43 protein-coding genes and 2 tRNA genes (1 of these 45 cut by a window edge) are annotated in these 57,671 nt (G+C 39.9%); 23 read left to right on the forward strand and 22 right to left on the reverse strand.

Annotated elements, in window-relative coordinates:
• The 4 genes from NMS_RS06785 to NMS_RS06800 all read left to right on the forward strand — a co-directional run.
• Window positions 1-2,795: T9SS type B sorting domain-containing protein (locus NMS_RS06785; RefSeq protein ID WP_052476794.1), on the forward strand; the 2,795-nt coding region annotated here is incomplete at its 5' end.
• A gap of 32 nt (window positions 2,796-2,827) precedes the next feature.
• Window positions 2,828-3,763 carry a PorP/SprF family type IX secretion system membrane protein gene (locus NMS_RS06790; RefSeq protein WP_084217634.1) on the forward strand — a complete coding sequence of 312 codons (936 nt, stop codon included), beginning with the start codon at window positions 2,828-2,830 and terminating at the stop codon, window positions 3,761-3,763.
• A 9-nt stretch (window positions 3,764-3,772) separates the two neighbouring features.
• Complete coding sequence (locus NMS_RS06795; RefSeq protein ID WP_041496031.1) at window positions 3,773-5,746, forward strand: OmpA family protein; 1,974 nt, start codon at window positions 3,773-3,775, stop codon at window positions 5,744-5,746.
• A gap of 130 nt (window positions 5,747-5,876) precedes the next feature.
• A complete protein-coding gene (locus NMS_RS06800) occupies window positions 5,877-8,690 on the forward strand; it encodes a M16 family metallopeptidase (RefSeq protein WP_041496032.1) in 2,814 nt (937 codons plus the stop codon).
• 73 nt (window positions 8,691-8,763) lie between these two features.
• Here the strand turns inward: NMS_RS06800 and NMS_RS06805 are convergent, their stop codons facing one another.
• The 3 genes from NMS_RS06805 to NMS_RS06815 all read right to left on the reverse strand — a co-directional run bounded on the left by NMS_RS06805 (window position 8,764) and on the right by NMS_RS06815 (window position 12,096).
• Complete coding sequence (locus NMS_RS06805; protein WP_041496033.1) at window positions 8,764-9,702, reverse strand: mevalonate kinase family protein; 939 nt, start codon at window positions 9,700-9,702, stop codon at window positions 8,764-8,766.
• Window positions 9,703-9,711: 9 nt separating this feature from the next.
• Entirely contained in the window at window positions 9,712-10,770 is a 1,059-nt protein-coding gene (locus NMS_RS06810; protein WP_052476804.1) for a diphosphomevalonate/mevalonate 3,5-bisphosphate decarboxylase family protein, read from the reverse strand.
• Between the two features lie 72 nt (window positions 10,771-10,842).
• Window positions 10,843-12,096, reverse strand: a complete 1,254-nt coding sequence (locus NMS_RS06815; protein ID WP_041496034.1) for an ABC transporter permease — start codon at window positions 12,094-12,096, stop codon at window positions 10,843-10,845.
• Between the two features lie 159 nt (window positions 12,097-12,255).
• On the opposite strand from NMS_RS06815, the gene NMS_RS06820 reads away from it, so the two are divergent.
• The 7 genes from NMS_RS06820 to rodA all read left to right on the forward strand — a co-directional run bounded on the left by NMS_RS06820 (window position 12,256) and on the right by rodA (window position 20,106).
• Window positions 12,256-12,810 (forward strand): hypothetical protein, encoded by a 555-nt coding sequence (locus NMS_RS06820; protein ID WP_041496035.1) that lies wholly within the window; start codon window positions 12,256-12,258, stop codon window positions 12,808-12,810.
• A 116-nt stretch (window positions 12,811-12,926) separates the two neighbouring features.
• Entirely contained in the window at window positions 12,927-14,474 is a 1,548-nt protein-coding gene (gene purH / locus NMS_RS06825; RefSeq protein ID WP_173405820.1) for a bifunctional phosphoribosylaminoimidazolecarboxamide formyltransferase/IMP cyclohydrolase, read from the forward strand.
• Window positions 14,475-14,528: 54 nt separating this feature from the next.
• Entirely contained in the window at window positions 14,529-15,560 is a 1,032-nt protein-coding gene (locus NMS_RS06830; RefSeq protein WP_041496037.1) for a rod shape-determining protein, read from the forward strand.
• Window positions 15,561-15,566: 6 nt separating this feature from the next.
• Entirely contained in the window at window positions 15,567-16,394 is an 828-nt protein-coding gene (mreC, locus tag NMS_RS06835; RefSeq protein ID WP_041496038.1) for a rod shape-determining protein MreC, read from the forward strand.
• A 58-nt stretch (window positions 16,395-16,452) separates the two neighbouring features.
• The gene (locus NMS_RS06840) at window positions 16,453-16,893 is read left to right on the forward strand and encodes a hypothetical protein (protein WP_231862368.1); all 441 of its coding nucleotides are present in this window, start codon (window positions 16,453-16,455) and stop codon (window positions 16,891-16,893) included.
• 1 nt (window position 16,894) lies between these two features.
• The gene (gene mrdA, locus NMS_RS06845; protein WP_052476805.1) at window positions 16,895-18,820 is read left to right on the forward strand and encodes a penicillin-binding protein 2; all 1,926 of its coding nucleotides are present in this window, start codon (window positions 16,895-16,897) and stop codon (window positions 18,818-18,820) included.
• Window positions 18,820-20,106, forward strand: coding sequence for a rod shape-determining protein RodA (gene rodA, locus NMS_RS06850; RefSeq protein WP_041496040.1), 1,287 nt, complete (start codon window positions 18,820-18,822; stop codon window positions 20,104-20,106). Before mrdA ends, rodA begins: the two co-directional genes overlap by 1 nt.
• 6 nt (window positions 20,107-20,112) lie before the next feature.
• On the opposite strand, the gene NMS_RS06855 is transcribed toward rodA, so the two are convergent.
• From NMS_RS06855 to NMS_RS06865, 3 genes are read right to left on the reverse strand one after another with little or no spacing between them, the layout of a single operon-like run.
• The gene (locus NMS_RS06855; RefSeq protein ID WP_041496041.1) at window positions 20,113-20,907 is read right to left on the reverse strand and encodes a DNA/RNA non-specific endonuclease; all 795 of its coding nucleotides are present in this window, start codon (window positions 20,905-20,907) and stop codon (window positions 20,113-20,115) included.
• Window positions 20,904-22,007: an ABC transporter permease gene (locus NMS_RS06860; RefSeq protein WP_041496042.1), complete on the reverse strand. Its 1,104-nt coding sequence runs from the start codon at window positions 22,005-22,007 to the stop codon at window positions 20,904-20,906. The genes NMS_RS06855 and NMS_RS06860 overlap by 4 nt, the downstream gene beginning before the upstream one ends.
• A gap of 2 nt (window positions 22,008-22,009) precedes the next feature.
• The gene (locus tag NMS_RS06865) at window positions 22,010-24,193 is read right to left on the reverse strand and encodes a carboxy terminal-processing peptidase (RefSeq protein WP_231862369.1); all 2,184 of its coding nucleotides are present in this window, start codon (window positions 24,191-24,193) and stop codon (window positions 22,010-22,012) included.
• Between the two features lie 112 nt (window positions 24,194-24,305).
• Here NMS_RS06865 and surE point away from each other — a divergent pair, with 112 nt between their 5' ends.
• From surE to NMS_RS06890, 5 genes are read left to right on the forward strand one after another with little or no spacing between them, the layout of a single operon-like run.
• A complete protein-coding gene (gene surE, locus NMS_RS06870; protein ID WP_041496043.1) occupies window positions 24,306-25,088 on the forward strand; it encodes a 5'/3'-nucleotidase SurE in 783 nt (260 codons plus the stop codon).
• Window positions 25,078-25,377 (forward strand): hypothetical protein, encoded by a 300-nt coding sequence (locus NMS_RS06875; protein ID WP_041496044.1) that lies wholly within the window; start codon window positions 25,078-25,080, stop codon window positions 25,375-25,377. The genes surE and NMS_RS06875 overlap by 11 nt, the downstream gene beginning before the upstream one ends.
• 3 nt (window positions 25,378-25,380) lie before the next feature.
• Window positions 25,381-26,511, forward strand: coding sequence for a lipid-A-disaccharide synthase (gene lpxB, locus NMS_RS06880; protein WP_041496045.1), 1,131 nt, complete (start codon window positions 25,381-25,383; stop codon window positions 26,509-26,511).
• Complete coding sequence (locus tag NMS_RS13460) at window positions 26,501-27,163, forward strand: C40 family peptidase (RefSeq protein WP_052476808.1); 663 nt, start codon at window positions 26,501-26,503, stop codon at window positions 27,161-27,163. Before lpxB ends, NMS_RS13460 begins: the two co-directional genes overlap by 11 nt.
• Before the next feature lie 13 nt (window positions 27,164-27,176).
• Complete coding sequence (locus NMS_RS06890) at window positions 27,177-29,255, forward strand: ComEC/Rec2 family competence protein (RefSeq protein WP_041496046.1); 2,079 nt, start codon at window positions 27,177-27,179, stop codon at window positions 29,253-29,255.
• Here NMS_RS06890 and NMS_RS06895 read toward each other — a convergent pair.
• The 3 genes from NMS_RS06895 to NMS_RS06905 form a co-directional block, all read right to left on the reverse strand.
• Window positions 29,252-29,779 carry a thioredoxin family protein gene (locus NMS_RS06895; protein WP_041496047.1) on the reverse strand — a complete coding sequence of 176 codons (528 nt, stop codon included), beginning with the start codon at window positions 29,777-29,779 and terminating at the stop codon, window positions 29,252-29,254. The genes NMS_RS06890 and NMS_RS06895 overlap by 4 nt on opposite strands.
• A gap of 76 nt (window positions 29,780-29,855) precedes the next feature.
• Window positions 29,856-31,451, reverse strand: a complete 1,596-nt coding sequence (locus NMS_RS06900; RefSeq protein ID WP_041496048.1) for a peptide MFS transporter — start codon at window positions 31,449-31,451, stop codon at window positions 29,856-29,858.
• Window positions 31,452-31,475: 24 nt separating this feature from the next.
• Complete coding sequence (locus NMS_RS06905) at window positions 31,476-33,629, reverse strand: S9 family peptidase (RefSeq protein ID WP_041496049.1); 2,154 nt, start codon at window positions 33,627-33,629, stop codon at window positions 31,476-31,478.
• A 149-nt stretch (window positions 33,630-33,778) separates the two neighbouring features.
• Here NMS_RS06905 and NMS_RS06910 point away from each other — a divergent pair, with 149 nt between their 5' ends.
• The gene (locus tag NMS_RS06910; protein ID WP_041496050.1) at window positions 33,779-35,095 is read left to right on the forward strand and encodes a hydroxymethylglutaryl-CoA reductase, degradative; all 1,317 of its coding nucleotides are present in this window, start codon (window positions 33,779-33,781) and stop codon (window positions 35,093-35,095) included.
• Window positions 35,086-36,027, forward strand: a complete 942-nt coding sequence (locus NMS_RS06915) for a GYDIA family GHMP kinase (protein WP_052476809.1) — start codon at window positions 35,086-35,088, stop codon at window positions 36,025-36,027. The genes NMS_RS06910 and NMS_RS06915 overlap by 10 nt, the downstream gene beginning before the upstream one ends.
• Before the next feature lie 127 nt (window positions 36,028-36,154).
• On the opposite strand, the gene NMS_RS06920 is transcribed toward NMS_RS06915, so the two are convergent.
• The 13 genes from NMS_RS06920 to gldJ form a co-directional block, all read right to left on the reverse strand.
• The gene (locus NMS_RS06920; protein WP_041496051.1) at window positions 36,155-38,272 is read right to left on the reverse strand and encodes a peptidylprolyl isomerase; all 2,118 of its coding nucleotides are present in this window, start codon (window positions 38,270-38,272) and stop codon (window positions 36,155-36,157) included.
• 204 nt (window positions 38,273-38,476) lie between these two features.
• On the reverse strand, window positions 38,477-39,751 hold the full coding sequence (locus NMS_RS06925) for a hemolysin family protein (RefSeq protein ID WP_041496052.1): 1,275 nt from the start codon (window positions 39,749-39,751) through the stop codon (window positions 38,477-38,479).
• The gene (locus tag NMS_RS06930; protein ID WP_041496053.1) at window positions 39,751-39,945 is read right to left on the reverse strand and encodes a hypothetical protein; all 195 of its coding nucleotides are present in this window, start codon (window positions 39,943-39,945) and stop codon (window positions 39,751-39,753) included. The genes NMS_RS06925 and NMS_RS06930 overlap by 1 nt, the downstream gene beginning before the upstream one ends.
• Window positions 39,938-40,510 carry an LPS export ABC transporter periplasmic protein LptC gene (gene lptC, locus NMS_RS06935; RefSeq protein ID WP_052476811.1) on the reverse strand — a complete coding sequence of 191 codons (573 nt, stop codon included), beginning with the start codon at window positions 40,508-40,510 and terminating at the stop codon, window positions 39,938-39,940. The genes NMS_RS06930 and lptC overlap by 8 nt, the downstream gene beginning before the upstream one ends.
• The gene (locus tag NMS_RS06940) at window positions 40,511-41,869 is read right to left on the reverse strand and encodes a hypothetical protein (protein ID WP_041497555.1); all 1,359 of its coding nucleotides are present in this window, start codon (window positions 41,867-41,869) and stop codon (window positions 40,511-40,513) included. It abuts the gene before it with no gap.
• 34 nt (window positions 41,870-41,903) lie between these two features.
• The gene (locus NMS_RS06945) at window positions 41,904-43,154 is read right to left on the reverse strand and encodes a membrane protein (protein WP_041496054.1); all 1,251 of its coding nucleotides are present in this window, start codon (window positions 43,152-43,154) and stop codon (window positions 41,904-41,906) included.
• Window positions 43,151-43,876 carry a type III pantothenate kinase gene (locus NMS_RS06950; protein ID WP_041496055.1) on the reverse strand — a complete coding sequence of 242 codons (726 nt, stop codon included), beginning with the start codon at window positions 43,874-43,876 and terminating at the stop codon, window positions 43,151-43,153. Before NMS_RS06950 ends, NMS_RS06945 begins: the two co-directional genes overlap by 4 nt.
• Window positions 43,877-43,889: 13 nt before the next feature.
• Window positions 43,890-43,964: transfer RNA gene (locus NMS_RS06955), tRNA-Val, on the reverse strand.
• Window positions 43,965-44,243: 279 nt separating this feature from the next.
• Complete coding sequence (locus tag NMS_RS06960; RefSeq protein WP_041496056.1) at window positions 44,244-44,909, reverse strand: hypothetical protein; 666 nt, start codon at window positions 44,907-44,909, stop codon at window positions 44,244-44,246.
• Between the two features lie 7 nt (window positions 44,910-44,916).
• Window positions 44,917-45,603, reverse strand: coding sequence for a DUF4145 domain-containing protein (locus tag NMS_RS06965; RefSeq protein ID WP_052476813.1), 687 nt, complete (start codon window positions 45,601-45,603; stop codon window positions 44,917-44,919).
• Between the two features lie 338 nt (window positions 45,604-45,941).
• A tRNA-Phe gene (locus NMS_RS06970) sits at window positions 45,942-46,014 on the reverse strand.
• Between the two features lie 92 nt (window positions 46,015-46,106).
• The gene (locus tag NMS_RS06975) at window positions 46,107-47,354 is read right to left on the reverse strand and encodes a UDP-N-acetylmuramoyl-tripeptide--D-alanyl-D-alanine ligase (RefSeq protein ID WP_041496057.1); all 1,248 of its coding nucleotides are present in this window, start codon (window positions 47,352-47,354) and stop codon (window positions 46,107-46,109) included.
• A 118-nt stretch (window positions 47,355-47,472) separates the two neighbouring features.
• On the reverse strand, window positions 47,473-49,152 hold the full coding sequence (gldJ, locus tag NMS_RS06980) for a gliding motility lipoprotein GldJ (protein WP_041496058.1): 1,680 nt from the start codon (window positions 49,150-49,152) through the stop codon (window positions 47,473-47,475).
• A gap of 193 nt (window positions 49,153-49,345) precedes the next feature.
• Here gldJ and porU point away from each other — a divergent pair, with 193 nt between their 5' ends.
• The 5 genes from porU to NMS_RS07005 all read left to right on the forward strand — a co-directional run.
• Window positions 49,346-53,176: a type IX secretion system sortase PorU gene (gene porU / locus NMS_RS06985; RefSeq protein WP_041496059.1), complete on the forward strand. Its 3,831-nt coding sequence runs from the start codon at window positions 49,346-49,348 to the stop codon at window positions 53,174-53,176.
• A gap of 44 nt (window positions 53,177-53,220) precedes the next feature.
• Entirely contained in the window at window positions 53,221-54,393 is a 1,173-nt protein-coding gene (porV, locus tag NMS_RS06990; protein WP_041496060.1) for a type IX secretion system outer membrane channel protein PorV, read from the forward strand.
• Window positions 54,394-54,450: 57 nt separating this feature from the next.
• Window positions 54,451-54,879, forward strand: a complete 429-nt coding sequence (locus tag NMS_RS06995) for a cytidine deaminase (RefSeq protein ID WP_316931179.1) — start codon at window positions 54,451-54,453, stop codon at window positions 54,877-54,879.
• A 150-nt stretch (window positions 54,880-55,029) separates the two neighbouring features.
• Window positions 55,030-56,028, forward strand: coding sequence for a pyruvate dehydrogenase (acetyl-transferring) E1 component subunit alpha (gene pdhA / locus NMS_RS07000; RefSeq protein WP_041496062.1), 999 nt, complete (start codon window positions 55,030-55,032; stop codon window positions 56,026-56,028).
• A gap of 3 nt (window positions 56,029-56,031) precedes the next feature.
• A protein-coding gene (locus tag NMS_RS07005) for a pyruvate dehydrogenase complex dihydrolipoamide acetyltransferase (RefSeq protein ID WP_041496063.1) crosses the window boundary here: on the forward strand, window positions 56,032-57,671 show its 5' portion. It continues 55 nt past the right edge of the window; the window shows 1,640 of its 1,695 coding nt (coding positions 1-1,640); it begins with the start codon at window positions 56,032-56,034; the stop codon falls past the right edge of the window.

Here is a 57,671-nt window from a genome sequence, read left to right on the forward strand (position 1 = left end):
TGACAGATTTGCCTCAAGACCCTGGAAGTTTCAGTATTTTGAAAATAGCAGATCAGCAATTATTCACTCAAGCTGGAGATGTACTTACGTATACCATCACTGTTACAAATACAGGAGATGTGACTTTGACTAACTTAATACTGACTGATGCAAATGCAGATGCAGGAACTTTAATTCCTTCAAGCTTTGCCTCATTAGCACCAGGTCAAACTGTATCTGCAGTAGCGAGTAGAACGATAACGGCTCAAGACGTTGCTAATACGAGAGCCTTGAACTCTATTTTAGGTACAGCAACAAATCCTCAAGGTGATGATGTTACAGATATATCTGATGATCCAAACAATCTTGATGATGTAGATCAAGATGGAAATGGTGATCCAGATGATCCAACTATTGTCTATATAGATTCTGACGACGATGGAATACCAGATCCAATTGACCTAGATGATGATAATGATGGTATCACCGATGTAGTCGAGTTAGACGGAGCAGATCCAGACCTTGACAATGATCAAGATGGAGTTCCAGCTTATCTAGATGACGATGATAATGATTTCTTCGTAGATAACGCTGACGGATTAGTAGATCCAGCTTCAGATTTAGATAGCGATGGGATACCTAATCACTTAGATCTAGATGTTGATGATGACGGAATTTATGACGTAGTAGAAACTGGAAATAATGATCTAGATGCTGATGACGATGGTATGGTAGATGGTCCAGTAGGGGCAAATGGAATTCCAGATGCAGCTGAAGATGGTGGTGTAGATGGAGCGGGTGTAAGTACACCACCATTAGAATCTGACTTGGATTCAGATACATTACCTGACTATAAAGATCTTGATTCTGATGGGGATGGGATACCAGACAATGTGGAAGCTCAATCCTCTAATGGGTACATACTTCCTTCAGGAACAGATTCTGATCAGAATGGTGTAGATGATGCTTACGATACGAATGGTTCTCCAATTAATCCAGTAAATACAGAGGTTGATTTTGGGTATGCAAATCAAGACAGTCTTCCTGACTACTTGGATTTAGATTCCGATGGTGACAATGTTCCAGACTCTATAGAGGGCAGTGATTTCAATGCTGATGGTATAGCTGACATTACCCCTACAGGAAATGATATTGACAATGATGGTCTGGACGATGCGTTTGATGGGTCAATTGGAGACTTTGAAGATCCAAATGGACAGCTTGTCGACACTACACCGTTTGAGTTACCTAATCGCGATGGATTGAATGACAATCCGGACTTTAGAGATCAAGATGACGATGAGGATGGCTTGCTTACCTTTGAGCAAGGTGGTCCTAATAATGATCCTAATCAGGGTGAAGATGTAAATAATGATGGAGATCCTACAAATGATGACACAGATGGGGACGGCACTCCTAACTATCTTGATTCTTTAGATGATACCGCATTTTTTGATGAAGATGATGATAATGATGGTATTCCAGATATTGTAGAAGTTGGTTCCAATCCAGACATCGACAACGATGGTGATGGTGTACCAGCCTACTTAGATGATGATGACAACGACCCTCTAGTTGGTAACGATGATGGTGTAGTCAATCCGGAATTTGATACTGACGGTGATGGGATTTCAAATCACTTAGATCTAGATAGTGATGATGATGGTATCTATGATGTTAATGAAACTGGAAACAGTGCCCTTGACGCAGACAATGACGGTAGAGTAGATGGACCAGAAGGTGTGAACGGTATTCCAGATGCAGCGGAAGACGGTGGTATTGATGGAGCAGGTGTTTCAAACGCGCCTAGAGCTACTGACATTGATTCTAGACCTGATTATCTAGATCAAGATTCTGATAACGATGGTATCACAGACAACGTGGAGTCTCAAGACACATTTGGTTACATTGCACCATTAGGGGTAGACTCTGATAACAATGGTGTTGATGATGCCTATGATACCAATGGAAGCCCTATTGAAGAAGTTGACTTTGATGGAGATGGCATTCAAGATTATCTTGATGACGATTCTGATAATGACAATGTTCGTGATAGATTAGAAGGTCATGACTTCAACCACGATGGTGTAGCAGATGTGACACCTAGTGGAGCAGATGTAGATATCGATGGTCTTGATGATGCATTTGATGGGGATACCAGTGGATATGGAGATCCAGATGGATTAGATCTAGACGGAGATCCATCCCAACTTCCTGACCTTGATGGTACAGAGGATGTAGATTTTCGTGATGTAGATGATGATGGTGATACGGTTGATACCATCTATGAAGATTACGATGGCGATAATGACCCAACAGATCAAGATACAGACGGTGATGGTATTCCAGATTATCTAGATACGAACGATGATGGTGATCCATTTGATACTATCGATGAAGGTCCAGATCCAGATGGAGATCAAAACCCTAATACTGGAAACACTAGAGATACAGATGGCGATGGAATATTTGATTACCTTGAATTTGATGAAGAAATAGTTCAGGAATGTGGAGAACCACTTGTATTCAACGGGATTTCTCCTGATGGCGATACGAGAAATGACTTCCTAGTGATTGATCAAATTGAATGTTACCCAGATAATACTCTAGAGATTTACAACCGTTGGGGTGTGAAGGTTTATGATACCGATAACTATGGAGCTAATGGACAAGTGTTCCGTGGTATTTCTGAAGGTAGGATCACTATTCAACAAAATGAGGAATTACCAGTAGGAACCTACTATTACATCTTCAAGTATTTAGATCTTGAGGGTAATGGAAAGTCTAAAGCAGGTTATATCTACATTCAGAGATAGGAATTATGAAAGTTAATAATCACAAACAGAGAATGATGAAATTTTTAATTAGCATATTCCTTCTTCTAGTTGGACTTAGTGGAATGGCGCAGCAAGACGCTCAATACACGCAGTATATGTACAACACCATCGCGATAAACCCAGCTTATGCTGGGAATCGCGGGATGTTGAGCGCTGTCGCCTTGCACCGCAGCCAGTGGGTAGGATTAGAGGGAGCTCCTGAGACCCAAAGCTTAAGCGTTCATAGCCCAGTCGGTCTCGGAGCCTTAGGTTTAGGACTGTCAATAGTCAACGATAAAATTGGACCATCCAGCGAGACTTATTTTAATGGAGATATTAGTTACACCATACAAACTGGAATAGAGAGCAACTTAAGTTTTGGACTTAAATTAGGTGGTCATGTTCTAGATGTAAACTTTAATGAGTTGAACATTTTTGATCCTACAGATGGTGCATTTCAAGAAAATATTGACAACCGTTTTACTCCTAATATAGGTACGGGTGTGTATTTCCATTCAGATAAGTTCTATGCAGGTTTAAGTGCTCCCAATTTATTGAGAAACGAGCATTTTGAACCTTCAAATAATGACAACAGACAGTCATTTGTTGCAGCGGAGCGAATTCATTACTACTTTACAAGTGGTTATGTTTTTGACGTCAACCCATCATTAAAATTTAAGCCTAGTACCATGATCAAAGCTGTTTCAGGTGCACCTTTACAAGTAGACGTGTCTGCTAACTTTTTGATTAGTGAGAAGCTTACTCTAGGTGCTGCATATAGATTAGACGCAGCAGTTAGTGGAATGTTAGCTTATCAAGTTAGCGATCAATTTTTAGTTGGACTGGCATACGATAGAGACACCACAGAATTAGGAAACACCCAGTACCAAGATGGTAGTTTTGAGGTCTTTCTAAGATTTGAAATGTTTAAATCTTACGATCGTATGTTGACTCCTCGATTCTTCTAAACTTTAGATATGAAAAATTACACCAAAAATATATTACTTGTAGGAATGCTAATGGTTTTAGCTTTCGCTAAAGCGCAAACAACAAAACCCATACCTAATCGAGCAGAAAAGACTTATGAGAAGTTCGCCTTTATAGATTCTAGACAAATCCTGGAGCGTATGGCAGATCGTGGTTACAAAAGCGTAGAGATATTCTCTAAACTAGGAGACACCTATTATTTCAATAACGATTATAAAAATGCGTTGAAATGGTATGAAGAGTTGTTCAAGTTAGAGAATGAGTCCATTCCTACAGAGTATTACTTTAGATATGCTCAAGCCTTAAAAAGTGATAGGCAATATGCAAAAGCAGACTTGTTGTTGAAAAACTTCAAAATGAAGAGAGGTTCACTGGATTCTAGGTTGAAAAACTTAGTGAACAACCCTGATTATTTAGATAAGATAGATTATCAAAAAGGAAGATTTGATATTGAATCAGTTTCTATAAATACAAGCTACCAAGAATTTGGTAGTGCATTTTATGGTCCTAAACAAGTCGTTTTTGCTAGTGCAAGAGATTCTGGAGTGTTCAGAAAGAGAAGACACTCATGGAATAATATGCCGTTTTTAGATTTGTATGTAGCAGATAGGGCTGAGGATGGTTCGTTAACTAATGCGAGAACATTTGATGATCGCATCAATAGCATCTTTCACGAGAGCACCCCAACTTTCAGTGCAGATCTTAACACAGTTTACTTTACCAGAAACAACTATGAGAACAAAGATTTAAGACGCGATAAAAATCGCATCAATAATCTACAAATTTTCAAGTCTGTAAAAGTTGAAGGAGAGTGGAGTGAGCCGCAAATTGTTAGTTTTTCAGAAGATAGTTACAGCACAACGCATCCTGCATTGACGCCAGATGGGAAGTACTTATATTTTGCAAGCAACATGCCTGGAACTATGGGAGATGATAAAAGATTTCAACAAACAGACATATGGAGAGTCGCTGTTTTTGAAAATGGAGAGTTTGGTGAGGCAGAGAATATGAGCGTGATTAATACAGAGGGTCGTGAAAGTTATCCCTTTGTAAGTGAAAGTGGAAATCTATATTTTGCAAGTAATGGGCTCCAGAGTTTAGGTGGTTTAGATATCTATGTGTCTAAAATTAATAAGAATGGATCTCTAGATAGGCCCGTCAATATTGGAGAGTCCATCAATAGTGTGGATGATGATTTCGCATTTATTATTGATGAAAGTTTGAAGCAAGGCTATTTCAGTAGTAATAGAAATGGTGGTACAGATGACAACATTTATAAATTTGATCAAATTGAGGATCTTAAGGAAATCTGTGAACAAGTAGTAAGTGGAGTAATCACTGATCAAATAACCAATCAAATATTAGAATCTGCTAGAATTACCCTTATTGATGATTCGAACAATATACTGGTAGTAACCAATTCAAATGCAAAAGGTAGATATGCCATTGAATTGGAATGCGACAAGACATACTTCATTCGTGCGGAAAAAATGGGTTACAATACGGCAGAAGAAATAATCAACACACCATCAGTAAAAGGAGAACTGGTTTTAGATATCGAATTAGAACCACAATCTGTTAAAGGAGGAGTTGGCGATGACCTCGCAATATTACTGAATTTGAACCCGATCTATTTTGACTTTGACAGATCATTTATACGTGAGGATGCGGAGTTGGAGTTACAAAAAGTTCTTGCCGTTCTAGAGGATAACCCAACCATGATTATCGATATCAGGTCACATACAGATAGCAGAGGAACTGAAGAATACAATGAACGCTTATCCAGTCGCCGTGCGGCTAGCACGAGAAACTACTTGATCAATAAGGGGATCGATCCTTCAAGGTTGACCTCTAAGGGTTATGGAGAAAGCGAGCTAGTCAATGAATGTTCAGACGGTGTTTCGTGTAGTGAGGAACAGCACCAGTTGAACCGTCGTTCTGAGTTTATAATTACCTCGATGTAGTGTAAAGTTCGCTTTCGCGAAAGCGAACATACCTTCACATTTAAAAAATAGAATAGCCGCTTTACAATAAGCGGCTTTTTTATAACTAAGCACCTATAGCTTATTTTTACCTGCCTTAAATAATATCGTTATGAACTTAAAATTAACCTGCAGCTTCATTCTATTTTTAGTATTCACGGGCTTGAATATAATGGCGCAGCAACCATCTAGCTCTTTTGAAATTAACTTTGAACGATATGAATTAGACAATGGCTTAACCGTTTTGCTGCATGAGGATCATTCAGACCCAGTGGTTGGAGTCGCATTGACAGCCCATGTAGGTTCAGCAAGAGAAAAGGAAGGACGTACTGGATTTGCCCATTTATTTGAGCATTTGTTATTCTTAGAATCTGAAAACCTGGGAAAAGGTGGCTTAGACGCTATGAGCGCTAGAATAGGAGGTTCTGGAGCTAATGGATCCACAAATCGAGACCGTACCAATTATTTTCAAACGGTGCCTAGTGACGCCCTTGAAAAAATGATTTGGGCAGAAGCTGATAAACTGGGCTACTTCATCAACACGGTAACTGAACCCGTACTAGCTAAAGAAAAGCAAGTCGTAAAAAACGAGAAACGACAAGCAGTCGATAATCGTCCATATGGACACGATAATTATGTGATCGGTAAAAACCTCTATCCTGTAGGACATCCTTACAATTGGCAAGTGATTGGATCACTAGAAGATCTTCAAAATGCTACCGTGGACGATGTCAAAGAGTTCTATAAAAAATGGTACACGCCTAATAATACAGTATTAACCATTGCTGGTGATTTTAACCCTAGAGAGGCAAAACAATGGATTGAAAAATACTTTGCAGAAATTCCCTCAGGTGCTCCAGTTGCTGCATTACAAAAACAACCGGTTCAAATTCCAGTCAGTAAGCGATTGTATTATGAGGACAACTTTGCAGCTTTACCGCAATTAAGTATGGTATGGCCAGGAGTTCCACTTTACGACAAGGACAGCTATGCGCTGGGTGTTCTATCAACCTATTTGAGTTCTGGGAAATCAGCACCGCTTAATAAAGTGATTGTTGACAGCTTAAAGTTGGCAAGCAGGGTTTCCATGAGTGATCAAAACGCAGAGCTTGCAGGCGAGATCAATATTGCAGTTCGTGCCTACGACGGTGTTGATTTAAACAAAGTACAGGATGCGATTTATTTAGGTCTCGCCGATTTTGAGAAAAACGGAATTTCCAAAGATGATTTAGACCGCATCAAAGCACAACAAGAAACTAGATTCTATCGTGGTCTTTCCAGCGTTTTAGGAAAAGGTTTTCAATTAGCCCAATACGAAATATTTGCTGGAGGGGCTGATTACATCAATCAAGATCTCGAACGAATTCAACAAGTGACAGCGGAAGATGTTATGGACGTTTACGAGAGGTATATCAAGAACAAAAACTATATAGCTACCAGCTTTGTTCCAAAAGGAGCTGCAGAACTCGCTTTAGAAAATTCAGATCTTGCCCAGGTGGTAGAGGAACAGATTGAAAATAACGTGGATGCAGATGTGGACCCAAATGTAATCGCTACTTATGAACGCACGCCTTCTAGTTTTGATAGATCAGTAGAGCCAGAATATGGACCTTCACTGGAGCTTAAGATTCCTGAAGTTTGGAAAACAACTCTTTCTAATGGAATTAATGTTTACGGAATCACGACTAGCGAAGTTCCATTAGTTAATATCGATTTAGAAATCAAAGGAGGTTTACTGTTGGAAAATCCAAATAAGATTGGCGTTTCAAACTTATTGTCCAGAATGTTGTTGAAAGGGACTAAGGATAGAACCACAGAAGAACTGGAGCAAGCTATTGATGATTTAGGCGCTTCTGTTTTCGTGTCTGCCAGTGATCAAGGCATCAGTCTTAATGCTACTGTATTAAAGCGCAATTATGAGGCATTAATGAATTTGATCTCTGAGATCCTATTAGAACCTAGATGGGACGATGAGGAGTTTGAGCTGCTGAAGCAAAGTGTGGCGAGCCAATTAACTCAGCAACAATCAGATCCTAATAGCATTGCGTCAAATGAGTTTTCTAAGTTGATCTATGGGAAAGATCACATTCTGGCACAAAACAATTTGGGTACTAATAGTTCCATAGAAAACATCACCATAAAGGACCTGAAAAAATATTACACTAATTATGTAGCGCCTGGTTTGAGTAGTTACAGAGTAGTAGGTGCTGTTGATGAAAAAGAAGTAACTACTGCTTTGCAACAATTAGAAAAACTGTGGAAACCAAAATCGGTAAACTTCCCTAAATTATCGGCTATACCTGTGTTGGAAGAATCAAAGATCTATTTCTATGATGTGCCAGGAGCTAAGCAGTCTGTGTTGAGATTTGGGTATCCTGCACTAGCATATACAGATACAGATTTCTACCCAGTTCAAATAATGAATTACCGATTAGGTGGTGGTGGATTTGCCTCTCAACTAACACAAGAATTGAGAGAAGGAAAAGGGTACACCTATGGAATCCGATCTGGTTTTTCTGGAAGTGAATTCACAGGTCCATTTTCAGTGTCAAGTGGTGTGCGCTCTAATGTTACCTTAGAATCATCCCAATTGATCAAAGAGATCTTGGAAAATTACGGAGATTCATTCAGTCCAGAAGACCTTGCCATTACTAAAAGCTTTTTAGTGAAATCAAAAGCACTTGCATTTGAAACAGATCAAGCTAAATTAGGCATGCTGACAGTCATCGATAAATACGACCAACCTGTTGATTTTGCTTTAGAACAACAAGAACTAGTTGAAGAAATGACAGTGGAACAAATTAAGGAACTTGCCCGCAAATACATCATTCCAGGACAAATGTATTATTTGATCGTTGGTGATGCTGCTACCCAGCTGGAGCGTATGAAAGAACTGGGATACGGTGAGCCTATTAGGTTGAACTAAGCGACGAGTATAAATAATAAAAGCTCCTAGATGCAGGCATCTAGGAGCTTTTTATATAACTTATAATCGTGTCTTAAAAGTTGTAAACCACCTCTAGTTTATAGCCTTTTAAGGCTTTTTCTGCCTTTTCAAGATCCTCCGTAAACCCTAGGATGTATCCGCCGCCACCAGATCCACAAAGTTTCAGGTAATAATCTCCAGAGTCCAACCCTTTTTTCCACAGGTCGTGAAATTGCTGCGGGATCATAGGCTTAAAATTGTCTAGTACTGTTCCAGAAAGCTTCTTCACATTTCCAAAAAGTCCCTTCACGTTTCCACTTAAGAAATCTTCAACGCAAAGATCTGTGTACTTCACAAACTGTTCTTTCAACATTTTGCGGAATCCTTCTTTTTTCATGCTTTCCATAAAAATATTGACCATAGGAGCAGTTTCTCCTACCATACCAGAATCTAAAAGGAAAACAGCACCGCTACCGGTTGCCAGTTGAGAAGGAATGCCCGCAGGTTCAATATCCTCACGGCTATTGATGAGTATAGGTAGACTTAAATAACTATTTAAAGGATCTAATCCAGAACTTTTCCCGTGAAAGAAACTCTCTATTTTTCCAAAAATATCTTTTAGGATCAATAGTTTTTCTCGCGTCAAGTTTTCTAGTACAGTGATTTTATCAGTAGCATACTTATCATAGATAGAAGCAACTAGAGCGCCACTGCTTCCAACTCCATACCCTTGGGGTATGCTAGAGTCAAAATACATGCCTGCCTCAATATCAGCTCGCATAGCGGCGATATCAAAAGGCGGGAAATCTATGTCGTGACTCGTTAACTCTTCAATGTGATTTGCAAGACGAGCAAGACTTCTATTGGAAGCCAATGCTTTTTCGTCAGGTTGATCAGCGATTTTAAGGGCGCCTTTATAAAAATTATAGGGAATAGAAAGCCCTTTGGAATCTTTAATAATCCCGTATTCTCCGAAGAGAAGAATCTTAGAATAAAATAATGGTCCTTTCATAGATAGGGTCTAGACTGCTGTGGCACCACTGCCTATAGCATCGCAAATATACTGTTCATTTTGACAATATTGGGCTAATTTACTCTTAATCAATTGCTCAACTGTATCCTTATGTGCTGCTGGATAGAGCATGTGCACGTTAGCGCCTGCATCTAGCGTAAAGCAAACAGGAACGCCAGTTTCCTTACGATAAGCCCAGATTTCCTCGATAATCGACAAGGTGTTAGGTTTCATGAGGATAAAATAGGGATGCGATGTCATCATCATGGCATGTAATGTTAGTGCCTCACTTTCCGTAATTTTTATAAAACCGTCAAGATCCCCAGTGTAAAGGCACTCTTTAATGGCTGTTAAATTGCTATGGGCTTGATGAAATCTCGCTTTCGCGAAAGCGTGCTCATTCATAAGTTCATGGCCTACGGTCGAGCTTACCGTTTTCTCTCCCTTATCCACTAGCAAGATGGTGTCTTGATAATCTTGAAAAACAGCATGTAATGACTGGCTGACATCAACGCCAAAGAGGTCTGAGCTTCCAGAAGTTTCATCATGAGAACCCCAAACCACAAGTTTCCCTTCTAAACTACGGCAAGCACTCCCAGAGCCTAACCTCGCCAGAAAACTTGCTTTTTTCAAATCTATATCAGTTCCAGTGAGCTGGGATTCTAAATCGACGATACAAGAGGATAATGCGGCCATACTACTGGCACTACTGGCAATACCGCTGCTGTGTGGAAAAGTGTTTGTAGTTTCTATTGTAAAATAATACTCCTTGATCCAAGGGGAATAGGAAATAATGCGTTTGAAATAAGACTCAATTTTAGGAGCAAATGAAGGTTTGAGCTTACCGTCCAACTTTATTTCAAAACCATGTTTTACTGCTTTAATAGCGGTCAATGTAGTTATTGTTTTACAATCGCTGAGCGTGAAACTAATAGACGGGTTTGCAGGTAATTGTACACCGTGTTTTCCCCAGTATTTGACTAGAGCAATGTTAGATGGTGCCTGCCATGAAGCTGAAAGTTGATCAACTAGTGTTACAGGTTCGTGGAGTATAAATTGATCTTCCAAAGAATTGTAAAGTTTAGAACAAATATAAAGCTTCGGGAGTTGTGTGAAAGGCCGTTTTTATATCAAGGGCTACTACATTCCTGTACGTATGGCCTCAACAGGATCCAGTCGTGCAGCAACAAAAGCTGGGATGACACCAGCTATCAGACCGATTATAGCAGAAATGCTTGTGCCTAAAATGATATTTTTAAGCGAAAGAATAAATTCAAAATCGTCAACAGCAAGGTTGGCCCCAAGGGTAGCAAGCCAGACAAAAAACAATCCAAACAAACCTCCAAAAATGGCAAGTATTACAGATTCAAATAAAAACTGAGAAAGTATAAAACGACTTTTGGCACCCAGAGATTTTTGAATCCCAATAAGGTTCGTGCGTTCTTTTACACTTACAAACATGATGTTAGCAATCCCAAAACCGCCTACCAGCATTGAAAACCCAGAGATTATCACGCCTATAAGAGTCATTACACCTGTAACTTGATCTAAAAAGTCAGCAAATCCTTTTAACGGATTGATAAAAAAGGTGCTCAAATCGTCGCCTTTTAAACCTCGAGAGTTGCGCAGTCGTTGCTCTACTGTAGCCATGAATTCATCAAGATCCACTCCTGCTTTGGGTTTCATTATAAGAGCCGTGGTGGTGTTTTTATTAGTGTCACTGTAGATACGTCTCACAAAATTCACAGGGATAAATGCAGATTCATCTTTACTAGGACCGAATGCACCAGCACCTTCTTTTTCTAAAACTCCAATCACTGTGAATTTGTTCCCATATAAACGTATTCGTTTTCCTATAGGGTTTGTGTTATCAAATAGACTCTGTGCTATTTCGTAACCTAAAACGACAACTGGAGAACCGCTTACATCTTCAGAATCATTGAAAAAACGCCCGTCGGTTAATTTTAAGTTTTCTAATTGATAGAAATCGCTAGTATGTGGTTGAATCCCGACTCCAGTAACTGTCTTGTCTTCAAACTTTATATTTTCAGGTGCGGTGAAAAAAGTGTAGGTGATAGCATCTAGGTTTGGGACACTGCGTTTGAGCATTAGGTATTCTTCATAGCTCACATTTGGGAAATTTTGATACTGATAGGGTTCTAATTCGGTAGGTCCAAAAGATCTATTGAGTACGTAAATTGTAGAAATATCTAGGGAACTTAACCCGTCTTTGATCTCATTTTCTAGTGAGTCAATAGCGGCCAAAACGCCAATGATCGCAAATATTCCAATGGTAACGCCTAGTAACGAAAGGAAAGTTCTTAATAGATTGGTACGTAATGCATTGAGCGCGAAGAAGAAACTCTCCTTAAGAACTCTTAGATAGATAAGCATACGTACTAAATTTTAATTTTATCGAGATTTACAATGGTTAGACCAACCGATTCAAAGAATGTTACAATTAATGGTTAAAAATACAGTAGCTTATTGTGAGTTCTACCTTATTTGGAGTTATTATCAAATATGTTGCATTTTTGAAATAAAAATATTCTTATGAAAATTGTCAATTTTTTAAGGCTTTTTGGTATTTGCCTCTTCAGTCTATATATAGTTTCTTGTGAAGACGATGTTGAGGATTTTGAACCTGTCTCTATAAATCCACCAGCAATTAATTCAGATTCTAACTTTGCCATCAATCGCACCTCTTATAATTTGAAGGCGGCTTTAGGAAATCAAGTTACCGTTGATGGAACTGAAGGGTATCAATTTGTTTTTATAGGCAATGGTCTGACCGCAATAAATGGAGTAATAGAAGGTAGGGGGGCGATTGTTCAATTAGTATTGTTTAAGAATGACAACCCTAGAGAGGTTTCTGGTACTTATTTGATCCGAGATAATGAGGCTAACCTTACCGCGCAACTTGCCTATTCTTTAGAATTTGATCCGTCTGTAGCGGGTGATGCAGATGATCAACTTGCTAGCGGTACTGTAGTAGTAGAGGAGCTGGCAAATAATCAAATCAGGATGACAATCAGCGACGCAGTAACTACAACTGGGATGCAAGATTTCACCCTGTTCTTTGAAGGTGGTGTTTTAGTGTTGAACTAAACATTCATTTTGTTGATCGATGGTTCAAAACCAATTAAAGCTTCTAGTGTCAAAAAACAGCTTTGGTGAGGCTTTGCTTTATTTTTGCATTTTAGATTCTAACCTACCTTTTTATCATGAGCCAAATCAAAGCACAAAGCGCCTTAATTTCCGTATTTCATAAAGATGGGCTTGCTCCCATTGTTAGAAAAATGAAAGACTTGGGAATCACTATTTATTCCACTGGTGGAACTGAGAAATTCATTAAAGAACTTGATGTGCCCGTTGTGCCTGTAGAAGACGTAACCTCGTACCCGTCAATTTTAGGTGGTCGTGTGAAGACACTGCACCCTAAAATCTTTGGAGGAATTCTCAACCGTCGCGATCATGAAACAGATCCAGCTCAATTGGCAGAATTTGATATCCCGCAAATCGATATAGTTATTGTAGATCTGTATCCTTTTGAAGATACCGTGGCGAGTGGCGCAAGTGAGCAAGACATCATTGAGAAAATAGACATAGGCGGTATCTCATTGATAAGGGCAGCTGCTAAAAATTTCAAAGACACTTTGTGTATTGCGACCATGCAAGATTATGCAGAGCTTTTAGAGGTTTTAGAATCAGGAAATGGGTCAACGACACTAGAGCAACGCAAGAAATTTGCTACCACTGCATTTAACGTCTCTTCGCATTACGATAGCGCCATCTATAATTACTATGCAGGCGACGATCTAGAGAAATCCTTAAAGGTGAGTGAGCAACACGTGATGCCATTGCGCTATGGAGAAAATCCACACCAGCGCGGGTGGTTCTTCGGTAATTTTGATGAGATGTTTGTCAAACATCACGGTAAGGAGTTGTCTTATAATAATTTACTAGATGTTGATGCGGCAGTAAACCTAATGAGCGAATTTGTAGATGACATGCCTACCTTTGCCATATTTAAGCACAACAACGCCTGTGGCATCGCACAGCGGGAAAGTATACATGATGCATATGTTGACGCCTTAGCTGGCGATCCGGTTTCTGCTTTTGGGGGTATTTTAATTGCTAATAAAGAAATTGATGTGCCTACCGCTGAAAAAATCAATGAATTATTCTGTGAGGTGGTCATCGCTCCTTCCTTTGATAGCGCTGCACTAGAGATTCTTAAAAGCAAGAAAAATAGAATCATGCTGGAACTTGTTGAAGGTGCGCTTTCGCGAAAGCGAGATACCAACAAACTCGAGGTGCGAGCATCATTAAACGGTTATTTAGTACAAGATGCTAACTTGAAAACCGATACGAAAGAGAGTTTTAAGGAAGCGACAGATAAAAAACCTACCAATTCCCAAGTGGAAGATTTATTGTTTGCTTCAAAAATATGCAAGCATACCAAGTCAAACACTATCGTTCTAGCAAAGGGTAAGCAGCTCTGCGCTAGTGGTACTGGGCAAACCTCTAGAGTTGACGCTTTAAATCAAGCCATTCATAAAGCAAAATCCTTCAATTTTGACCTTGATGGAGCTGTTATGGCAAGTGATGCTTTTTTTCCATTTCCCGATTGTGTGGAAATTGCGGATAATGCAGGAATAACAGCTGTTATACAGCCAGGAGGCTCGATCAAAGACCAACTTTCTATTGACTATTGCAATAAAAACGATATTGCTATGGTTTTTACTGGTACAAGGCATTTTAAACACTAGAAATGTGGTAGTTTTGCAAAGCCCTAATAACTAACGTTTTTCCACTTCATTCTTATGGGATTTTTTGATTTTCTCACAGAAGATATTGCCATCGATCTAGGTACGGCAAATACATTAATCGTCCACAACGGTAAAGTTGTCGTAGACAGCCCGTCTATTGTGGCCAGAGATCGAACAACAGGAAAGATTATCGCTGTGGGTAAGGAAGCTGCAATGATGCAGGGGAAAACTCATGAAAACATCAAAACCATCCGTCCATTGAAGGATGGAGTTATTGCAGATTTTGATGCAAGTGAGAAAATGATCTCTATGTTTATTAGAGAAATTCCAGCACTTAAGAAAAAGCTGTTCACACCATCATTACGTATGGTCATCTGTATACCTTCAGGTATTACTGAGGTAGAGATGAGAGCGGTAAAGGATAGTGCGGAGCGAGTAAACGGTAAGGAAGTGTATCTGATCCATGAACCTATGGCAGCAGCCATCGGTATTGGTATTGACATCATGCAACCTAAAGGGAACATGATTGTAGATATAGGTGGAGGAACTACTGAAATCGCAGTTATAGCTTTAGGAGGTATAGTTTGTGACAAATCTGTAAAGATTGCCGGTGACGTTTTCACTAACGATATCGTTTATTATATGCGTACCCAGCACAACCTTTATGTGGGGGAGCGCACTGCTGAAAAAATTAAGATTCAAATAGGCGCCGCGACTGAAGATCTAGAAGTGCCGCCAGAAGAGATGAACGTTCAAGGACGTGATTTGTTGACTGGAAAGCCTAAAGAGGTAAAAATTGGTTATCGCGAGATTGCAAAAGCACTAGATAAATCCATTTTACGTGTGGAAGATGCGGTAATGGAAACATTATCTCAAACTCCTCCAGAACTAGCAGCTGATATTTATAATACAGGTATCTACCTAGCCGGTGGTGGTTCTATGTTACGTGGACTCGACAAACGCTTGTCTCAAAAAACAGATCTTCCCGTTTACATCGCTGAAGATCCATTAAGAGCAGTAGTAAGAGGTACTGGTTTGACTCTTAAAAATTTGGAGAAATACAAAAGCGTATTAGCTAACAAGTAATAGAGAATGCAACATATCATCAATTTTCTGATCAAGTACAGAAATTTGCTGTTGTACCTAGTCTTGTTCTCAGTAGCGATGGTATTTACTATTCAATCTCATGAATACCATAGGACTACCTTCATTCATTCCACAGGTAATGTTACCGGAGAGATTTTAGAAACTCGCAAAGACATTTATGAGTATTTTGATCTGGACCAGCAAAATCAATATTTGAGTGAGGAGAATGCTAGATTGCGCATGCGGTTATTAGCATTAGGAGACACCCTTCTAGGAGGTGAATCTACTTTGATATTTTCAGACAGTTTACCTTACCGCGTGATTCCGTCGCGTGTTATTAAAAACGCTTATGATAAGTTAGATAACTTCATTACACTGGATATAGGTAGTAAACGAGGTGTTGAGCCAGATATGGGAGTAATTACAAGCAATGGTCTGGTAGGGATCGTTGATGTAACCTCTGCAGATTTTTCAAGAGTCATTTCCATATTAAATTCTGAGATCTCTTTGAATGCGCAAATTAAAGGAACATCGACAATTGGGTCTTTGACCTGGGATGGTACTGATCCTTATACAATGAGTTTGATAGATGTTCCTAGATTAGCTCGTGTAAAAAAAGGAGATACTATAATTACTGGGCAGCAGTCCACAACCTTTCCAGCCGATGTTCAAATAGGAGTAGTAGAAAATGCGGTACTGACAGACAATGGGTCGAGGTACGATATACAAGTAAGACTTTTTAATGACATGACAGACTTAGGCTATGTTTATGTTATCAAAAAGAGAGATAAGGAAGCCATTCAAATCATCGATACCCTGCAGGTAAATGAATAACGATGTTTTTAAAATAGCGTTCAGGTTTATAGGATTATTGGTACTTCAGATCTTTTTGATGGATCAAATCAACTTTTTGGGATATATCAATCCTATGATTTATGTGTTATTCATCTTCTTGTACCCATTTGAGAATAACCGCTTACTGTTTTTAGTGCTTTCCTTTGGTTTAGGCCTGATTTTGGATACATTTCAAGATACGGGTGGTGCTCACGCAGCAGCTTGTGTAACCTTAACCATTGTAAGGCCTTACTTGTTGAAACTTGTTTATGGTGAGAGTTATAAAATGAAGAATATCAAAGTGTTGACTACTGGTGTAGATAGGATTTTCTTATTGTTATTGTTGTGCGTGTTTATTCATCATTTGGTGTTTTATACTCTAGTAATTTTTAACATGTCACAGATACTCCAGCTTCTAAAAATGACGTTGAGTGTGGGAATAGCAAGTATTGTGGTAAGTATGACTGTGTTATTATTAATTAAACCTAGAAGATCTTAATATGAAGAAGTTACTTCTCCTGTTTTTTGTGAGCATTACGGGTCTCATTTTCTTGGGTAGGTTGGTGTATTTACAGATTTTTAATGACGAACTAAAACTCAAATCAGAATTGAACGCCGTTAAGACGGTTTTTGATTATCCAGAACGTGGTTTCATTTATGACCGTAACGGTCAGTTGATGGTTGCAAATCAAACCGCATATGACGTTATGGTCGTTCCAAGAGAGGTAAAAGCATTTGACACACTTGAGTTGTGCGGTTTGTTACAAATGGACAAGGCAGATTTGATCAAACAAATTGAGAAAGCAAAAAACTGGTCTTGGCGCAAGCCTAGTGTTGTAATGCCTCAACTTACCCAAATGGAATATGCTCCACTTCAAGAAAAATTACGCAAGTTTCCTGGTTTCTATACACAGCGCAGATCGTTGCGTAAATACCTAGTGGATCACAGCGCTAATGTATTAGGGTACATTCGAGAAGTGAATCAAGCTGTTATTGATGTAGATGAATCCTATGAAATGGGAGATCTTATAGGTAAAAGCGGTATTGAGTCTCAATATGAAAAAGAACTGCGTGGTAAGAAGGGAGTAAAAAGATTTTTGAGAGATAATTTCGGTAGGCCAATTGCTTCTTATGAAAATGGAAGGTTTGATACGATCCCAAAAGCGGGTGCAAACCTTACGGTTACCTTAGATAGCAAATTGCAGGAATACGGTCAGCAACTCATGGAAAATAAACGCGGCGGTATTGTTGCGATAGAGCCTAAAACAGGAGAAATTCTAAGTTTGATCTCCGCACCGTTTTATGACCCAAGTGTCACCATGGGACGGGAACGTTCTAAAAACATTAACGCGCTCATTAGAGACACGATACAAATGCCTACCTACAACAGAGCGTTACAGGCAGAGTATGCGCCAGGGTCACCATTTAAGGTGTTGGGAGCACTTATTGGGCTACAGGAAAATGCAATTACGGTAAACGATAGATTTTATTGCAATCATGGCTATAATTATGGAGGTCGCAAAAAACTAGGCTGTCACAGCCATTCCAGCCCATTGTCCATGGAAAGAGGAATCGCCGAGTCCTGCAATGCTTATTTTGCACAAGTATATAGGAAGATCATTGAAGGGCAAAAAAATAGCCACGTGGGAATGGACGTTTGGAATAAGCACGTGACCTCTTTTGGATTAGGAAACTTTTTAGGTTACGATTTACCAGTAGGAAGAAAGGGACGCGTTCCAGATAGTGATTATTATGATAAGGTTTACCCTAGTGGCAATTGGTATGCTACGACCACTATTTCTAATAGCATAGGACAAGGCGAGGTAGTAGCCACACCTATACAGTTGGCGAATATGACTGCAGCCATCGCTAATCGCGGTTATTTTTATACTCCTCATATTCTAAAAGAAAAGGATGGAGTGCCTATCCAAGAAGATAAGTATACTACGAAGAGATTTACGACCATAGATGCAAAACACTTTGAGCCGGTAATCGAGGGGATGAATCAGGTTTACAAAACGGGTACAGCCTCCAGCGTTCAAATTCCTGGAATAGAAATATGTGGTAAAACTGGAACGGCAGAGAATTTTGCTAAAATCAATGGCGTTACTACACAACTAACTGACCACAGTGTGTTTATCGCATTTGCACCTAAAGACGATCCTAAAATTGCTATTGCTGTATTTATTGAAAACGGATATTGGGGTTCCCGCTATGCAGCAAAAATTGCCAGTCTTATGATTGAAAAACATTTGAAAGGCGAAATCACTAGAACTGATTTAGAAGATTGGGTATTAAACCATACACTGGAAGAAGAGTATGCTAAACCCTACAGTGGTAAACCCTTTCAAATCAATGGACCACCTGTGCAAATCCCAGGCCCACCAGTATCTATCCAACGACCCAACTCAGAAAATAAGTTTTAGTGCTCAACAGTGCCATAGGCGACAAGCCTAAATTTGACGTCAGCATCATCTTGATCTATCTCGCGCTAGTGTTGATAGGTTGGGTAAGTATTTACAGCGCAGCACCAGTTGAAGCTCACGGCTCTATTTTTGACATAGATGAGGTTTACGGAAAACAGTTTCTATGGATCATCCTCGCCATAGCCTTGATTGTTCTCATTTTTGCGATAGAAGTCAAGTTTTTTGAACGTTTTGCTGGGGTAATTTATGTTGTTTCCTTGTTATCACTGGCTGGTTTGTTCGTTTTTGGAAAAGAAATTTCAGGTGCAACCTCTTGGTACGGTATCGGTTCAATGAGCTTGCAGCCCAGTGAGTTTGCTAAATTTGCGACGGCATTAGCATTAGCTAAGTACTTGAGTCAATTGGATATCTCGGTTAGAGATATCAAGCATCTCTTCATTGCTGGAGGGATCGTGTTATTACCTGCAATTTTAATCGTCCCGCAGCCAGATCCAGGAAGTGCATTAGTTTATGGCGCTTTCTTTTTTGCACTGCACAGGGAAGGATTATCACTTTGGTTCTTGTTGTTAGCGATTATCGCATTGGTGTTATTCATCGGTTCCCTGTTGGTAGGTCCATGGTGGATGGCGGCGATCAGCCTTGTAGTAGTAGGGGTAATATTTTCGCTTTCGCGAAAGCGACACAAAAATAGAAGAGGTTCTAAACCACAAGTGTCTTGGTTTGCAGCTGTCTTAATTGCCTGTATTGCGTTTGCTTTTACTGCAGATTTCATTTTTGAAAACGTCTTTCAAGAACGTCACAGAAACCGTATTAACATTGTGCTAGGAAGGCTAGATGACAGTCAAGGAGTGCAGTACAATATCATCCAAAGCGAGATTGCCATTGGCAGCGGTGGTCTTTCTGGTAAGGGCCTGCTTAAGGGAACTCAGACTCAGGGTGGTTTTGTTCCAGAGCAGCACACAGATTTTATTTTCTCTGCGATAGGAGAGGAGTTTGGTCTGCTAGGGGCAGGTGCTGTCGTGGTGTTATTTGTTTTACTCATCTACCGACTGGTCATCATGGCTGAGCGCCAGCGCAATCAGTTTTCTCGTATTTACGGTTATGGGGTCGCAGGAATCTTCTTTGTCCACTTCTTTGTAAACGTGGGTATGGTGTTAGGCTTACTGCCTACCGTCGGTATTCCTTTACCCTTTATGAGTTATGGAGGTAGTGGCTTGTGGGGCTTTACAGTGCTGCTGTTTATTTTTGTAAAGCTAGACGCTCATAGGATGAGTTATCAGCATTAGCAACAATTACCATCCCGTTGCATCATATGTGGATTCTATTCTGATTTCTATGTCATCAGGTAATTGTGAGAAAAAATCAATACCCGTCAGTTCTTCTATGTGGTCAACAGAAACCTTAAAATCATTTATAGAACGGTCAGTTTTGGCATGTGGTACTAGAAAAGATAGGATTGTTGGTTTTCCATTATTGTCCTTATAAACTATTTTGTAAAAATATTCTGGTACACTTACCTCTTCATTCCCGATGCTTGAGAGATCATCTGTCAAGATAGATCCAGTTACTACATACAAGGATTCCATTTTTGCATAGCGTCTGATTTTTTGTTCTAGATCGTTCCAGTTGCCTGCATTAAATTCATGCAATTGTGGGCTGATGTTGCTGGTCAAAAAAGTTTCTTCATAATCTGCTAAGGATCCTCGCCGGTCACCTGCTGGTACCAAATGACCGCGATCGTAACCGCTGTTCTTGTAATTGCGCCAACTGGCTGCACCAGTGCTAACCATATCATCAATCTCAAAATAGGGTCGCTTATAGTCTGCAGGCTGGATATCTTTTGTAGTTAGAATGTGCGCTGTCCATTCTGCTTGCTCGTGTTTTTTGTTGTAAGAGAGGCTGTAGGTGCGATGATGTACTACCTGATGGTTTGAAGTAGGGAGGTAATCAGCTCGATTGAATGTGGCATCATTTTGTGATTCTACTGCGATATTTTCGTTGGAAATCGATTGATTTTGAATTTTCTGAATCCAGAACAGGGCAAACATAAAACCAATGGCCAAGAGCGTGTAGATGAACTTTTTCAAGAATTTGTCCTAACGTCTAGAGCATCGCGCAACGAATTGCCTAAAAGCATGAATGCCATCACCAGTAACATAATCGCAATCCCAGGAACAACCGCAAGGTAAGCCTTGTCTAAAATAATGTATTGATAGTGATCTTTTATCATACTTCCCCAAGAAGGGATAGGGGGTTGAGCTCCTAAACCAAGAAAGCTCAAACCTGCTTCTATCAAAATAGCTGCGGCAAAATTTGCAGCACTGATTACAATAACTGGAGCGAGAATGTTAGGTAAAATATGTCGAGCAATAATCCTCATATCATTAAACCCTAATGCTCTAGCCGCAGTAACATATTGGTATTCTTTGGCTACAATCATTTGTCCTCTTACCACCCTAGCAATCTCTACCCACATGGTTAACCCTACTGCGATGAATACGGTCAAAAATCCTTTGCCTAAGGCGATACTTATGGCAATAACCATGAGTAGTGTAGGTATCGACCAGGTCACATTAATCAACCACATGATTGCGGCATCTATTTTCCCACCATAATACCCTGCAATGGCGCCTAGGGGTATACCTATCAACAAAGAAATCAGTACAGCCACAAAGCCTATACTGATACTCACTCTTGTACCTATCATCATCCTGCTGAGCAAGTCCCGTCCATATTTATCTGTTCCTAGCAGGAAGGTTTTGTGGGTGGTATAGCTTTCGCGAAAGCGAGATAGTTCCAATTCTTGAGCTTCATAGAATTCTAGAGGTTTGAAAGGAAGCTCCTGCCCATCCACATCGTAAGGTTGATAGGCAATGACTCCATCTATTTTTTTCAAGTCAGTAAAAGGAATTTCTGTACCTGGTGTTTCATTACCGTTCCACCAGTCTAGAACGCTAGAGCTTTGATTGATAGAAGGAATTGTAATCAGGTCTACTGCAAACCCAGGAGGCTGGGAGTGTATAGAAATATGCATCTGGTTAGCATACTGACTGCTATCAGGTGCGAGCACATAGGCAAATAAGGCAATCAGAATGAAAAATGAAATGATACAGAAACTCAAAACGCCCCAAAAACTTTTGCGAAGTTTTTGGAGCGTGAGTTTACTTAAAGATGCGGTTTTGGGCATCGCTAGTTTTTAAGGGACACGCTACCGTTTCTCTTAATTTTATTGGTCTTCAAGTCTCTTAAGACATTGATGGCCTCTTCAATATACATGTCTTCATTAATGTTAGAGTGCCAGCGATTTCTCTTATCAGCAAGGCTAGTGTCTTGTTGCATTAATGCCATTTCTCCTTTCAAAGAACTTACTTTCAAATCGTTCTTATAATCATCCAATCTTTTAAATTGATCGGTTTCTTTATCGAGATTAGCTAAGCGTGATTGATAGGATTTAATCGACAATGGTATCATGTATTGCTCCCGTTGTTCTGCCAACCACTCAGCATTCCTGTCGATCAATTGAAAGAATTCATTGCGATCTATGCGTTCTTGAGAGGCCTCGATGGACTCTTTCAAATTGCTGTAACCGTTGAATTTTCTGTAAGTAGCAGCCGGAATTTCATCATATGGTAGCGGGAATTCTTCATCGCGTTCTCCTATTTTTATATAAGAATAACGGTCTGGAGCGACGACATCACTTTTCACACCTTCTAGTTGAGTACTACCACCATTCACACGATAGAATTTTTGAGTTGTCAATTTCAAAGCTCCTAAATCACCGAAATCTGTGGTTCGTACATACCGATTCAAATCCTCGAAGTTTTGTACCGTTCCTTTACCAAAGGTTTGTTTACTACCTATTACAATAGCACGATCATAATCTTGTAATGCTGCTGCTAGAATTTCAGAGGCACTTGCACTCAATTCATTAACTAGAACTACCAGGGGACCTTCCCATAGAATTTTGCCACCATCATCATCATTCAAAGTTTGAGTTCTATTGTTCTTTGCACCTACTTGAACAATTGGTCCATCTTCAATGAAAAGACCCGCCATCTCTATCACTTCTCTCAAAGATCCACCACCATTGTTTCTCAAGTCAATAACAAGACCTTCCATGCCTTCTGCCTTGAGCTTTACAATTTCTTTAGCTACATCATCACCAGCCGCTCTGGCTGATGCATTTTCCGTACTGAAATAAAACTTAGGAAGATTGATGACTCCATAACTCATTTCATCATCTTGAATCAAAGCAGTTTTAGCAAATGTTTCCTCTATTAAAACCACATCGCGAATCAATGTCACCTCTTTTATGCTTCCATCCACCTTTTTTAGTGTTAGGATCACTTTAGTCCCTTTAGGCCCTTTGATTAAATCCACCGCATCGCTGATTCTCATACCTACAATACTTGTGGCAATAGAATCTTTGTCTTGAGCGACTCTTAAAATCTGGTCTCCTTTTTCCAGCTTACCGCTTGTTGATGCTGGACCACCAGAGATAATTTCCATAATTTCTATGTTATCCATCTTTTTCTGCAAACGAGCGCCGATACCTTCTAGCGTACCACTAATAGAAGTGTCAAAACGATCTTTACTTTGCGGTGCAAAATAATTTGTATGTGGGTCAAAATGGGTCGTGATATTGTTTAAGAAAACCGAGAAGTAATCCAATCGATCCACATCATCACTTAAATCAAAGTTTTCCTCCATGGATTTTTTGACTTCCATACGAGCTTCTTTTTCTAGCTCTGAAGGAGTTTTCTTTTCTGTAAACGCCTTACTCATGGAATTTTCATCATCAGTATCACTGGCTTCTTGATCTTCAAGCTTACTATTGTAAATACCGATTGCAGACAGTTTTAACAACTTTCTCCAGTGGTCTTTTAATTCTTTGCGATTGGCAGCATAAGGAATGCTTTCATAATCTGTATTGATCTCTTCTTCCGCATCAAAATCGAAAGGCTGGTTTATCACTTCTTTAAAAATAGCTTCTGACTCTTTCTCTCGTTTTAGCAAACGTTCGTAAACAATATTGAAAAAATCAACACGTCCATCTCTAATCTGGTCATCAATTAAGAATTCAAAAGTTTGAAACTCTTGATAATCACTGGCTAGAAAATATCTTTTCGCAGGATCCACTTCATACACAAAGTTTTTGAAAACATCTTGAGAGAATTGATCTGTTAAATCTGCTGGAGAATAATGATTTCGTTCTAGTACATGATGAATGAGCTCAACAAGCAGTTGCTCTTTTTCTTTATCGCCTGGGTCAATAGAAGAACTATTGGTGAAACTACAACTCGCGGTAGCCGCCATTAGTGCTATTACAGCAATTGCAATATTGTTTTTTAGGAAGTTCATAAGGTCGTTCATTTGTCTCTTTCTACTGTTGTAAAAATCGTGCCACACTCATTTCTATGAATGTAAGTGTAGATGCGATCACATCACGGCTAATTTACTTAATTTTAACCACCTTAAGGAAGCTATGAAAGAGAAAAAAAGACCATTAATTCTGGTCACCAACGACGACGGGATCACTGCCAAAGGAATTAGAACCCTAATTAATATCGCATCACAGCTAGGAGATGTGGTAGTAGTTGCACCAGATAAGCCTCAAAGTGCCATGGGACATGCCATTACCATTAATGATACGCTCTACGTCAAAGAGTTTAAGTTACATGACTACGATCATAAGGAGTATACCACCAGTGGTACTCCTGTAGACTGTGTCAAAATGGCCAGTCATGAAATTCTAGAACGCAAACCAGACCTGTGTGTGAGTGGAATCAACCATGGAAGCAATAGTGCGATAAACGTTATTTACAGCGGTACTATGAGTGCAGCCATGGAAGCAGGAATCGAAGGCATACCAGCTATAGGTTTCTCCTTATGCGATTATAATGCTGATGCTGATTTTGAACCCGCCAGACCTTATGTAGAAAGCATCATCAAGCAGGTGTTGGAAAATGGCATGGCAAAAGGGGTGTTGCTCAATGTAAATATTCCAAAAGCAACGGCAGAGGAACTTAAAGGCATCAAAATTTGCAGACAAGCAAATGCATACTGGGTGGAAGAGTTTGACAAGAGAACAAATCCATACGGTAAGGATTATTACTGGTTGACTGGAAAATTTGTAAACGATGATAAAGGAGAAGATACTGATGAATGGGCGCTGGAACACAATTATATATCAGTAGTTCCTACACAGTTTGACTTAACTGCGCATCATTACATAAAGGAATTAAACACCTGGGCATTTGAAAGCTAAAATTCTAAAAGGTTTTGTTTTAGGAATTGTTGCAAACGCAATAGGAACCTTCCTATATATTTACTTTTTCAGCGATCACACCTTCGAGTATGTGATTGAAAAAGGTGTAGAGCAGGGGTTTATAGGAAGTTTAATTGGTTTAGGTGCCTTGTTGAACCTTTTGCTTTTTTTCTTTTTCTTGACTCAAAAGGTAGGTAAATTTCAAAAGCCATTACAAGTATATGAAGCTCGAGGGGTGATCATGGCAACTTTACTGGCGGCATTTGCTGTTTTATATTTTGAATTCTAGAGTATGAAATACTATTTGATTGCAGGAGAAGCTAGTGGTGATTTACACGGTTCCTTATTAATGAAAGAACTAAAAAATCAAGACGCTAATGCTCAATTCAGATTTTGGGGTGGCGAGTTGATGCAGCAGCATGGCGGTGTGTTGGTAAGGCATTATCGTGACCTCGCTTTTATGGGTTTTGTAGAAGTGCTGGGGAACTTGCGTACTATTTTACGAAATATCAACGACTGTAAAAAGGATATTCAAGCTTTCGAACCAGATGTCATTATCTACATCGACTATCCTGGTTTCAATTTTAGGATCATGAAATGGGCGCGTATCAAAGGATATCGCAATCATTATTATATCTCACCTCAAATCTGGGCTTGGAAAGAAAATCGTATCAAATCCATCAAACGTGATGTGGATGAGATGTATGTCATTCTTCCTTTTGAGAAAGAGTTTTATGAGCAAAAGCACCAATTTCCAGTTCATTTTGTGGGACATCCTTTAATAGATTCCATCACTCAAAGGTCAAAAGTCGACCATGAAAAGTTTTTAGAAGAGCATCATTTAGATGACCGTCCTATCGTTGCACTGCTTCCTGGTAGTCGTAAACAGGAGATTAAGAACATGTTACAGGTCATGTTGAGAATGACAGATGAGTTTCCGGACTATCTTTTTGTTATTGCCGGTGCTCCTGGACAAGAAAAATCATTTTATGATACTTTTCTTAAGAAGAAGAACGTTCATTTGATTATGAATCGCACCTACGATTTGCTCAGTTTGTCCCATGCGGCATTAGTGACTTCAGGTACCGCAACCTTGGAGACAGGGTTGTTTAAAGTGCCTCAAGTGGTCTGTTACAAGGGCAGCACCATTTCGTACCATATTGCAAAGCGCATCATTAAATTGGATTACATTTCTCTAGTAAATTTAATCATGGATCGTCCTGTTGTTAAGGAGTTGATTCAAAATGAATTCAATAAGAAAAATCTCAAAAGCGAATTGCAACAGCTGCTCGATTCAGAGCAACGCAACCGCATATTTACCGATTATTACAATCTGGAAAAAAAACTAGGTGGCGTAGGTGCTAGTGAAAAGACGGCACAGCTCATTTACAAATCTATTGAACCGAGTGAGGATGATGAATAAGAGTTCGCTTTCGCGAAAGCGAATTACACACAGCATAGCAACACCTATAGTTCGAACGGCTGTAATATGCTCCATAGCTGCATTGATGGCTTCTTGCGGGAGTTCTAAGCCGCACGTCATCACCACTAAAGCGGAGGCCAAAGAATACCAAGAGCAAATAGCTGCAGTACGACCGGCTCGCAGAAACATCACTCGCAATACTACGGAACGTCCAGATACAGAACCTGTAGAGGAAGAGCCAGCAGTGGAAGAAGTGCCGCTGGACATGACGACAGTAGATGTTGCAATAAAGACAGCCATGAATTATGAAGGCGTACGTTACAGGTATGGTGGCTCAACGCGTGCAGGAATGGATTGTAGCGGGTTACTGCATATATCATTTGCTGAGGCGGGTGAGACGGTACCACGCACCAGTATGAGCTTTTTTCAAGCGGCTACACCTATTGATGTAAAGGAAGTGCGTAAGGGCGACCTCATGTTTTTCGCCACTGGGCGAGATCGTAAAAAGATCAATCATGTAGCTCTAGTAACTGAGGTTACTCCAGCTGAGGTTCGTTTTGTACACGCCACGGTATCTCAAGGGGTTGTTGTTTCTTCATTAAATGAGCCTTATTGGCTAGGGAAGTACCGTAGTTCAGGACGATTATTTTAAATTCTTTTAAAGAATGCGCTGGTTAGATTACCCATTTTATCGCATTCTTATAGCGTTTATCGCTGGAATTTGCATCGCTAGGTTTTCGCAAGTTTCTGACACTGTTTTCTTTACGGTCAGTGGTCTAGCCTTGATCTTGGCAGTGGCTTCTTATTTCTTTTTCCCTTTCAAAACCTTTTCCAAGGTATTATTTACAAATGCCATTATTGTATTCTTCATAGGGATAGGAGGTCTGCTTTTTCACTTCAAAACTGAATATCTGCCTTCTGATCATTATGAATCTTTACAACATGATGATCAAGATGCTGTCATTACCCTAGAGCTTACTGATCAGCTGAGCTCTAATGAGTACAATAACCGCTTCTATGCTCAAATAAAACAAATCAATCGACAGCCGGCCACAGGTAGGATTTTAGTATTGTTCAAGAGTTCTGATTCCTTATACTTTCAAGTGGGGGATCGACTTACGGTATATGATGATATCAACGACGCCAGTGATGGGCGTAATCCAGGAGATTTTAACTATAAAGAATATTTAGAAAGTATCGACGTGTACGGGCAGGTTTACGTTGACAAGCCAAGAATATTAAATATATCCCGACAACAGGCACAACTGTCATGGTATATAGGAATGCGTAATCAGCTACTTAAAGACCTACAAGGTACAGAACTTCAAGCCCAACCAAGGGCATTGATTGAAGCTTTAGTATTAGGGCAACGACAAAATGTAGATCCTACGGTAAGCCAAAATTTTAGAGATGCTGGCGTTATTCATATTCTAGCGCTCAGTGGGCTGCATGTTGGGATCATGTTGTTGATTTTACAATTCTGTTTGCGGTGGATGTTGAGGTTCAAATACGGCAAGTTGTTACAGTCTTTATTGATAATAGCCTTGTTGTGGTCTTTTGCCTTACTGACAGGAATGTCACCTTCTATCATGCGGGCGGTAATGATGTTTTCTTTTGTTGCTGTGGGGATGAATATAAACAGGAAGGGTTCGGTTTTCCACAGTTTGACCATATCTGCGTTAGTTCTATTATTGATAGATCCCAGAATGTTATTTCAAGTAGGGTTTCAATTGAGTTATACCGCGGTGTTAGCCATCGTTTTACTACAACCTATATTTTCTAGCTTTGTTGCCAGACCCAAATCTTGGTTTGTTAGGAACCTGTGGCAAATTTTTACAGTTACCCTTTCTGCTCAAATAGGAGTTGCACCATTAAGTATCTATTACTTTCATCAGTTTCCACTACTGTTTTTAGTTGGAAATATGGTACTACTCTTCGTACTACCAGCAATACTGATTTTATCGATAGCATTTATTACAATTGTGGAATTGGACATATCGTCTGGTTTATTCGCAGAAGGGCTCAATTTTATCTTTAATTTAATAATCGACTTGGTTTCATGGATCAGTAATTTCAAATTTTTCATTCTCAAAGACTTATATGTAACAGTTGTGGAAGTATTGTTGCTGTATCTGATTTTACTAGGTGTCGCACTTTACTTGAGGCCCCAGTTGGTAAAAAGTAAAAGAGAACGGCTGCGAATGGTAAAGCCCAACAACTTCCTTCACTTCTCACTTATCTGTGTTGCTGTCCTATTAGGGTATGGTATTTACAAAAACGTACAAGTCAAGGAATCATTTCTAGTGCTTCACCAATCAAGGGGTACCGCGATTGCATTGTCAAAAGGGAATGATGCTCAATTGTTCTTACATATGCCAAGTATGAAAGCAGATCGAAAAATCGAAAGCATTCGAAGACTTAAGAACACAGGAACAATGATTGATAGAGAAGTGGCGATCGATAGTTTGCCATCAATGTTAGAGTTTGCAGGAAAAAGTATTATCGTAATTGACGAAAGCACCATTTACGACCCCAATCTTAAAAACGTTGAGGTACTATTACTCTCCAACTCCCCTAAGGTTAATCTTGATCGATTGATTACAGATCTTCAACCACAATTGATCATTGCTGACGGTTCTAATTACCGTAATATGGTTCATCGATGGCAACAAACTTGTAAAGGTCGAGATGTTAATTTCATCAACACCTATGAATATGGCGCTGTGAGTTTATTAGATCATTAACCCTGTAGGCGGTACTTAAAATCAGCCTGGTAATCTGCCCACTGCTTTCCAGTACGGATGGATTTGTAGGTGTCATCAACAAGCATCGTGATATAGATTTCTAACTTTTTAGCATCTAACTTACCTGGAATGGGTTGTATGACATTTCCTTTAGTGTCAAAAAAGATGAGAGTGGGATATTCAAAGATTTTCATCGCCTCAGCAAAGTCGTGTTGGGCTCCAGGATATTTTTGGTACTGTTTGTTGCTGTAGGTTTTTCCTTTGTAGGTGATGGACTCTTTTCCTTCCGCATCAAAGGCAACTGGATAGTAATTGGCGTTTATGTATTCTGCGATGCCCGCTTTCGCGAAAGCGTACTTATCCATCCATTTACAGTTAGGACAGGATTTTGTGTAGGTCTTGAATAAGATCTTCCGAGGTTCTTTTTGCTGTGCGGCCAAAGCCTCGTTCATACTCATCCATTGTACCTGTGCACTTGCGGTCGCAGCGCTGATCAATAAAAGAAGAAAAAGAAATCGTTTCATACTACAAAGTTAGACTCTATAAAAACAAAAAACGCACCATAGTGGTGCGTTTTGAAATTTATAAAATCAACAATATCTATCGCACACCGTGCATTTTAGAAATCATCCATTTATTGATGGCTAGCATTACCAGACCTGCAGCTACTGGTATGGCAGTAAAAATCAAAAAGAATGTTGCAAGTCCATACTCTTCTACAATAGGGTCTAAATAACTTGCAGTGATACCTGCGGTTAAATTTGCAATGAAATTTGCCACAAACCAGATACCGAACATTAATCCAACTAACTTCAATGGTGCCAACTTGCTCACATAACTTAGCCCTACTGGAGATACACATAATTCTCCTAAAGTGTGCAATAAGTAAGCAATGACTAAGAAAATCATGCTTACAGAAGCAGTCTTAGCTCCCAACGGAATTCCCATGGAACCATAAGCTAAGAAAGCAAATCCAAGACCCACCAAAATAAGACCTATCGCAAATTTAACAGGTCCAGATGGATTGTATTTGCTTTGCCAGATTTTTGAAAATAAAGGAGCAAAGGCAATTATAAAAAATGAGTTTAATATACCAAACCAAGAAGCTGGAACTTCAGGTGCTGGATCGTTAAATTGCTGCATCAACATATAGACAACAATAATCCAAATGATCACAAAACTAATTGCAAGCAAAATATTGGCTAGCCCATACTTGCTAAAAGTTTGCTTAAATAACATTCCTAATACATAGGTGATAATAAGCATAGGGACCACTGTAAGTAAGGTGTTGACGACTTTAAAAATAGTAGCGCCATCACCTTCTAATACACGATCCGTATAATCGTTTGCAAAAATAGTCATAGAACTTCCTGCCTGTTCGAATGCCCACCAAAAGAAAATAGTAAAGAAAGCAAAAACACCAATCACTAATAAGCGGTCTCTAGTAACAACAGATCTTTTAGCTTCATCTGCAATTTCCTCTACAACCTCTGTAGTTTTTTCAAATTCATCTTCTACCGCGTTATCAAAATCTTTGGTTCCAGCTGGAGATAATCCAATACGTCCAAATATTTTTTGTGCAAAATAAAATTGTAACATCCCAAAGAACATAAAGATACCTGCTAGGCCAAAACCGTAGTGCCATCCCCAGTCTGGAGATTCTCCGATGTATCCGCAAAGTAATATTCCTAAAAAGGCACCTGCATTAATACCCATGTAAAATATGGTGTAACCAGCATCTTTTTCTTTTCCTTGAGACTTGTATAGCTGCCCAACAATAGAAGAAATGTTTGGTTTGAAAAGTCCGTTTCCAAGAATCAAAAGCGTCAGACCGATGTAGAAGAAATTACTTGTAAACCCTTCCAGTGCCATACTAGCATGACCCAGTGTCATTAATAAAGCCCCAATTACAATAGCGTTACGATACCCTGTAAACTTATCTGCAATGAATCCACCTATGATAGGGGTAATATATACTAAGCCAGTATACCAACCGTAAAGAACCGCAGCGTCTGCACGCTCCCATCCCCAACCTCCATCAACAATGGCTGATATTAAGAAAAGAACTAATAAAGCTCGCATTCCATAGTAGGAAAAGCGTTCCCACATTTCAGTAAAAAAGAGAACAAATAATCCTGAAGGATGTCCTAGGACCGTTCTTTGATTTGTTAGCGAACCGCCAAATTTATATTCCATAATAGTTAGTTGTTAGGGTAAGGATTAAAGGTTTTTTTTGATGAAGTTGGTCATCTTATTATATAAATGTATGCGGGTGTTACCACCGTAAATACCGTGATTCTTATCAGGGTAAATCGCCCAGTCAAACTGCTTATTTGCCTGTACTAATGCCTCAATCATCAACATAGTATTCTGCACGTGTACATTATCGTCTGCACTACCGTGAACCAATAGGTAATTTCCTTTTAATTGATCCACATAGTTGATAGGACTGTTCTCATCATAACCTGTAGGATTCTCTTGTGGCGTCACCATATAACGCTCTGTATAAATAGTGTCATAAAATCTCCAGTTGGTCACTGGTGCCACTGCGATAGCAGTACTAAATACATCGTTTCCTTTTAAAATACAGTTGGAGCTCATAAAGCCTCCATAACTCCATCCCCATATTCCTATACGGCCAGCATCTATATAGTCCATTTCTCCCAACTGGCGAGCTGCCTGGATTTGATCTTCTACTTCATATTTTCCTAACTCTCGCTGAGTGACTTTTTTGAAATCAGCACCTTTATAACCTGTACCTCTTGGATCTACACAAACCACGATGTAGCCATCGTTAGCCAGCATGCTGTGCCAGTAATCGTTAGAACCATACCAGCTGTTAGAAACGGACTGTGATCCAGGCCCGCTGTATTGAAACATTAATACTGGATACTCTTTAGTGGCATCAAAATCTAATGGTTTGATCATGTACATATTCAAATCATTACCATTGACATTGAGTGTAGAGAACTCCTTAGGTGATAATTTGTAATTTTTGAGTTTGCTCAACAATTCGTTATTGTTGACAATCTCCCGCACTTGCTTTCCATCTTTCGCACGGTTCAATGTGTAAACTGGTGGAGTGGAAGCACTAGAATAAGTATTGATGTAATACGTAAAGTTCTTGCTGAAATCTGCACTATTTGATCCTAGCTGATTGGACAGTTTTTTCTTGTCTTTTGCCTTGAGCGATATAGAATAGATCCCGCGATTGATACTTCCATCCTCTGTGCTTTGATAATAAATCCGTTTTGATATAGCATCATAACCATAATAAGAAGTCACGTCCCATGCTCCTGAGGTGATCTGTCTTTTTTCTTCTCCATTGGCATCATAGAGGTAAATGTGCCTCCAATTGTCTTTTTCACTTGTCCATAGGAAACTCCCATCTTCTAAGAAAGTCAGGTCATCAGTAACATCTACATAAGCATCATCTTTTTCAGTAAAAGCTATAGCTGCTTCTCCATCAGGATTGACGTAATAAAAATCTAATACGTTTTGATAACGATTCAATACCTGAACTGCCAGTTTGCCGTTAGGAGAGTAATTCAAACGCGCGATATAAAATTCCTCGTTGCGATTCAAGTTCACGTTTTTACGGGTATTGCTTTCTAGGTCATAAAGATTTAGTCCTACAACACTATTTTTTTCACCAGCTTTGGGATATTTAAAAACATATGGTTTTTGATACAATTCGCTCCCGTATACATCCATAGAAAATTCTGGAACGTCAGTCTCATCAAAAGAGATGAATGCAATTTGCTTGCTATTAGGGCTCCACTGGTAGGCTTGAACTAGGGAAAACTCTTCTTCATATACCCAGTCTGTGACTCCATTGATCAATTTATTGATTACCCCATCAGTAGTCACTTGAACTGTTGCACCGGTTTCTAAATTCTTGTAGTAAATATTATTTTCAAGTACATAGGCAACTTTTTTTCCATCAGGGGAAAAAGAAGCACTACGAACAAGTTGATCGCTCACAGTGGTAAGTTCTTTCGTATTAAGATTGTAAACATGAACCATACTATTAGCAGATCTTCTGAAAATAGGAATGCGCTGAGAGGTAATCATCATCAGCTGCTCATCATCACTCAGCTCATAATTGCGTATAGGCAACTTAATGTCGTTACTGGAAACTAAGGTGGCTACTTTCTCTCCGGTCAAGTAACTGTATTTGTCCACAGATTGGGAACGGTCTGCATTGCGATTGAGAACCAGGTATTCCTCACCATTGTTTAGGGAGTTAAGGGACTGCAAACCTTCCGTTGAGAAGGCGCCGGTATAAATATCTTCTACAGTAATGTTTTGTTGCGCGATGGCACTGGTACTGGCGATAATAAAGGCCAGAGTCAATAGGCAATTTTTAATCATGAAATGGTACGAATTTCGTTAGTTTCTATCTAAACTTTAGACAGACATCAATTTTACTAAAAATATCCCAAAAACGAGCTGTTTTCAGTCATTATCCTGCGCTGCTGCTTAGGATTATGCATTGTATCTTTACCGTTTTACCCATTCTTATGAATCAACCCGTTCAAGGTTTCTCTAAACTTTCAAAATCACAAAAAATTGATTGGCTGGTTTCCCAGCAGCTCAAGGATTCTACCACAGCTCGTGAGGTGCTTCTACAGTACTGGAATACAGACGAGAAGCTACAGGAATTACATGATGGTTTTAGTGAGAATACCATAACCAACTACTATTTGCCATTGGGACTCGCTCCCAATTTTATGATTAATGGCGATCTCAAAACCATCCCTATGGTCATTGAAGAAAGCAGTGTAGTTGCGGCAGCCAGTAAGGCGGCAAAGTTTTGGTTGAATCGTGGTGGTTTCAAAACGACGATCAAGGGCACTACTAAATCAGGCCAAGTGCATTTAAACTATGCAGGATTGCGCAGTGAGATGGAGGCTTTTTACGCTTTCGCGAAAGCGGACTTGCTGAAATCTATAGTGCACATCAACGCCAGCATGAAATCTAGAGGTGGTGGATTGTTAAGTTTAGAACTGGTCGATAAAACCGAAGCGCTGAAAGGCTACTATCAATTGCACGCAACCTTTGATACTCGCGATGCTATGGGGGCCAATTTTATCAATACGGTACTCGAGCAATTAGCAAACACGTTGCGCGAGAAAGCCTCAGAGTACCAAGGTTTCTCTATCGCCCCACCAGAAGTTGTCATGTCCATCTTGAGTAACTACGTCCCTGATTGTGTGGTACATGTGGAGGTTTCTTGTCCACTAGTTGATCTAGGAACGATAAATGGAATGGCTGGTGCTGATTTTGCTCGCAAATTTGTCCAAGCTGTTGATGTTGCTAGAGTAGAACCTTTACGCGCGGTAACTCATAACAAAGGAATCATGAACGGTATCGATGCGGTTGTGTTAGCCACAGGTAATGATTTCAGAGCTGTGGAGGCTGGAGTGCATGCCTATGCCTCAAGGGATGGTCAATACCGCAGTTTGACGCGTGCACGAGTAGAAGATGAGGTGTTCACGTTTGAAGCTGACTTTCCTCTTGCTTTAGGAACGGTAGGTGGTTTAACTTCACTGCATCCTTTAGCAAAATTATCGCTCCAAATCATGGGGAATCCTGACGCACGAGAGTTGATGGGGATTACCGCCGTCTGTGGACTGGCTCAAAATTTTGCAGCGCTACATTCGCTCGTTACAACAGGTATACAGTCTGGTCATATGAAAATGCACCTGAACAATATGCTAGAACAAATAGGAGCAACACTAGAGGAAAAAACAGAGTTGCGTCAGGAATATGGCAATAAAACACCCAGTTTTTCTGCGCTGAAGGAATCATTAGAAAGAATGCGGGAATGGCAATAGCTGGTGATCTCTTTGAAGTTACTAAAGCTCAATTTTCAGCTCACGGTAAGTTTTTGCTGACAGGCGAATATGCTGTTTTAGATAATGTAGATGCGCTCGCTATGCCTCTTAAGTTAGACCAACGACTGATCATTCAGCCACGAGATGATCAGCAAGTTGTTTGGAAAAGCTACAATGCAGATGGAAGCTTATGGTTAGACGTACAATTTTCAATAGCAGATTTGAGGAATGACAGTTTTGATCATGTTAATCCTGTGTTCAAAAAGCTACTACAAATATTGAAAAGCGCGCTTCAACTTTCGAACTACACTAACTTTTATAACGGATTTGACGCGGTAACTCAGCTAGACTTTGACCGTAAATCTGGAATGGGAACTAGTTCCACCCTTATTGCCATGATTGCGGATTGGGTAGGTTGTGATGCTTATAAATTACAGTTTGAAAGTTTTGGAGGTAGTGGATACGATATTGCTTGCGCAAGAGCCACTTCACCCATAATTTATAATTACAATGAAACAGAGCCACTGGTACAAGCAATAAGCTATGAACCAGAGTTTACAGACCAATTGTTTTTTATTTACCTGAATCAAAAACAAAACAGCCGTGAGTCTATTGCTCGTTTCAATACTGAAAAATTAACTACCGAGATAAGACAACAGTTAAATGAAATGCCCAAGCGCTTCCTGGAGACCGAAAATGACCTTCAAGCTTTTGAAAATGTAATTTATGAGCATGAAAGTATAGTTGCAGGTTTGATAGGAGCGAAGCCTATTAAAGAGCGGTTTTTTCCAGATTATCAAGGAGCGGTGAAATCTTTAGGAGGATGGGGAGGCGATTATATGCTGGTGACTGGCACAGATAACAGCTTGAATTATTTCAAAGGTAAAGGGTATCATCAGATACTCAATTGGGAGGAAGTGGCTTTAGGTTAATCTAATACTCTATACTATCACAAGATTCACGACTCCGCTGAGCTAAAGTAATCTTACGTACACCGAAATAAAAAAGCCTTCTTGATGCTACAAGAAGGCTTTTTCAATAGTTGAATTTTACAGTAGTCTAGTAGAAAACAGACCTTTTATCTTCAATCTCCGTTGCTTTTTTCAAAGCCTCTACTAGCGCAGATGTAGATTGATTAGCAGTACGTTGTGCTACTAGTTTAGCATCATTAGAATAATTGTCTAAGTCAGGAGCGTTTTCTATCGCAGTAACCTTGATTACAAAAACACCTTTCTCACCAGCGATAGGCTTAGAAACTTGGCCTTCCTTCAAACCGAAAGCAGTTCCTACTACTTTAGGTTCTTGACCAATACCTGCTAGAATAGGAGACATTCTGTTAATAGCTGTTGCCGTTTGAACGGTTTGCTTCTGATTAGTAGCGATGGTATTCAAATCTTTAGAGTTGATTTTGTTCTTGATCATCTCTGCTTTTTTCTTATTTCTTAAAATAGGCGTTACGGTAGCACTTGCTTCCTCAACAGACATCAAGCCTTTGTCGCTTATTTTTGTTACTTGAGCAACTACGTAGCCTTCAGGAGTTTCAAATCGCTCTACATCGCCCACTTCTCGATCTTTATCAAAAGACCATTGTACAATTGAACGATTCCTACTGATTCCAGGAAGGTTTTCGTCTAATGCTTTTAAGCTACGTACTGGTACTACCTCTACTTCATATTCTTTAGCCAAAGCCGAAAAATCTTCGCTTCTTGCTGCTAGTTGGAATTTTTGAGTTTGAGTGTACAAGTTTTTGGTGGTTGCCTTAGAAGGCATCACCTTTTTAGCCACTGTAGCCAGCTTTATTGCTTCTCCAGCTGCGCCAGTTTCATCAATTCGGATTACGTGGTAACCAAAGCCACTTTCCGCGACTCCAACACTTCCTTCATTATTGTTGTACAAGAACTCGGTATATCCAGGTGCAAACTGTGCTGCATTACCGGAGTACACTACCCAGCCTATATCTTGAGCTAATATTTGCGGCTCATTTTCTTGATAGTATTCAAATCGAGTATCGTAACTCTCTTTACTGCTTCCAATAGTAGAGGCAATGCTGTCTGCTAGTTTTTTAGCTGCTTCTTTAGTCATAGTAACATCAGACCCTGCTCTTGTAGCACCAGCGAAAGGAACGAGTATATGTCTATTCTTTACACTGTCATTCAAGGTTTTCTTGTCTAATACTTTAGAAACTTTAGAATATTCTCCATCCTTGTAAGGACCGTAAATTGAACCTTCATCTAAAGTAGCGATGGCACGTTCAGCAGGGCTCAACTTGGAAACCATGGTGTATCTGCCTGTGAAAGGAAGATCAGAGTTTGCATTTACAAAGGCTTCTGGGTTTTCAGTAGTTTTCAAACCTGGAGTAGTTACCTTTTGCTTAGTAGCATCATCATACTGGTTTTCTTTGCCAGTGATATATTGATTCATTTCAGCTTCTAGAGCTTTCGTATCTGCTTCAGACGCTTTGTCTGCAAAAAGAACGTATTGGATATCTCTGTTCGCATCTGCTTGAAACTGCTTCTCATGATCCTTGATGTAGGATTTGATTTCAGACTTAGTTACTTCTACTTCACTATCTGGGATGGAAGAGTAAGGGATGTTTACATATTGAAAGTCCCGATTGTCATTTTCTAATCGATAAGCAAACTCACCGTCAATAGTTGTACCTATTACACCGCTTTTGAGTAAGGTGAACAAGCGCTGTTGACGCACTTGATTTGCTGCATTATCAAGATCTTGCTGCCATCCTTGAGGGTTTTGTGTAGCCGCTTGATTCACATATTGCGCAAAAAGAGCGTCTGAGAACTGACCGTTTTCATCCTGGAATTGAGGGAATCGAGCATAAGCCGCTTTCATATAATTAGAAACTTGCTCATCTGTTACTTGAATGCCAGCAGCAGTAATTTGCTCTTGCAAGACCGCATCACGCACTTGTTGATCCCAAACAATATTTGCTGCCTGGATGGTAGACATTCCAGCACGTTGATTCATGGTAGCTTCCACCTGACGGCTGAACTCTTGACGATTCAATTCCGTATCACCTACATAGCCCACCACATTCTGGTCGTCGCTATTAAAACTCCCTTGACGTATCAAATCACCTATAATAAACGCAAAAAGCGCCAGTGCAATAATGATGATCAGAAACAAGCCCTGAGACCTGATTTTACCTAAAATGGCCATTCTCTATTTTTTAAATTTAAACGGTGGCGAAAATAGTGTTTTCCCCTTAATTATACCAGCTAGAAGATCTGGAATTGATGGCTTTCTGCGTGTTGTTTAACTAATTGTAGCAGTGAAGGATGTGGAGAAATCGCTTTCGCGAAAGCGAAATTATATCAAACCTTGTTACACCTACTTTGAATTGTGCTTATGAACCAGCTACAACTACTCCTCAACGATGATGTTGAGTTCCACTAAGTCAATTTTATTATTTGACTTTTCTAGAATTCTAAAACAGTAAGAGTCGATGATGACTTCTTCCAGCTCATCAGGAATATTTTCAGTTTTGTGAACGATTAAACCTCCAAGGGTTTCATATTGTTCATCTTCAGGAAGGTCCAGTTTGTAGCGTTCGTTGATATAATCTACTTCTAATCGAGCACTTAATTTGAAACAAGTCTCACTGATCTGGGATTCTATAAACTGGTCAGAGTCATGCTCATCTTCAATTTCTCCAAAAAGTTCCTCCACGATGTCCTCAACCGTGATCAATCCGGAAGTCCCGCCATATTCATCGAGCACGATAGCCACGCTTTTGTGGCGCTTGATCAATAAGTTGAGAACGTCCTTTACCAGCATGGTTTCTGGAACGTTCAGTACTTCGCGTCTTATGTCTCCTATAGTTGCGGGCGATTTGAATAAGTCAAAACTGTGTACATATCCAGTGATATCATCCATGGTTTCTTTATGGATCAGTATTTTGCTCAAGCCGGTATTGACGAATTTTTTATTCAGGTCTTTAATTTCTGTGCTTTCTTGAACTGATATCATTTCAGTCCTTGGAACCATAACCTCACGAGCCTTGAGTCCACCGAAGTCTAGGGCATTTTGAAAGATCTGAATCTCACTGTCTACTTCTTGCTGTTCTTGAGCACTTTCCATTTGCTCAGTGATGTAGTTTCCTAATTCTAGCTTAGAAAATGAAAGCTGAATTTCATCGCCATTGGACTTGAAAAACGTCTTGAGGACAAAGTCAGATAATTGGATACAAAACCAAGAAACTCCCCAAAACAACAGGTAGAACAAATAAGCGGGTATGGCAAAAAACTTGAGCAGTTCATTTGCATAAATCTGAAAAAATACTTTAGGCAAAAACTCAGCAGTCAGTAAGATGATTAATGTAGAGATGACGGTCTGTACCAGTAAGAGTTGGAAACCGCTATTTGCTAGAGTGGGGTAGAGTAGAGAAAGTTGTTCTGTCAATAAATCGCCCATAGCAAACCCATAGACGACTAGCGCCACACTGTTGCCTATAAGCATGGTAATAATAAACTTTGACGGTTGTGCGGTTAGATTACGCAAAACCCGACCTATAAAATCTTGCTGTCGTTTTTCTAGCTCAATATGTATCTTATTAGAAGATACATAGGCAATTTCCATCCCTGAAAAGAAAGCGCTCAATATGAGCATGCCTATAATGATAAGAATCTGTTCCAGCATTATTTCTTGTTACGCTCCTCAAATCTACGACGAAAACGCCTTTTGAAGAAAAACATAAAGGTAGCCAATGCAGACATCCCAAACAGCATATACGACCGCTGCGGAGATTCATTGAATTCATAAATACCGGTAGCTATAAACAATACAGCAAAAACTAGGTAGGCGTATTCAAAATATTTAAAAAACTTACTCATCTTCAGGTTTTATGTAGTATAGATCACTGGAATTGCGCACTAAAGCTTTAGTAAGCTTCTCGTTTGAATCGAGAATATCCCCAGATGTTTCACTTTTATTAGTTAAATCAGTACGGAAGGGTTGGTCTGTAAAAATCCATCTTGATTTTTGATCCCAGTACAGCTGGTCTCCAAAAAAGGTGCTTCCATCTGTTCCTACAATTTTCACATTGCCTTTAAGGTCGACTAGATCACTCTCGCTAAAAATTACTGCATAGTCAGCAGTGATGGTTGTTTTTTTAGTGGTGTCACCATTAGTTTCATAAACTTCCACCTTAATCCCATCAGGGAATTCAGTGAATGGGTAGGAGTCATTAGAATAATCTAGCATCAGAGGACCACGTATGGTGGCTTTTAAATAGCCACTATCGGTATGCTTCAATAACAGGTTTTCAACCTCACTTGATGGCTGGTTGGAGACCGTATTCATTTTAGCAACTTCCTTTAAATTATCAGTACATGCTAAAAAACAGATCACGGCAGTTGCCGTGATCGTTGTTTTTATTATATTTTTAAAGATTGCCAATTATGGGATTCTTACAGATTCTCCTATCCAACAGTTGAAAGTTATCGTTTGTCCTGAGTTGAAATCGTTATTTGTAAAGATCTCAGCTTTTTGTGGAGCACGACCATTATAACTTTCAGCAGTTGCTAATGCTGTACTTCTAATGGAAGGGTCTACCGCAGCAGCTTTACTAGCGTACCTTGCAGCCACCCAGTTCACAGCTTTCTTTTCAAAGATAGAAGATCCACAGCTATTGATACTGTTACCTATCATATTTGCAATTTGAAGAAACGGTGTTCCGAAAGATGGTTTAGCAGCATTGGCAGCTAGAAACTCTCTTTTAGCACTTCCGTACTGTCCTTGAGCTTTATAAGCCATACCTTTCTTATAATGAATTCTTGAAACTAAATCATCATCTACTCCTAATTCAATCGCTTGATCCCAGTACTTGAATTTCTCTGATTGAGTTTCAGCGATATTACCTAAACCATAGGCTGTTTTTCCACTTGGATTAAGGTCATGCAGCGCCTTAACTGATGTGATGTATAGTGGCGCATCCGTACATTCTTTAGCCTGCAGCCTTCTTAATACATTAGATAACCAGTTTTGATCATCTTTTTTATTCTCAAATTCAGCCTCATATAATGGGATCAATTTATCACAGTCTGCAAGTGCACCTAAAGTTGCATTCACATTTCCCATTACGATTCCGTAATTTTTGATGTTGATTTCTTGAGCTTCCATTTGCTCCTTTTCTTGATCAGTCAAGGTGCCGGCAGCTTCCTTATCCATCAATTGAGTAATCACTTGACCTCTTTCATCTTGAACTTTTTCAATTTGCGCTGTCAATTCATCATAAATATCGAAGAAATCTTGAAGGTTTACTTTTTGGTCATTGTAGCGCTTTTCAGCCAATTTGAAATAGGTGATCATCGCATTCGGGTCCGTAAAATTTTCTTTATCGCTTACAAAGGATTCACGCAACATATTATATTGCTCATCTTCCGTTCCTATGTTGTACTTATACATAGTACGAGCGATTTCCGTCTTCTTTTTGCTGACATTCACTATGTCTGGGAATCTGTTGATTTGCCCTTGTAGCATAGCTATAAGACCTTTAGCATTTGCAGTTTCTTCTCCTACATTCTTTCTTAATCGATCTTCATAAATACGCTCTCCATATTGATAGATAGCCGCGCTTGCATCAGGACACTTTTGAACTAAAGGGTCTAGTTGCTTAAATGCTTCGTCATAAGATCTTGCTTTTGCATTCTCTGCAAATATTTGTAGCATTACGGTGCAATCGTTTGCGTCTTGCGCTTTCGCGAAAGCGAAACTAAGAACGGCTGCTGCTGCTAAAAAGAGGCTTGTCTTTTTCATAATCATTTCTTTTCAGTTGTAAGTTTTGGTAATATTAATTGTAACGTCTTTTTTGGAACCATCGGTCATTTAATGAAAGTCCTATAGAAATACTGAAGAAATCTTCTTTTATCAAACCAGCATTTTGCGTTCCACGCTGCCCGTATTCAAATCCTATGTTTGCATTTGAGAAGGAAGCGCCGCGTCCTATGGGTAGTCCTAATCCAAAAGATATGCCAAACTCATTAACGTCTTCTCCATTAAGACGTAGACCACTCTCTTCATAGCGCATTCCACCACGGTAGACGACTCTATCCCAGTAACTTGAGATACTATTGAAATTAGGGATATAAAAACCTCCTACCCGGTAGGATGCTGCATCTGTAAACTCGCTATTATCAGGTGCAAAGGACCGCGCTGCAGAGGAACTAGAGCCTCTCAGCGAATATTCAGCAGCAAGATTCCAGTTTAAAGGTTTCCCATAGCCTATGCCTATGGTATACTCTTCGCGCAATTTCAATTCTTGTTTAGTTTCAGGGCTTTCACGGGTAACAAATATATTCTCAGTTAAATCTGCACCCACGGTAATGGTACTCAAGCGACGTACGTTCCTAGCAGTGATATCTGCTTCTGGTTGATATATGAATGATGCGTTAAATGAATTCCCGTTATCGAGTATCTTATCGTAATTGATGGCTAAGTTGAAGGAGATACCACTCAAGTCAGTTTCATTTTCTTCTCGGGTACCAAATTGCACTTCGTTGAATGCGATACTGGAAGAATTAGTTTCTTCTCCAAAGTTGTACCTAAATTCTCCACCGATACTGATGTTTTTAGTCAACTGATGACCTAAACTAAAGTATGCACGGTTTAAAGAGCCTTCGCCAGTAAAGCGGCTATAGCGCTCTGGACTTACAGAACCAATAGTATAACCTACAGATTGGAATGGTATTAAACCAAAGCCGAAAGCCGTCTTAGGACTTACAGGCACTCCAATACTGACATATTGTATAGAGGTGGCATCATAAGTATCATTGCTATCCTCAGTACTTGCAAAGGTTTCGGTATGGTTCATTCCTATAGCATAGGTAGTCAACCTCAGTTTGCTATACGAGGCTGGATTTTGCAGGTTCAGGTGAATACTGTCGCTATAAGTCCTGATCCCAGCCATGCTGCGATTCTCAATTGTGCCTCTAAATGTTTGCTGTCCTAGTCCAAAAAAGGAGTAGGGTGAGGAAGTACGCGATTGTGCCCAACTGCCCATAATGGTAAATAGGAACAAAACGGTTAAAATACTTCTTATCATGAATTTAATTTGTAAAGATTATGGATGCCGTACAGCATCAAAAAAGGCGAGGCAAAGAAACGGTTTTTCAGTTGCTTTACCAATAGTTCTGCATCCCCACCTGTTATGATTACGTAAAGATTTGGATGTTTTTTACTATATTTTTTAATTACTCCTTTAATCTCAAGAGCTAGACCATTGACCACGCCACTATGTATGGATTCTGTAGTAGAATTTCCTATCAAGGTTTCAGGCTTTTGTGGTTGTAATAACGGCAGTTGTGCTGTAAAATTATGGAGGGACTGGTATCTTAGATGAAGTCCAGGTGAAATAGCGCCACCCCAATAGTTACGATCTGCATCAATAAAATCATAGGTAACACAAGTTCCTGCATCAATCACTAAGATCTCTTTGCCTGATGGAGCGCTAGTCAGCGCACCAGCAACAAGAGCTTTGCGGTCGTTGCCTAAGGTGACGGATTGGTATTTGTTGAAAAAGGGCAATGAAGTCTCTTGATTGATATAAGTTACCTTCAATAGACCTTCTAAGGCATGCAATAGTTTAATGTCCATCGCACCTACTTGGCAAATACAGGCATTCTTAAGATCTGGGTAGTTGGATTGAATACTTTTTACTTGAGAAATGAAATCCTCTTGCTTGCTACGAATAAGGTCGTAAACAGTGACATCATCAACTACAGCGAGTTTGATGGCGGTATTCCCTATGTCTACAGCCAGAATCATATTGTATATATCGTGTGGAATACTGGATTCGAACCAGTGACCTCTGCCCTGTCAAGGCAGCGCTCTAAACCAACTGAGCTAATCCCACGATGAATGGAACCTTAAAGTTCAAATAACAAAAAACCCAATCAACGCGATCGGGTTTGCTGTGGTACCTCCAGGAATCGAACCAGGGACACATGGATTTTCAGTGTACCGCTGCCTAATATTGGGGATGTAAACGACTGAAAAACAAGGTTTCCCAAATCGTTACACAGCAAATTGCTTAATATAAGTGGTCGTTTGCCGACACTATTGCCGACCAATGCTAAAACCTTTAAGCGGCTGCAAATATAGCGCAATACTATTATTGTATTAATCATAAAATTTATTTTTTACCAGTCACTTTTTTGATTTTAGACAGCTCTGGATTCTCTTTATGATTTTCTAAATAAACCTTGTAATCAACACTGGGGGAATCCTTAACTTTTATAGGTAATGTGCCAGAGTCAAGTTCGTGCATGGGGCCATCATTGGTGTCCAATAATGCCCAATGTGTCACATATTCTGTATATGTAACATCACGATAGGTAGTTTCTAAGTTCAAATTGTTTAAGCCAGTTTTATTAACTTTAATTTTGAAAATATCGTTCTCTTCTATGATAGGTATGTAGTGGAAATTTTCTAACTCTTCCCCTTCAAAAGTAGTTACAGTAATTTTAAAGCAGGTGCGGATACAAATGTTTTTAACGCATTTAATAGTAATGTGTATTTGATCTAGCTTTTCTATTTTCGAAAAAGAGAGAAGAGGCAAATTGTCTAATAATAATTGTTTTCTTCTTTGGATTTCGCCCTTCTTTGATTCTTGATCTTGCTTATATAGTGTGTAAATTAGACCAATTAATGTACTAGTAGTTAGTAGGACGTTAATCAGTTCAAGCCCGTCAATAGGTTTGTTGTCAAATTTTAATTGACTAATTAAAATACTCCCGATAGAAATAATCAGGATAACAATTAACCATCTTATAATTCGAATAGTGGGTATGTTACTCATTTCCAAATTAGGATTTTTTAGTTCCTCTGCCTTTCATGGGAGGTTTTCCTATATCCTCAAGTTTGTCGTTGAGCCTGCTAATACGTTTACGTTGCAGGGCCGGCGCAATGAATGTACACTCAAGAAGTCCTTCTATAATCGCTATAAGCCACTCGGCTTCATTTGGTTCTACTGGCACAACTATACCAGTATTAAGTGATTTTGAAGGGTGTGCGGCAAAATTCCCAATCATTCTAATAGCATCAATCTCATCAGCTAAATAGGTTGGAAGTTTATTTGAGTCGATTGCTTGCTTAATCTCTGCTGCAAGATTAGAGTGTGTTACATCATAATAATCTCGTAAAATTAGTTGAAGTAAACCTCTAGATACAGCGGCAGATCCTTTGTTACTTATTCCTAGTATTTCTTTCGCTTCAATATAATCGTTGTAGATGTTTTCTGGAACGTGTTGCTGGTCAATTACTGTTTGCACGACAGGATAAATGAACTCCTCCAAATCAGGAACATCAACCTTTCCAATAATGGTATGACTTACGCCTGTTTTTCGCACCCTTACTACAAATTGGCCACATTCTGCACATTTACTATCCTCTAAAAGAGTGGTGTAAGTATTGTCTGAGCCCATCACAGATACATTCCACGGACTAGTATTGACAGACTTACAAATAGGGCATTTAAAGGTTTTTCCACTCATTTATTTAAGTATTAATAGTTTCAATCTATCTTTTCCAAATCAGTAATGATCAGACTGATTTTATCCATATATAAAAAGCGAAGCACTTTGCTGAGGCTCAGATTCCTTCTGTAAATCCACGTTGTTAGGACGTTGTTTTTTTATATACTTTTATAATATAAGCCCTAGAAACAATTACGACACTGCGTCCAGGGCTTTCCTTAAAAAGGAATTTTTTATTTCAATTTACAAAACGTCCTGAGTATGCCGACCTTTTTGCCGACCATGTTTAAATATCTCGGCCAGTTTCATAGGCCTGGAAATAAGAAAAGCCCTGCGTTAACAGGGCTTTTATAAGGTGGTACCTCCAGGAATCGAACCAGGGACACATGGATTTTCAGTCCATTGCTCTACCAACTGAGCTAAGGTACCTTTTGCTGTAAAGCGGTGGCAAATTTACATAAATTATTATTTGGCAAAAGGAAATTGCTGTTTTTTATTTCGCTTTTGCGAAAGTTAATGCGCTACAAAATTTCTAACACGCGTTCCAAAGCCATGCCGCGAGAGCCTTTTATCAAAACAGTAGCTTTTAAGTCGCTGGAAATAGGAGGGTTCTGTAAAAAGTCTTCAAAAGTCTTGAATTTTTGTACCGTTGCGCTTTGCGTTTCAAAAAAATGATGTCCTAGTAAAATAACCTGATTGATCTTTAGTTTTTCTGCATGATTGACAATTTCTTGATGTTCTGGGGCAGCATAAGACCCCATTTCAAACATATCACCTAGAATGGCTACCGTAAAACCATCTTGTAACGCAAGGTTTTCCAAAGCCGCTTTCATGCTGGTAGGATTTGCATTATATGCATCCATTATCACGGTGTAACTATCTCTTACTATCAATTGCGACCTATTGTTGACAGGCTTATAGCTACTAAGACCTTTCCCTATCTCTGCAGCATGTAGCCCAAACTCAAGACCAACTCCTGCTGCCAATTCCATATTGTTAAAATTATAACTACCGGTAAGTTGGGTGGTGATTGTTTCGTTTTCAAAAGTGAATTCGATAGGTTGAGAGGATTTCAAATCCATAATGGGTGTCACACGCCTTTCTAGGTCTTTTGATCTGGCTAGCTGCTCAACATCGGTGGAAAGCACTATAGCTTTGCCGTTATTTGCTCTTAAATAATCGTAGAGTTCGCTTTTGCCTCTTTTAACACCTTCCAGACTGCCGAAACCTTCTAAATGCGCTTTTCCGAAATTAGTAATCAACCCAAAGTTAGGTTGGGCGATCTGGCATAATTCAGCAATTTCACCTATGTGATTCGCACCCATTTCCACCACACCTATTTGTGTTTGCTCATCAAAGGATAATAAGGTAAGTGGGACACCTATATGATTATTTAAATTTCCTTTAGTGCCTTTGACTTGAAACTTTTGTGAAAGAACGGCGATGATTAATTCTTTGGTGGTCGTTTTACCATTACTTCCTGTTAAACCTACAATAGGTAGGTTTAATTTATTTCTATGGTATGTGGCTAACTCCTGTAATGCTTTTAGAGTATCTGCAACTACGGTTACGTTTTCTTGAGATGCTTTACCCGGGTCGCTGCAGACTACATGTGAAGCACCTTTCGCGAAAGCGGCATCTACATAGGCATTACCATCAAAATTTTCACCCGACAAGGCAACGTATAGCTGCCCAGGCTGTAAGGTTCGGGTATCGGTATGAACGCCTTTACTGGATTTGAACGAACTGTATAATGATTCTATATTCATGGTTTAAAAATAATAGAGATCGCTCAAGGCGAAAGGACAACCGGCCACTTTTTATTCACTATTTCGCATAAAAAAGCCGGACAAGACTGTCCGGCTTTTTGCAAATTTCAGTTACCCCTTAATTGCGAGGACTCTTTGATTTTTTTGATTTAGATCCTACTCGGGACATCGCACAACGGAAACCTAAGTCATCCTTTGCCATATCCTGTGGATAAAACCTGCGAGTTGCAGGATCTAACCAGTATTCTCTATCTCTCCAAGAGCCACCTTTTATAACGCGTACTTCGTTATCTATAAGCGTGCTTCTCGTGTTTGATTTGTCATATTGTCTGTCAAACTTACCGTCCTCACCTACAGTTACCTGGTGTTGAGGGGAGTCGTACATTCTTTGGTTAGGATCTATTTCATCACCTGTGCGGTAATACTTTGATGACTGTGCATCCCCATCACGGAAGTTGCGGTTGTCGCTGCGATCAAAGTTGGTTCTCAAATAAGTCTCTTCATCATCTACGGCAATCTGTCTGATTTCTCCTGGCATGTTGCGAGCAATCAATTTACCATTACTTAAAGTGTCGTATTGAATATCCTCAGTAGTGACCACGGCAATTTTACCATCTGGTCCTATTTGATTCTTGGTGTAAACGTTACCACGGTAGTAGTTAAAGTCATTGAATTCATCATCTACTATAGGTCTGTAAACATCTGCTACCCATTCAGACACGTTTCCTGCCATGTCATATACACCAAAATCGTTAGGCTCATAAGATTTGATAGGTGCTGTAACATCAGCTCCATCATCACTCCATCCCGCGATACCGCCGTAATCTCCATCACCTTGCTTAAAGTTAGCTAAATGATCTCCACGATTTTTACGGCTACCACTTCTAGTGTATTGTCCATCCCATGGGTATTTCTTACGACCTCTGTAAGAGTTGTATTCTCTCAAACTTCCTAATCCTAATGCCGCATATTCCCATTCTGCCTCTGTAGGCAAACGGTAAGCTGCTGGAAGTAGAATTCCTTTTTCACGAGTAATATATAATCCAGTGGTGTCTGTGTCTCTTTTGGCAGCAAGTTTACCTCTTGACTTTTCTAGTTGCGCAGACCTTTTACCGCCTCTTGTAATCGAGTCATTCCCTCCATAGACCAAAGTAGGGGCGTTCAAATATGTATCTGTATTAAAAAGTTGATTTGCATCTCTAGCACCTAATTGATCTCTGTCCGTATAACCTTGATCTACAAGAATCTTTTCATTCACACGATCCGTTCTCCAGTTACAAAACTCTACTGCTTGAATCCAAGATACACCTACCACTGGGTAGTTAGCATAGGCTGGGAAACGCAAGTAGTTTTTAGTCATGTCCTCATTATAACCTAAACGGTTTCTCCAGACTAAAGTATCTGGTACAGCGCCGTTATAAATATCGCGGTATTCTTGAACTTCAGGTGGGAAAACACCTTTGATCCAATCGAGCATCTCTAGGTACATTCCATTTGTAACCTCAGTTTCATCCATATAAAAGGATTGAACATGTTGCTGGTTTGGAGTGTTGTTCCAGTCGTGCATTGGGTCATCTTTGACACGTCCCATAGTAAAGGTTCCACCTTCTACAAATACCAATCCTGGAGCTGCGTCCTGATCTTTGTATTTTGTATTCAGTTCAAAACCATTTTTACCGGTTACGTCCCAACCTGTTCCACGAGAAGTGTTTGAATAATCGCTACCGCCACCACAACTTATCAATAGCACAGAGGCTATTGTGGCAACGAAAATATTAAGGACAGAGTAGTTTTTCATTTACTGTATTGATTTGAAAATGGTGCTGCAATATAATAACTTCGCTCTTTACAAAGCTGTTAAACATCATTATTAGAGTACAACAACCGTTAAAAAAAGTAAAACGTTTGATCCTCTTCTTTATTTTGCGACTGCTTATTTTTTTAAAAAATACTTCGCATACTATCTAATCAATACATACGTTAAAAGTCTAATGAGGTATACTTTACTTTTTACTTTCCTTATTTCATGGGCTTTAGCAAGCGCTCAATCTCAAACAGTTACCTTGAACTGGAGTGACCCTATGGCGTATACAATAGGTAAAAAAATCATACAAATTCCCCATTTGAACGAGGGAAGTGTATATGAGGGCAATCGATTATTTTTTTCAACGGTTTTATCGACGAATGGTAATATTGATCCATTATCGGCACGTTTGTCCAATATAAAATCTGAAATAATCCCTTCAGATCAGCTTTATGATTTGCCTAGAAGCACCATTTCAGATGGTGTAAATATGTCTTTGAAAAATGCGCTTTCGCGAAAGCGAAATTATGTCCAGCTGCGGCTTAATCCTATATATAAGGAAGGCGATCAATACCGTCGTTTGACCTCATTCACCATTTCTTATACCCAAGCACCATTGAGTGTACGCGCAAAAAGTACTCCATTTGGAAATTCCGTGCTAGCTAGCGGGAATTGGTACCGGTTCAAAGTCACTAAAACTGGAGCGCAACGTATCAATCGAGACTTTCTTAATAATCTAGGTGTAGAAGTGGGGGGGCTCGACCCTCGAACGATACGTATATATGGTCAAGGAGGAACTTCATTGCCTCTAGTTAATCGACAAAACCTTTTCTACGATCCTGCGGAAATTGCGATTACGGTAACCGGAGAGTCTGATGGACGATTTGATAACGGTGACCAAATCCTATTTTATGGAGTGGCTACAGATACAGAATATGTTGCAGAAAACGATAGCTTCATCAACCCCTATACGGACGATTCTTATTATTATATTAATGTAGGCAACGGTCCCGGTAAGCGTATTTTGCCTCAAATTACTCCTGCTGGAACCCCTAATGTTACTTACGATTATTACTTAGCAAGGAAGCACCATGAGGTAGATGAAAGAAATATTGGGCTTATAGGTCGCACCTGGTATGGCGAGCGATTTTCCATTGAACCAGAGCAGACTTTTGAATTTGACTTTAATAATATTGATGCATCCAGACCTGCCACGGTACGTATCACTACCGCGGGAATAGGTGATCTAGATACCCAGATGTCTTTTTCTTTAAATGGACAGAGCTTAGGAACTTCTAATTATATAGGTCTGAGTCGGATTGATAATTCAGTTGCGAGCAGAGCTCTATTAGTAAATAATACGACCATCACCGGTAATAAAGCGACAGTAACCTTGACTTATGATAATGCGGGCAACCCAAGTGCTACTGGGTATCTGGATTACATCTGGATTGACGCATATGAAGCAATGACGGGAATAGGGAATCAGTTCCCTTTTCAAGTACCTGATGCAGCGACAAGATCTGGGGTAGGTCAGTATCAATTCAGTAACGCTTCAGGCATTAAGGAGATTTGGGAAGTGACTGATAGGTTCAATATCACCAAGGTTGAAAATGTCAATGGTGATGCTAATTTTTCGTTTACCAGTCCCTTAGGTACGGATCGCCAATTTGTTGCGGTGGATGCCACAGATTACTACACGCCTGTTTCAGTTTCGAACTCAAGAGTTGCAAATCAAAATTTAAAAGGAACGATTTTTAATGATAGATCTGGGAGTTTTAGAGATATTGATTATTTGATCATTACGCCGCAATTTCTGGAAAGTCAAGCACAGCGATTGGCAAATTACCACGTGAGGGAAAGCAACCTCAATGTCAAGGTAGTGCGGGTTCAAGATATTTATAATGAATTTTCAGAGGGCAAGCAGGATATAAGCGCCATACGCAACTTTGTAAAATATGTGTACGACAATGCTTCAGACCCCTCTAGGCGTGTGAAGTATTTGAATTTATTTGGCGATACCAGCTATGATTACAAAGACCGCATTCCTGTAAAGGATAATATTTTACCTTCCTTCTTATCAGTCAATAGTACGTCTTTGACCGCCTCATATATTACTGACGATTTCTTTGCTTTTATGGATCCAAATGAAGGAGACGTCGCTGCTAATAATTTAATGGATATCGCAGTTGGTAGAATGATCGTAAGCACCCAGCGTGAGGCGATCGAGATGATCGATAAAATTGAAAGCTATACCGCAGGGTCAGCGTTCGATAAATGGAGGAACGATGTCACTTTAATTGGAGATGATGTAGATATACCCAGTGATGCTATCTTACAAAAGAGCGTGAACCAATTAGCTGACGATATTTTTAGAAATCGGCCGGATTATAATGTGCGCAAAATATTGTTAGACAGCTACAATCAGGTCAATACCGCAGGAGGTCCAAGATATCCTGATGCGGTAGATGATATTAAAAATGCTTTTGAGAAGGGATCCTTAGTAATTAACTATTTCGGACATGGGAATGAGGAAGTTCTTGCTCAAGAAATTATCATTACTCAGAACACGGTTGAAAATTTAAGAAACCCAAACACCTTACCCTTATTTGTGGCAGTCACCTGCGATTTTAGTCGATACGATAATCCGCAACGAGTGAGTGGTGGTGAGCTGACTTATTTGAACCCACAAGGTGGCGCTATCGCATTAGTAGCCACCAACCGCTTGATATTTATCAGCGTGGGAGTTACGTTAAACAACACATTAGATCAGTATCTTTTTTCTTTTAATAATGTGGAGCCCATCTCTATGGCAGAGGCCTTGCGATTAGCCAAAACAGATCCAGCATTGTCCTCCAGCGACACTAGAAGAGTGATTGCGTTTATAGGCGATCCAGCCTTGAAGCTCGCTTTTCCATCTCCTAGAGTGGTGCTGACTGAGGTAAATGGCCAGCCAACAAACATTAACAACCCGCCGCTACGTGCCTTAGATAGAGTGACCTTAAATGGGGAAGTGCAAACCATCTCTGGAAATTTGATAGCAGATTATAATGGAACGATTTCCGTAATCGTTTTTGATAAAGAGGTGCAACGTAAAACATTAGCAAACGATGGTACAGAAGTTAACGGTACTGTTGAAATATTAGATTTTACTCAGCAAGGTGAAGTGCTCTTCAGAGGTCAAGCGACGGTAGAGAATGGTAGGTTTACCGTATCCTTTGTGATGCCTAGGGATACTCAAATACCTGTAGGGACGGGAAGAATTTCTTTTTATTCTAAGAGAACAAATATCAAAGAAGATCAAAATGGCTTCTCTCAGCAATTGAGAATCGGTGGTATCAATCGGGATGCTCCAGAAGACACGGTGGGTCCTGAAATGGAATTATTCATGAACGACAGGAACTTTGTTTCAGGAGGAATTACAGATTCTAACCCATTCATCCTTGCATTTCTTACCGATATGAGTGGAATCAATACCGCGAGCGGGATAGGTCATGACATTATTGGAATCATCGATGGAGACGAGACAAATCCATATATTCTCAATGATTATTATGAGGCAGATGTAGATGATTTCACTAAAGGAAAAGTTTATTTCCCTCTTAGGGATATAGCTCCCGGTTTGCATACGCTTACCGTAAAATCATGGGACACCTACAATAATAGTTCTACTCAGGAAATTCAATTTATAGTAGCTGCGGGTGACGGAATAGAACTCACCCGAGTATTAAATTACCCAAATCCTTTTACCACCTATACTGAATTCTGGTTCAATCACAACCGGCCATTTGAACCTCTAGAGGTTCAAGTTCAAGTGATGACGATCACAGGTAAGGTGGTCTGGACGACTAATCAAATAGTAACTAATGCTGGTTTTACTTCTAGAGATATAACTTGGGATGGAGTGGATGACTTCGGACAACGTCTGGGAAAAGGCGTATATGTTTATAAGATTACCGTAAAAAGTACGTTAGCTAATGAGGTAGCGAGCAAAATTGAAAAACTTGTCATCTTATAATCTTTACTGATTACCATATATTTGACCACCATTAAACCAGATTCATGAAAAGAGTTCTTTTAAATGCCCTAACTATAATCCTGTTTTTTACTGCATTTGTACCAGCCATAGCTCAAGATTCTCGAGTAATTACGACAGCCTTACCATTTCTTAGAATAGCAGGTGATCCTAGAGCTGCAGGGATGGGTGATATGGGAGTAGGAACTAGTCCAGATGCCTGGAGCCAGCAATGGAATCCAGCAAAGTATTCGTTCATGTCTCGAGAACAAGCTGTTGGAGTGGCGTATACTCCGTATTTGGGACAATTAGTAAACGACATAGGAATTGGTCAATTGGTTTATGCAAATCGCATTAATGAGCAAAGTGCTTTTGCCACGAGCTTAAGATATTTCGGTCTAGGAACCATATTTATTACGGAGGATGGTGAAACGGGTACGGAAGAAAATCCAAATGAATTTGTTTTGGATGGTTCTTATTCTTTAAAACTGTCAGATGAGTTTTCTATGGCGGTTACTGGACGCTATTTACGCAGTGATTTGAGGATTCAATCACAAAACGCAGATGCGAGTGCCGCAAGCTCCTTTAGTGTTGGGGTTGCAGGATATTATCAAACTGAGGAAGTGCCTATTGGCGATTTATATGGTCGATACCGTGGTGGATTCAACATTTCTAATATAGGTCCTAAAGTATCGTACGATCAAGGTGGTCAAGAAAATTTCTTGCCAACCAACTTAGGACTAGGCGGCGGTGTAGATCTGTACTTGAATGATGGATTTAGTAAAGTGGCTATCACCGCAGAGTTTAACAAATTGTTAGTTCCAACTCCACCAGTTAGAGATTTACAAGATCAAGATAACGACGGTGACCGTCAAGAAATTTTAGAGGGCGAGGACGATGATGTCAACTTTTTCTCTGGAATCTTTCAATCCTTTGGGGATGCCCCAGGCGGCGGTGCTGAGGAATTGAGAGAAGTAACCTGGGCATTAGGTGCAGAATATACGTATGACGACAGCTTTGCACTTCGCACAGGGTATTTTAATGAAGCTGACGATAAAGGTGGAAGAAAGTTTTTGTCCTTAGGTGCTGGATTCAAATTCTCTGAAATAAACATAGATTTGTCTTACTTGTTTTCCACCAGCCGCGTGCAATCCCCTCTTGAAGGAACCTTGCGATTCGGTTTGACATTTAACTTTGGAGACGAGTATATAGAATACTAGATTATCAAACAGATACAACTCAATACAGTCATCGATGTATACGATGGCATAGAAGAGCTGGAAACAGCAGATCAAGAGTTGATGCGTGAAGCATCAATAGCACGATCACAAGCCTATGCTCCTTATTCTAATTTTTCAGTTGGTTGTGCGCTGTTACTAGAAAACGGTGTAGTCATACGTGGGAACAATCAGGAGAACGCTGCTTACCCATCAGGTTTGTGTGCAGAGCGCGTCGCTATTTTTGCAGCTGGGGCTAATTATCCAGGGGTTGCTATGGTGAAAATGGCCATTACCGCTGGTCCTGTGGGTAGTAAGTTTGATAAACCTGTACCTCCATGTGGCGCTTGCCGTCAGTCCATGGTAGAGTATGAGTCCCGTCAAGAGAAATCCATTGAACTTTTCTTTATGGGTGCTGTAGGTAAAGTCGCTAGGTCCAGGTCTTTAAGTGATCTTTTACCGCTCATTTTTGATAATAAATACCTTTAGGCATTTCGTACGGATTTAACCCTAGAATTGGTTTTCCTTTACCCTTTTTTCAACTATTTTTGTTTTCCGCAATTAGAAGTGCGGCCATGGCAATAAAAGGAATTGTGATGGGTTCGCTTTCGCGAAAGCGAAATAAAAACAACACTTTACATGAAAAAAGTAACTAAAGAAGTTTTACTGAAGTGGTACGAAGACATGCTCTTCTGGAGAAAGTTTGAGGATAAACTGGCTCAAGTGTACATTCAACAAAAAGTTCGTGGATTTTTGCACTTATACAATGGGCAAGAAGCTATTCTAGCGGGTGCGTTGCACGCCATGGAACTAGGAAAAGATAAAATGATTACTGCTTACCGCAACCACGTGCAGCCTATAGGTATGGGCGTAGACCCTAAACGTGTGATGGCAGAGTTGTATGGAAAAGCTACCGGTACGTCACAGGGTCTGGGTGGTTCTATGCATATTTTTTCAAAAGAATTTAATTTTTATGGAGGTCACGGTATCGTAGGAGGGCAAATCCCTCTAGGTGCAGGTATTGCATTCGGTGATAAGTACCACGATCGTGATGCTGTAACATTGACATTTTTTGGTGATGGTGCAGCACGTCAAGGGTCTCTTCATGAAACCTTTAACCTGGCGATGTTATGGAACCTACCTGTAGTTTTCTGTGTAGAGAACAACGGTTACGCGATGGGAACTAGTGTTGCCAGAACCGCAAACCATACGGATATCTGGAAGTTAGGTTTAGGCTATGAAATGCCTTGCGGTCCAGTGGACGCCATGGATCCAGAAAAAGTAGCTGAAGCTATGCATGAAGCTATCGAGAGAGCACGTTCTGGTGGTGGACCAACATTCTTAGAGTTGAAAACATACCGTTACCGCGGTCACTCCATGAGTGATGCTCAAAAGTACCGTACCAAAGATGAGGTAGCAGAGTACCAAAAAATTGACCCGATCACCCAAGTAAAACAACGCTTGTTAGATCAAGAAGGCGTTACTGAGGCTGACATCAAGAAAATCGACAAAAGAGTAAAAGAGCGTGTTGCAGAATGTGAAAAGTTTGCAGAAGAGTCTCCTTACCCAGAGAAGAGCCTTATGTACGATGCCGTATATGAGCAAGAAGACTACCCATTTTTACCGTCAAAACTATAATCAATGGCAGAAGTAATCAACATGCCGCGTTTGAGCGACACCATGGAAGAAGGTGTGGTTGCTGCGTGGTTGAAAAAAGTAGGAGATAAAGTAGAAGAGGGAGAAATTCTAGCAGAAATTGAGACCGACAAGGCGACAATGGAATTTGAATCTTTTCATTCAGGTACGTTATTGCACATCGGGATTCAGGAAGGGGAAACCGCTCCGGTAGATCAATTGCTTGCCATTATAGGCGAAGAAGGTGAAGATATTTCTGATTTAATCAACGGCGCTGGAGATACTAAAAAATCTGAAAGCGATGATGAGGAGTCTGATAACGAAGATGAAGATGACGTGACAGAACATTCTACAGATGCAGATGACGATAGTTCTAGTGACAGTAGCTCTAGTGACTTGCCAGAAGGTGTGGAAATCATTACCATGCCTCGATTGAGTGATACCATGGAAGAAGGTACCGTGGCATCATGGATGAAAAAAGAAGGTGATGCGGTAGAAGAAGGAGACATACTAGCAGAAATCGAAACCGATAAAGCTACTATGGAATTTGAATCCTTCCATAAAGGTACCCTGCTCAAAATTGGTATTCAAGAAGGTGAAACCGCCGCGGTGGATTCTCTACTTGCGATCATAGGGCCAGAAGGAACTGATGTTTCCGGTATCGATATGAAAGGCGGTTCTTCTAAAAAAGAAACTAAGAAGGAATCTAAAAAAGAAGACACTTCCAAGAAAGAAGAGAAAAAAGGTGCTGCTGCGGTAGATGAAAAACCAGCATCCGTTCCAGCTTATGGTGGACCGCAGGAAAGTTCTAATGAATCTGCTTCCAGTACAAATACTTCTGGAGGACGCATTTTTGCATCGCCGCTCGCTAAGAAAATGGCAGCAGACAAAGGCATTGACTTAGGATCTGTGAACGGTTCTGGGGAGAATGGTCGAGTGATCAAAAAAGATATTGAAAACTATAAACCAAGTAGTGCCAGCGCTGGAAGTTCGCAAGCGTCTTTTGAAGCGGTAGGAACAGAGACTTGGGAAGAGGTTCCTAATTCGCAAATGCGTAAGACCATTGCGAAGCGTTTAGGTCAATCAAAATTTACAGCGCCACATTATTATTTAGGTCTGGATCTAGATATGGACAATGCCATTGCAAGCCGTAAGGCGATCAATGAATTGCCAGACACTAAGATCAGCTTTAACGACATGGTCATTAAGGCGGCAGCAATGGCGTTGCGTAAACACCCTAAAGTAAATACGAGCTGGACAGACGCGGCTACTAAAATTGCTAAGCACATTCACATAGGTGTAGCAGTGGCAGTAGACGATGGTTTATTAGTTCCTGTGTTGCCATTTGCAGACCAAATGAGCATGCAGCAAATAGGAGGTAAAGTACGCGAACTAGCAGGCAAGGCTCGCGACAAGAAATTACAGCCTAAGGAAATGGAAGGAAGTACCTTTACTATTTCTAATTTAGGGATGTTTGGGATTACTGAGTTTACATCCATCATCAATCAACCCAATTCCGCAATCATGTCTGTAGGTGCTATCGTGGAACAACCGGTGGTTAAGAATGGTCAAATTGTGATTGGAAACGTGATGAAAATCACACTTGCTTGTGATCACCGCACGGTCGATGGAGCGACTGGAGCTGC

The sequence above is a fragment of the Nonlabens marinus S1-08 genome, assembly GCF_000831385.1.
GTDB lineage: Bacteria > Bacteroidota > Bacteroidia > Flavobacteriales > Flavobacteriaceae > Nonlabens > Nonlabens marinus.

Bases quoted from the DNA above. Each gene is read 5' to 3' on its own strand.
- NMS_RS06790 (WP_084217634.1), top strand. From the start codon at position 2,828: ATGATGAAATTTTTAATTAGCATATTCCTTCTTCTAGTTGGACTTAGT.
- NMS_RS06795 (WP_041496031.1), top strand. From the start codon at position 3,773: ATGAAAAATTACACCAAAAATATATTACTTGTAGGAATGCTAATGGTT.
- NMS_RS06800 (WP_041496032.1), top strand. From the start codon at position 5,877: ATGAACTTAAAATTAACCTGCAGCTTCATTCTATTTTTAGTATTCACG.
- NMS_RS06805 (WP_041496033.1), bottom strand. From the start codon at position 9,702: ATGAAAGGACCATTATTTTATTCTAAGATTCTTCTCTTCGGAGAATAC.
- NMS_RS06815 (WP_041496034.1), bottom strand. From the start codon at position 12,096: ATGCTTATCTATCTAAGAGTTCTTAAGGAGAGTTTCTTCTTCGCGCTC.
- NMS_RS06820 (WP_041496035.1), top strand. From the start codon at position 12,256: ATGAAAATTGTCAATTTTTTAAGGCTTTTTGGTATTTGCCTCTTCAGT.
- purH (WP_173405820.1), top strand. From the start codon at position 12,927: ATGAGCCAAATCAAAGCACAAAGCGCCTTAATTTCCGTATTTCATAAA.
- NMS_RS06830 (WP_041496037.1), top strand. From the start codon at position 14,529: ATGGGATTTTTTGATTTTCTCACAGAAGATATTGCCATCGATCTAGGT.
- mreC (WP_041496038.1), top strand. From the start codon at position 15,567: ATGCAACATATCATCAATTTTCTGATCAAGTACAGAAATTTGCTGTTG.
- NMS_RS06840 (WP_231862368.1), top strand. From the start codon at position 16,453: ATGGATCAAATCAACTTTTTGGGATATATCAATCCTATGATTTATGTG.
- mrdA (WP_052476805.1), top strand. From the start codon at position 16,895: ATGAAGAAGTTACTTCTCCTGTTTTTTGTGAGCATTACGGGTCTCATT.
- NMS_RS06860 (WP_041496042.1), bottom strand. From the start codon at position 22,007: ATGCCCAAAACCGCATCTTTAAGTAAACTCACGCTCCAAAAACTTCGC.
- NMS_RS06865 (WP_231862369.1), bottom strand. From the start codon at position 24,193: ATGAACGACCTTATGAACTTCCTAAAAAACAATATTGCAATTGCTGTA.
- surE (WP_041496043.1), top strand. From the start codon at position 24,306: ATGAAAGAGAAAAAAAGACCATTAATTCTGGTCACCAACGACGACGGG.
- lpxB (WP_041496045.1), top strand. From the start codon at position 25,381: ATGAAATACTATTTGATTGCAGGAGAAGCTAGTGGTGATTTACACGGT.
- NMS_RS13460 (WP_052476808.1), top strand. From the start codon at position 26,501: ATGATGAATAAGAGTTCGCTTTCGCGAAAGCGAATTACACACAGCATA.
- NMS_RS06890 (WP_041496046.1), top strand. From the start codon at position 27,177: ATGCGCTGGTTAGATTACCCATTTTATCGCATTCTTATAGCGTTTATC.
- NMS_RS06895 (WP_041496047.1), bottom strand. From the start codon at position 29,779: ATGAAACGATTTCTTTTTCTTCTTTTATTGATCAGCGCTGCGACCGCA.
- NMS_RS06900 (WP_041496048.1), bottom strand. From the start codon at position 31,451: ATGGAATATAAATTTGGCGGTTCGCTAACAAATCAAAGAACGGTCCTA.
- NMS_RS06905 (WP_041496049.1), bottom strand. From the start codon at position 33,629: ATGATTAAAAATTGCCTATTGACTCTGGCCTTTATTATCGCCAGTACC.
- NMS_RS06910 (WP_041496050.1), top strand. From the start codon at position 33,779: ATGAATCAACCCGTTCAAGGTTTCTCTAAACTTTCAAAATCACAAAAA.
- NMS_RS06915 (WP_052476809.1), top strand. From the start codon at position 35,086: ATGGCAATAGCTGGTGATCTCTTTGAAGTTACTAAAGCTCAATTTTCA.
- NMS_RS06920 (WP_041496051.1), bottom strand. From the start codon at position 38,272: ATGGCCATTTTAGGTAAAATCAGGTCTCAGGGCTTGTTTCTGATCATC.
- NMS_RS06925 (WP_041496052.1), bottom strand. From the start codon at position 39,751: ATGCTGGAACAGATTCTTATCATTATAGGCATGCTCATATTGAGCGCT.
- NMS_RS06930 (WP_041496053.1), bottom strand. From the start codon at position 39,945: ATGAGTAAGTTTTTTAAATATTTTGAATACGCCTACCTAGTTTTTGCT.
- NMS_RS06940 (WP_041497555.1), bottom strand. From the start codon at position 41,869: ATGAAAAAGACAAGCCTCTTTTTAGCAGCAGCAGCCGTTCTTAGTTTC.
- NMS_RS06945 (WP_041496054.1), bottom strand. From the start codon at position 43,154: ATGATAAGAAGTATTTTAACCGTTTTGTTCCTATTTACCATTATGGGC.
- NMS_RS06950 (WP_041496055.1), bottom strand. From the start codon at position 43,876: ATGATTCTGGCTGTAGACATAGGGAATACCGCCATCAAACTCGCTGTA.
- NMS_RS06960 (WP_041496056.1), bottom strand. From the start codon at position 44,909: ATGAGTAACATACCCACTATTCGAATTATAAGATGGTTAATTGTTATC.
- NMS_RS06965 (WP_052476813.1), bottom strand. From the start codon at position 45,603: ATGAGTGGAAAAACCTTTAAATGCCCTATTTGTAAGTCTGTCAATACT.
- NMS_RS06975 (WP_041496057.1), bottom strand. From the start codon at position 47,354: ATGAATATAGAATCATTATACAGTTCGTTCAAATCCAGTAAAGGCGTT.
- gldJ (WP_041496058.1), bottom strand. From the start codon at position 49,152: ATGAAAAACTACTCTGTCCTTAATATTTTCGTTGCCACAATAGCCTCT.
- porU (WP_041496059.1), top strand. From the start codon at position 49,346: ATGAGGTATACTTTACTTTTTACTTTCCTTATTTCATGGGCTTTAGCA.
- porV (WP_041496060.1), top strand. From the start codon at position 53,221: ATGAAAAGAGTTCTTTTAAATGCCCTAACTATAATCCTGTTTTTTACT.
- pdhA (WP_041496062.1), top strand. From the start codon at position 55,030: ATGAAAAAAGTAACTAAAGAAGTTTTACTGAAGTGGTACGAAGACATG.